The sequence below is a fragment of the Gimesia maris genome (genome assembly GCF_008298035.1).
Taxonomy (GTDB): domain Bacteria; phylum Planctomycetota; class Planctomycetia; order Planctomycetales; family Planctomycetaceae; genus Gimesia; species Gimesia maris.
Genome location: NZ_CP042910.1, coordinates 7,180,414 through 7,238,084, shown reverse-complemented (window position 1 = coordinate 7,238,084; position 57,671 = coordinate 7,180,414). Strand labels below are relative to the sequence as shown.

The 57,671-nt window shown below is 51.0% G+C and carries 54 protein-coding genes and 1 pseudogene (2 of these 55 only partly in view); 38 read left to right on the top strand and 17 right to left on the bottom strand.

All coding sequences use genetic code 11. From position 1 onward, the window contains the following. From rpsQ to GmarT_RS26895, 17 genes and pseudogenes are all read left to right on the top strand, one after another. Window positions 1-221 (top strand): annotated as a pseudogene (gene rpsQ, locus GmarT_RS26975) (30S ribosomal protein S17); its annotated part reaches 13 nt to the left of the window's first position; the annotation flags it as partial. A gap of 110 nt (window positions 222-331) precedes the next feature. Continuing rightward, on the top strand, window positions 332-700 hold the full coding sequence (rplN, locus tag GmarT_RS26970; RefSeq protein ID WP_002649723.1) for a 50S ribosomal protein L14: 369 nt from the start codon (window positions 332-334) through the stop codon (window positions 698-700). Between the two features lie 2 nt (window positions 701-702). Beyond that, window positions 703-1,056 (top strand): 50S ribosomal protein L24, encoded by a 354-nt coding sequence (rplX, locus tag GmarT_RS26965; RefSeq protein WP_002649724.1) that lies wholly within the window; start codon window positions 703-705, stop codon window positions 1,054-1,056. A 64-nt stretch (window positions 1,057-1,120) separates the two neighbouring features. Then, window positions 1,121-1,666, top strand: coding sequence for a 50S ribosomal protein L5 (rplE, locus tag GmarT_RS26960; RefSeq protein ID WP_002649726.1), 546 nt, complete (start codon window positions 1,121-1,123; stop codon window positions 1,664-1,666). Between the two features lie 84 nt (window positions 1,667-1,750). Beyond that, a complete protein-coding gene (gene rpsH, locus GmarT_RS26955) occupies window positions 1,751-2,146 on the top strand; it encodes a 30S ribosomal protein S8 (protein WP_002649727.1) in 396 nt (131 codons plus the stop codon). Window positions 2,147-2,212: 66 nt separating this feature from the next. Continuing rightward, window positions 2,213-2,758: a 50S ribosomal protein L6 gene (rplF, locus tag GmarT_RS26950; RefSeq protein ID WP_002649728.1), complete on the top strand. Its 546-nt coding sequence runs from the start codon at window positions 2,213-2,215 to the stop codon at window positions 2,756-2,758. Window positions 2,759-2,840: 82 nt separating this feature from the next. Beyond that, window positions 2,841-3,206 carry a 50S ribosomal protein L18 gene (gene rplR / locus GmarT_RS26945; RefSeq protein ID WP_002649729.1) on the top strand — a complete coding sequence of 122 codons (366 nt, stop codon included), beginning with the start codon at window positions 2,841-2,843 and terminating at the stop codon, window positions 3,204-3,206. 36 nt (window positions 3,207-3,242) lie between these two features. Continuing rightward, window positions 3,243-3,722 carry a 30S ribosomal protein S5 gene (rpsE, locus tag GmarT_RS26940; RefSeq protein WP_002649730.1) on the top strand — a complete coding sequence of 160 codons (480 nt, stop codon included), beginning with the start codon at window positions 3,243-3,245 and terminating at the stop codon, window positions 3,720-3,722. Then, entirely contained in the window at window positions 3,722-4,174 is a 453-nt protein-coding gene (gene rplO, locus GmarT_RS26935) for a 50S ribosomal protein L15 (RefSeq protein WP_002649731.1), read from the top strand. The genes rpsE and rplO overlap by 1 nt, the downstream gene beginning before the upstream one ends. A gap of 129 nt (window positions 4,175-4,303) precedes the next feature. Further along, entirely contained in the window at window positions 4,304-5,668 is a 1,365-nt protein-coding gene (gene secY / locus GmarT_RS26930; RefSeq protein ID WP_002649732.1) for a preprotein translocase subunit SecY, read from the top strand. Window positions 5,669-5,926: 258 nt separating this feature from the next. Then, window positions 5,927-6,043 (top strand): 50S ribosomal protein L36, encoded by a 117-nt coding sequence (gene rpmJ, locus GmarT_RS26925; protein WP_002649734.1) that lies wholly within the window; start codon window positions 5,927-5,929, stop codon window positions 6,041-6,043. A 63-nt stretch (window positions 6,044-6,106) separates the two neighbouring features. Beyond that, complete coding sequence (gene rpsM, locus GmarT_RS26920; protein ID WP_002649735.1) at window positions 6,107-6,493, top strand: 30S ribosomal protein S13; 387 nt, start codon at window positions 6,107-6,109, stop codon at window positions 6,491-6,493. A gap of 154 nt (window positions 6,494-6,647) precedes the next feature. Next, the gene (rpsK, locus tag GmarT_RS26915; protein WP_002649736.1) at window positions 6,648-7,028 is read left to right on the top strand and encodes a 30S ribosomal protein S11; all 381 of its coding nucleotides are present in this window, start codon (window positions 6,648-6,650) and stop codon (window positions 7,026-7,028) included. A gap of 121 nt (window positions 7,029-7,149) precedes the next feature. After that, window positions 7,150-8,166: a DNA-directed RNA polymerase subunit alpha gene (locus GmarT_RS26910; protein ID WP_149303465.1), complete on the top strand. Its 1,017-nt coding sequence runs from the start codon at window positions 7,150-7,152 to the stop codon at window positions 8,164-8,166. Window positions 8,167-8,246: 80 nt separating this feature from the next. Further along, window positions 8,247-8,960, top strand: a complete 714-nt coding sequence (locus GmarT_RS26905; RefSeq protein WP_044236553.1) for a bL17 family ribosomal protein — start codon at window positions 8,247-8,249, stop codon at window positions 8,958-8,960. A 281-nt stretch (window positions 8,961-9,241) separates the two neighbouring features. Next, window positions 9,242-9,835, top strand: coding sequence for a putative metallopeptidase (locus GmarT_RS26900; protein ID WP_002644436.1), 594 nt, complete (start codon window positions 9,242-9,244; stop codon window positions 9,833-9,835). A 176-nt stretch (window positions 9,836-10,011) separates the two neighbouring features. Beyond that, window positions 10,012-11,340, top strand: a complete 1,329-nt coding sequence (locus GmarT_RS26895; RefSeq protein WP_002644437.1) for a dienelactone hydrolase family protein — start codon at window positions 10,012-10,014, stop codon at window positions 11,338-11,340. A gap of 107 nt (window positions 11,341-11,447) precedes the next feature. Here GmarT_RS26895 and GmarT_RS26890 read toward each other — a convergent pair whose 3' ends face one another. Further along, window positions 11,448-12,077: a TetR/AcrR family transcriptional regulator gene (locus GmarT_RS26890; RefSeq protein ID WP_002644438.1), complete on the bottom strand. Its 630-nt coding sequence runs from the start codon at window positions 12,075-12,077 to the stop codon at window positions 11,448-11,450. 102 nt (window positions 12,078-12,179) lie between these two features. Here GmarT_RS26890 and GmarT_RS26885 point away from each other — a divergent pair, with 102 nt between their 5' ends. Next, window positions 12,180-13,889: an efflux RND transporter periplasmic adaptor subunit gene (locus GmarT_RS26885; RefSeq protein WP_002644439.1), complete on the top strand. Its 1,710-nt coding sequence runs from the start codon at window positions 12,180-12,182 to the stop codon at window positions 13,887-13,889. Further along, window positions 13,886-17,212 carry an efflux RND transporter permease subunit gene (locus tag GmarT_RS26880; RefSeq protein ID WP_002644440.1) on the top strand — a complete coding sequence of 1,109 codons (3,327 nt, stop codon included), beginning with the start codon at window positions 13,886-13,888 and terminating at the stop codon, window positions 17,210-17,212. The genes GmarT_RS26885 and GmarT_RS26880 overlap by 4 nt, the downstream gene beginning before the upstream one ends. 112 nt (window positions 17,213-17,324) lie before the next feature. Here GmarT_RS26880 and GmarT_RS26875 read toward each other — a convergent pair whose 3' ends face one another. From GmarT_RS26875 to GmarT_RS26860, 4 genes are all read right to left on the bottom strand, one after another. Further along, a complete protein-coding gene (locus tag GmarT_RS26875; protein ID WP_002644441.1) occupies window positions 17,325-18,101 on the bottom strand; it encodes an SDR family NAD(P)-dependent oxidoreductase in 777 nt (258 codons plus the stop codon). 45 nt (window positions 18,102-18,146) lie between these two features. Next, window positions 18,147-18,584 (bottom strand): hypothetical protein, encoded by a 438-nt coding sequence (locus GmarT_RS26870; RefSeq protein ID WP_002644442.1) that lies wholly within the window; start codon window positions 18,582-18,584, stop codon window positions 18,147-18,149. A 317-nt stretch (window positions 18,585-18,901) separates the two neighbouring features. Further along, complete coding sequence (locus tag GmarT_RS26865) at window positions 18,902-19,486, bottom strand: hypothetical protein (RefSeq protein WP_002644443.1); 585 nt, start codon at window positions 19,484-19,486, stop codon at window positions 18,902-18,904. Between the two features lie 329 nt (window positions 19,487-19,815). Next, entirely contained in the window at window positions 19,816-20,985 is a 1,170-nt protein-coding gene (locus GmarT_RS26860) for a BON domain-containing protein (protein ID WP_002644444.1), read from the bottom strand. A gap of 652 nt (window positions 20,986-21,637) precedes the next feature. On the opposite strand from GmarT_RS26860, the gene GmarT_RS26855 reads away from it, so the two are divergent. Together GmarT_RS26855 and GmarT_RS26850 are read left to right on the top strand one after the other, a co-directional pair. Next, on the top strand, window positions 21,638-22,114 hold the full coding sequence (locus GmarT_RS26855) for a hypothetical protein (RefSeq protein ID WP_002644445.1): 477 nt from the start codon (window positions 21,638-21,640) through the stop codon (window positions 22,112-22,114). A gap of 137 nt (window positions 22,115-22,251) precedes the next feature. Beyond that, window positions 22,252-23,820 (top strand): transglutaminase-like domain-containing protein, encoded by a 1,569-nt coding sequence (locus GmarT_RS26850; protein WP_002644446.1) that lies wholly within the window; start codon window positions 22,252-22,254, stop codon window positions 23,818-23,820. Window positions 23,821-24,328: 508 nt separating this feature from the next. Here the strand turns inward: GmarT_RS26850 and rnc are convergent. Further along, entirely contained in the window at window positions 24,329-25,072 is a 744-nt protein-coding gene (gene rnc / locus GmarT_RS26845) for a ribonuclease III (protein ID WP_002644447.1), read from the bottom strand. A gap of 521 nt (window positions 25,073-25,593) precedes the next feature. On the opposite strand from rnc, the gene GmarT_RS26840 reads away from it, so the two are divergent. After that, a complete protein-coding gene (locus GmarT_RS26840) occupies window positions 25,594-27,105 on the top strand; it encodes a Do family serine endopeptidase (protein WP_002644448.1) in 1,512 nt (503 codons plus the stop codon). 203 nt (window positions 27,106-27,308) lie between these two features. Here GmarT_RS26840 and GmarT_RS26835 read toward each other — a convergent pair whose 3' ends face one another. Then, window positions 27,309-28,949 carry a hypothetical protein gene (locus tag GmarT_RS26835; RefSeq protein WP_002644449.1) on the bottom strand — a complete coding sequence of 547 codons (1,641 nt, stop codon included), beginning with the start codon at window positions 28,947-28,949 and terminating at the stop codon, window positions 27,309-27,311. A gap of 120 nt (window positions 28,950-29,069) precedes the next feature. Further along, window positions 29,070-29,795 carry a dethiobiotin synthase gene (gene bioD / locus GmarT_RS26830; protein WP_002644450.1) on the bottom strand — a complete coding sequence of 242 codons (726 nt, stop codon included), beginning with the start codon at window positions 29,793-29,795 and terminating at the stop codon, window positions 29,070-29,072. A gap of 219 nt (window positions 29,796-30,014) precedes the next feature. Between bioD and GmarT_RS26825 the strand changes: the two genes are divergently transcribed. Beyond that, window positions 30,015-31,112: a hypothetical protein gene (locus GmarT_RS26825; protein WP_002644451.1), complete on the top strand. Its 1,098-nt coding sequence runs from the start codon at window positions 30,015-30,017 to the stop codon at window positions 31,110-31,112. A gap of 461 nt (window positions 31,113-31,573) precedes the next feature. Further along, window positions 31,574-32,413, top strand: a complete 840-nt coding sequence (locus GmarT_RS26820) for an FHA domain-containing protein (RefSeq protein WP_002644452.1) — start codon at window positions 31,574-31,576, stop codon at window positions 32,411-32,413. Window positions 32,414-32,671: 258 nt separating this feature from the next. Here the strand turns inward: GmarT_RS26820 and GmarT_RS26815 are convergent, their stop codons facing one another. Continuing rightward, window positions 32,672-33,607, bottom strand: coding sequence for a serine O-acetyltransferase (locus tag GmarT_RS26815; RefSeq protein WP_002644454.1), 936 nt, complete (start codon window positions 33,605-33,607; stop codon window positions 32,672-32,674). A gap of 516 nt (window positions 33,608-34,123) precedes the next feature. Between GmarT_RS26815 and GmarT_RS26810 the strand changes: the two genes are divergently transcribed. Next, complete coding sequence (locus tag GmarT_RS26810) at window positions 34,124-35,407, top strand: HD-GYP domain-containing protein (RefSeq protein ID WP_002644456.1); 1,284 nt, start codon at window positions 34,124-34,126, stop codon at window positions 35,405-35,407. Then, window positions 35,404-36,168: a CPBP family intramembrane glutamic endopeptidase gene (locus GmarT_RS26805; RefSeq protein ID WP_002644457.1), complete on the top strand. Its 765-nt coding sequence runs from the start codon at window positions 35,404-35,406 to the stop codon at window positions 36,166-36,168. Before GmarT_RS26810 ends, GmarT_RS26805 begins: the two co-directional genes overlap by 4 nt. A 31-nt stretch (window positions 36,169-36,199) precedes the next feature. On the opposite strand, the gene GmarT_RS26800 is transcribed toward GmarT_RS26805, so the two are convergent. Together GmarT_RS26800 and GmarT_RS26795 are read right to left on the bottom strand one after the other, a co-directional pair. Further along, complete coding sequence (locus GmarT_RS26800; protein WP_002644458.1) at window positions 36,200-36,892, bottom strand: hypothetical protein; 693 nt, start codon at window positions 36,890-36,892, stop codon at window positions 36,200-36,202. A gap of 47 nt (window positions 36,893-36,939) precedes the next feature. After that, window positions 36,940-37,482: a DUF2617 family protein gene (locus tag GmarT_RS26795; RefSeq protein WP_002644459.1), complete on the bottom strand. Its 543-nt coding sequence runs from the start codon at window positions 37,480-37,482 to the stop codon at window positions 36,940-36,942. 309 nt (window positions 37,483-37,791) lie between these two features. On the opposite strand from GmarT_RS26795, the gene GmarT_RS26790 reads away from it, so the two are divergent. Genes GmarT_RS26790 through GmarT_RS26780 form a run of 3 tightly spaced genes read left to right on the top strand, consistent with a single transcriptional unit; the run spans window position 37,792 to window position 41,871 of the window. Continuing rightward, complete coding sequence (locus GmarT_RS26790) at window positions 37,792-38,184, top strand: BlaI/MecI/CopY family transcriptional regulator (protein WP_002644460.1); 393 nt, start codon at window positions 37,792-37,794, stop codon at window positions 38,182-38,184. Next, window positions 38,171-41,569 (top strand): M56 family metallopeptidase, encoded by a 3,399-nt coding sequence (locus GmarT_RS26785; RefSeq protein WP_002644461.1) that lies wholly within the window; start codon window positions 38,171-38,173, stop codon window positions 41,567-41,569. The genes GmarT_RS26790 and GmarT_RS26785 overlap by 14 nt, the downstream gene beginning before the upstream one ends. Then, window positions 41,548-41,871 carry a hypothetical protein gene (locus tag GmarT_RS26780; RefSeq protein ID WP_002644462.1) on the top strand — a complete coding sequence of 108 codons (324 nt, stop codon included), beginning with the start codon at window positions 41,548-41,550 and terminating at the stop codon, window positions 41,869-41,871. Before GmarT_RS26785 ends, GmarT_RS26780 begins: the two co-directional genes overlap by 22 nt. 8 nt (window positions 41,872-41,879) lie before the next feature. On the opposite strand, the gene GmarT_RS26775 is transcribed toward GmarT_RS26780, so the two are convergent. Genes GmarT_RS26775 through GmarT_RS26765 form a run of 3 tightly spaced genes read right to left on the bottom strand, consistent with a single transcriptional unit; the run spans window position 41,880 to window position 44,757 of the window. Next, window positions 41,880-42,809 (bottom strand): TolB family protein, encoded by a 930-nt coding sequence (locus tag GmarT_RS26775; RefSeq protein WP_002644463.1) that lies wholly within the window; start codon window positions 42,807-42,809, stop codon window positions 41,880-41,882. Window positions 42,810-42,852: 43 nt separating this feature from the next. Continuing rightward, window positions 42,853-43,785 (bottom strand): TolB family protein, encoded by a 933-nt coding sequence (locus tag GmarT_RS26770; RefSeq protein WP_002644464.1) that lies wholly within the window; start codon window positions 43,783-43,785, stop codon window positions 42,853-42,855. Window positions 43,786-43,827: 42 nt separating this feature from the next. Next, the gene (locus GmarT_RS26765) at window positions 43,828-44,757 is read right to left on the bottom strand and encodes a TolB family protein (protein WP_002644465.1); all 930 of its coding nucleotides are present in this window, start codon (window positions 44,755-44,757) and stop codon (window positions 43,828-43,830) included. Window positions 44,758-45,088: 331 nt separating this feature from the next. Between GmarT_RS26765 and GmarT_RS26760 the strand changes: the two genes are divergently transcribed. Further along, window positions 45,089-45,661, top strand: coding sequence for a VOC family protein (locus GmarT_RS26760; protein WP_002644467.1), 573 nt, complete (start codon window positions 45,089-45,091; stop codon window positions 45,659-45,661). Window positions 45,662-45,712: 51 nt separating this feature from the next. On the opposite strand, the gene GmarT_RS26755 is transcribed toward GmarT_RS26760, so the two are convergent. After that, entirely contained in the window at window positions 45,713-47,212 is a 1,500-nt protein-coding gene (locus GmarT_RS26755; RefSeq protein WP_149303462.1) for a sigma-54 interaction domain-containing protein, read from the bottom strand. Window positions 47,213-47,654: 442 nt separating this feature from the next. On the opposite strand from GmarT_RS26755, the gene ispD reads away from it, so the two are divergent. Continuing rightward, window positions 47,655-48,467 carry a 2-C-methyl-D-erythritol 4-phosphate cytidylyltransferase gene (gene ispD, locus GmarT_RS26750; protein WP_002644470.1) on the top strand — a complete coding sequence of 271 codons (813 nt, stop codon included), beginning with the start codon at window positions 47,655-47,657 and terminating at the stop codon, window positions 48,465-48,467. 174 nt (window positions 48,468-48,641) lie between these two features. Beyond that, on the top strand, window positions 48,642-49,211 hold the full coding sequence (locus GmarT_RS26745; RefSeq protein WP_002644471.1) for a hypothetical protein: 570 nt from the start codon (window positions 48,642-48,644) through the stop codon (window positions 49,209-49,211). A gap of 75 nt (window positions 49,212-49,286) precedes the next feature. Here the strand turns inward: GmarT_RS26745 and ilvD are convergent, their stop codons facing one another. Both ilvD and GmarT_RS26735 read right to left on the bottom strand, forming a co-directional pair. Then, a complete protein-coding gene (gene ilvD, locus GmarT_RS26740; protein WP_002644472.1) occupies window positions 49,287-50,978 on the bottom strand; it encodes a dihydroxy-acid dehydratase in 1,692 nt (563 codons plus the stop codon). 106 nt (window positions 50,979-51,084) lie between these two features. After that, entirely contained in the window at window positions 51,085-51,375 is a 291-nt protein-coding gene (locus tag GmarT_RS26735) for a putative quinol monooxygenase (RefSeq protein ID WP_002644473.1), read from the bottom strand. 453 nt (window positions 51,376-51,828) lie between these two features. On the opposite strand from GmarT_RS26735, the gene GmarT_RS26730 reads away from it, so the two are divergent. The 6 genes from GmarT_RS26730 to GmarT_RS26705 form a co-directional block, all read left to right on the top strand. After that, a complete protein-coding gene (locus GmarT_RS26730) occupies window positions 51,829-53,832 on the top strand; it encodes a sigma-54-dependent Fis family transcriptional regulator (protein ID WP_230682404.1) in 2,004 nt (667 codons plus the stop codon). Window positions 53,833-54,431: 599 nt separating this feature from the next. Next, window positions 54,432-55,496 carry a Gfo/Idh/MocA family protein gene (locus GmarT_RS26725; protein WP_002644476.1) on the top strand — a complete coding sequence of 355 codons (1,065 nt, stop codon included), beginning with the start codon at window positions 54,432-54,434 and terminating at the stop codon, window positions 55,494-55,496. A 183-nt stretch (window positions 55,497-55,679) separates the two neighbouring features. Next, window positions 55,680-56,591, top strand: coding sequence for an FAD-dependent thymidylate synthase (gene thyX / locus GmarT_RS26720; RefSeq protein WP_002644477.1), 912 nt, complete (start codon window positions 55,680-55,682; stop codon window positions 56,589-56,591). Between the two features lie 229 nt (window positions 56,592-56,820). Beyond that, on the top strand, window positions 56,821-57,018 hold the full coding sequence (gene rpsU, locus GmarT_RS26715) for a 30S ribosomal protein S21 (RefSeq protein WP_081459387.1): 198 nt from the start codon (window positions 56,821-56,823) through the stop codon (window positions 57,016-57,018). A 297-nt stretch (window positions 57,019-57,315) separates the two neighbouring features. Further along, window positions 57,316-57,660: a VOC family protein gene (locus GmarT_RS26710; protein WP_002644478.1), complete on the top strand. Its 345-nt coding sequence runs from the start codon at window positions 57,316-57,318 to the stop codon at window positions 57,658-57,660. Next, window positions 57,657-57,671, top strand: partial view of a Gfo/Idh/MocA family protein gene (locus GmarT_RS26705; protein ID WP_002644479.1) — the 5' end (the start) only. 1,044 nt of this gene lie beyond the right edge of the window; only the first 15 of its 1,059 coding nucleotides appear in the window; it begins with the start codon at window positions 57,657-57,659; its stop codon lies beyond the right edge, outside the window. Before GmarT_RS26710 ends, GmarT_RS26705 begins: the two co-directional genes overlap by 4 nt.

The following is a 57,671-nucleotide window of genomic DNA, read 5'->3' as shown; positions in this document are numbered from 1 at the left end:
TGACAGGCACCGTAGCCAGTTCGAAAATGGACAAGACTTTACGAGTCGAAATTCAGCGACGATACCGTCATCCTATTTACGGTAAAACCGTTCGTGGCCGGACTGTCTGCCATGTGCATGATGAAAAAAATGAAGCACAGGAAGGGGACACCGTCGAAATTGTCGAAAGTCGCCCCCGTTCAAAAACAAAACGTTGGGATTTGATCCGGGTTGTCGAGAAGAAGCAGGACTGATTTCGTCCAGCACTTCTGAGATTTCGGGTTCATTTAATAATACAAAGACAAAGATCAGGTAGACCTCATCTTTTGGTTGATAAGGAACAGGCAAAGCCATGATTCAGATGCAAACCGATCTGGATGTATGTGATAATTCGGGTGCCAAAGTTGCGCGCTGCATTAAAGTGCTGGGCGGAACCGGGCGACGAACTGCTGAAGTAGGCGACGTCATTGTCGTCAGCATCCAGAAAACTCTGGCTGGCAGTAACATTAAAAAAGGTCAGGTATTACGTGGCGTGATTGTTCGGACCAGGTATCCCTGCCGTCGCGATGATGGCAGTTATGTTCGGTTCGACCGGAATGCAATGGTTTTAATCGATGGCGAGGGCAATCCTCGGGGAACACGTATTTTTGGCGCAGTGGCTCGAGAGCTTCGTGAACGCAAATATATGAAAATTATTAGCCTGGCAAACGAGGTAGTCTGAGAATGAAGATACGACGTGGCGATTCAGTGATTGTAATCACCGGAGCAGATGCAGGCGATACTCCCAGGCGAGTACTGCAGGTAGTTGCCGGCGGTAAAAAGCTGACCGTGGAAAATGTGAATCGGGTTTTCAAGCACGTGAAACGTGGTCATCCCAAGAGTCCTCAAGGGGGACGTCTTGAAGTGGAAATGCCGATCGATATTTCGAACGTGAAGTTTTATTGTGAAGCCTGTAGTTCAGCATCCCGAGTTGGTTATCGCTATACAGCTGATGGCAGCAAGGAACGATTCTGTAAGAAGTGTAGTGCATCGCTGGGGGCAATCAGCCCTGCGAACGCAAAATACCAGAAACAATAATCAGATTTTGTAGTTTTCAGTAAGGAAGATTGTTCCGAGAGTTCGGCCAGTCTGAAGCAAAACAATGGCAATACCAACATTATTAAAACAATATCGTGAAGAGATTGTACCAGCCCTGAAAGAACAACTGGGTCGTACCAATGTGCATTCACTGCCACAGATTGAAAAGGTGGTAATCAGCATGGGGATCGGTGCAGCCAACCAGGATCGGAAACGCCTGACCGAAGCTGCAGATCACATGACATTACTGGCTGGTCAGAAATCTCAGATTACACGTGCCCGTCAGTCTGTCGCCGGTTTCAAACTGCGTGAAGGTCAGGAAATTGGTTGCCGGGTGACTCTGCGTGGAAACCGGATGTATGAATTTCTGGAACGCCTGATTTCACTGGCTCTGCCTCGTGTACGCGACTTCCGCGGGATCAACCCGAAAGCCTTCGATGGCAGAGGAAACTACAGCCTGGGCCTGAATGAATCACTGGTCTTTCTGGAAATTGATCCGGATTCCGTAAAAAATACACAGGGTATGAATATTACGATCGTCACCACAGCTTCTAACAATGAAGAAGGATTTCTTCTGTTAAAAGAGCTGGGAATGCCGTTCCGTAAATAACCCGTTTTGAATTGTCTATACAAATAATAACAGTATCACCTGAATGGTAGATTGTCGGAGAATTATAGTGAGGGTAGCCAGCTAATGATGACAGACCCTATTGCAGATATGCTGACACGAATTCGTAATGCACTGCAGATTGAACGGCCTTTTGTTGATATTCCTGCTTCCAATATCAAGGTTGCCATTGCCGGTGCCTTGCAGCGGGAAGGTTACATCTGGGACTTTGAAGTGATCGAAAACAGTCCGCAGAACATTTTACGGGTGAATCTGAAATACGGTCCCAACGGGGAACGCGTCATTCAGAAGATCTACCGTGAAAGTAAACCTGGTCGTCGTAATTACCAGGACCTGCGATCCATGCCGGAAGTTCTGCAGGGACTGGGAGTCAGCATTCTTTCGACCAGCAAGGGTGTTCTGAGCAATCGTGAAGCAAAACAACAGGGTGTCGGCGGCGAATTACTCTGCACTATCTGGTAGTATCGATGTTTATCCAGGCGGGCGAACCTTGTTCTGCTGCCTTTAATTTAACTGGAATTTGAAGTTATGTCTCGAATCGGTAAAAAGCCAGTTCCCGTTGCTGCTGGAGTGGAAGTCAAAGTTGACGACACCTCGATTTCCGTCAAGGGAAAACATGGTGATCTGTCCTTTGCATTTCATCCATCAATGACGGTTGAACTTGATTCGGAAACGAATGAAATTAATGTGATTCGTCCTGATGATTCCCGCCAGAGCCGTGCTCTGCATGGTCTGACCCGGGCGTTGATTGCCAATATGGTTCAGGGTGTAGAAACTCCGTTTGTACGGAAACTGGAAATTCAGGGTGTTGGTTACCAGGCCTCTCTGAATGGCAGCAAGTTAAGCCTGCAGGTCGGGTTTGCCAACACGATCGTACTGGAAGTTCCAGCAGGTGTGATTTGCGAATTACCAAGCAGCACCAATATTGTCCTGACCAGTGCAGACAAGCATGCTGTCGGTCAGTTTGCAGCAAATATTCGTAGCGTACGTCCTCCGGAACCTTACAAAGGTAAGGGGATTCGTTATGAAGGTGAATATGTACGGCGTAAAGCTGGTAAGGCATTTGCTAACTAGTACAATCTTCACCTGGCTGTTTAAGCAGTCAGTCAGCGGTCTGATATTCAGGCGATACTGTTTTTGAAAAGATGACGGTAAAATGAAACTAGAAAAAACACTGAAAAAGCAGAAACAACGGCGTTCGTTCCGCATTCGCAATACGGTTCGTAAAACGGGTCGTTTACGGTTATCTGTATATCGAAGCAATAACCATATCTATGCTCAGCTGATTGATGATACAGCTGGTGTGACCCTGGTCTCCGCCAGCACGAAAGACAAAAGTCTGGCTGGAGAGATTGAGAATGGCGGAAACATTGCCGCTGCCGAAAAAGTAGGTAAGCTGATTGGCGAACGAGCTGTGGAAAAGGGGATTAAAGAAGTCGCCTTTGATCGTGGCCCTTACCGTTACCACGGGCGTGTTGCTGCCCTGGCTGATTCTGCCCGCAAAGCCGGACTGGATTTTTAATAGAGACAACACTCAATACGGGTTGGAGAAGATACCGTGTCAAAAGATGGTTCAAAGCAAACACCAGAAACAGTCATTCAAATCCGCCGTTGTGCCTGCGTGGTCAAGGGGGGACGTCGATTCAGTTTCACCGCTCTGGTTGTTGTCGGCGATAAAGAAGGTCGTGTGGGCTGGGGATATGGCAAAGCCATCGAAGTACCACTGGCAGTCGATAAAGCGGTCAAGCAGGCCAACCGCAGTATGATTAAAACAAACATAATTGAAAATACGGTACCCCACGAAGTGGTTGGCCGTTTTGGTTCTGCCCGTGTGCTGCTGTTACCCGCCCGTCCTGGTACTGGTATTATTGCCGGAGCTGGAGTTCGAGCCGTGGTCGAAGCTGCCGGTATTACTGATATTTATACAAAGAGTCGTGGTTCCAATAATCCAATCAATGTCGTGAAAGCGACCATCGATGGACTCTCAAAACTGCGAACCCGGGAAGACATTGCACGTTTGAGAGGAGTAGAAGTCTAATGATTATTGATGACGTCCATCGCGGAATAAAAAAGAATAAGAAAAAGAAGCGTGTTGGCCGTGGACCTGGTTCCGGTCACGGTAAAACTTCCACCCGTGGTGAAAACGGTTACGGAAGCCGCTCTGGTTCCTCTCGTCGTACCAGCTTTGAAGGGGGACAGACTCCCTTGGCAATGCGGGTTGCAAAACGGGGCTTCAATAACAAGCAGTTCGCGAAAAAAGTCGCTGTTGTCAATGTGGCTACTTTAGAGCAGGCATTTGAAGCAGGGGCAGAAATTACCCCAGAAGTGCTGGCTGAAAAAGGTCTGGCCAAAGGTCGTTTCGATCAGGTGAAAATCCTGGGGAACGGAGACCTGACCAAAAAGTTCACTGTATCCGCTCACCTGTTTTCTGCGTCTGCTGAATCTAAGATTCAGGCAGCTGGCGGAACTGTCAGTCGCGTTTTGTCATAAGTAATTTCATTCAAGGACTTGATCTCAGCAGTTAAGAATACGATTCCCCTTTTCTTGCGGATTCGCTAAAATCCACAGCAAAGTTTTAAATCAATGCCTGCTGAATTATGACACAAAGGATCGCTACTTATGCTCGGTAAATTATTAGTTCTGTTCAAAATTCCCGAGCTTCGTAAAAAAATTGTCCTGACGCTGGGGCTGTTGGCCATTTACCGGATGGGTTTCTGGATTGCTCTTCCTTTCGTCAATCAGGCACAGCTTTCAGAAACGCTGGTTGATTTACAGAGCCAGCAGGGTGGTATCGGACAGGTGATGCAGGTCATCTCCCTGTTTTCCGCTTCAAATATTGGCCAGAGTACCATCTTTGGTCTGGGCATTATGCCTTATATCTCTGCTTCGATTATCTTCCAGTTGATGGGGACGGTCTATCCACCCCTTGAGCGACTCCAGAAAGAAGGAGAAGCGGGACGGAAGAAAATTAATGAATATACACGTTATGCAACGGTTGTAATCTGTCTGGTACAGAGTTTTTTCTGGATTCGTACGCTGGCCGGCGGGTTTGGCTCGGGTACCAGTCTGATTCTGGATGGGTACCAGGGATTATATTTCCAGATTGTGGCCACCATTACCATGACCACGGGAACAGTCTTCCTGATGTGGATTGGTGAGCAGATTGATGCCTACGGCATTGGTAACGGGATCAGTCTGCTGATTATGGCGGGTATTCTGGCCCGGATGCCTCAAGCTGGCTGGAGTCTGATTGAGCCTGCCTTCGAAAAGGGGATCGCTCTGGGTACCGATACCGGGATCGACCGCCTGTTGATTCTGGCACTGGTGTTTGTGTTTGTGGTGGTCTGGGTGATTGCCATTACCCAGGGACAGCGTCGCATTCCCATTCAGTCAGCCAAGCATGTACGCGGTCGCCGGGTTTCCGGTGGTCAGCGTCAGTCACTGCCATTACGCGTCAACCAGGCTGGTGTCATGCCAATCATCTTCGCTTCCAGTCTGCTGATGTTCCCCTACTTTTTATTCCATGGCTTAAGCCAGTACTTTTCCACCTCTGCCTTCTGGGCCATGCTTGATGAAGCATTCCAGCCGATGAGTCGTGGATTTGTTTACACAATGTCTTATGTGGTCTTGATTTACTTCTTCTGCTACTTCTGGACGGCGATTACATTTAATCCCAAGGATATGGCAGAAAACCTGAAAGATTATGGTTCGTTTATCCCCGGTTATCGTCCAGGGGCTCGAACAGCCGCTTATCTGGAGCAGGTGATGGTTCGTATTACCTATGTAGGTGCCGCGTTCCTGTCACTGGTTGCGATTATTCCCACGCTGGTGTCCACCTGGTTAGGGGTCGACTTCCTGGTGGCGAGTTTTTACGGTGGAACCGGATTACTGATTGTGGTTTCCGTGGTGCTGGATCTGGTCAATAAAATTGACAGTCACCTGGTGATGCGAAACTACTCAGGATTACTGGAGAGCGATCTGTAAAGATTAAACGGGTGAGTCATGGCGAAATTCACCAAAAAAGGTGCGTTTCGCTTGTCGATTCACGTTCGCGGCGTTTATAATTTCCTGATTCGCTCCGCTTCGGAAATTGTACAGGTTTGATATGAAGCCGGAGTTTGCTCATTTTATGGGCGCAATTAATTAAATTTACACGAGTTACATTCAGCGGGAACCTGATTTTCGCCAGTAGTGAGCTCGATTATATCGTGAACCAAAGTTAGATAGAGAAGTCGTAGTACGATGAAAGTCCGAGCCAGTGTTAAGCGGATTTGTGAAAACTGTAAAGTCATTCGGCGAAAAGGGCGGGTCTATGTGATCTGCTCTTCCAACCCGCGCCATAAACAGCGTCAGGGTTAATCGTCTCGAATTCAGTTTCATTGATTTGACTTCAGTTTTTAAATCCAGCGGAGTGAACTAAAAATGCCACGTATTCTCGGTGTTGATATTCCGAACGAAAAGCCTGTTTATGTTTCCCTGACCTACCTGTATGGAATCGGAAAAGTAACCGCGCTAGATATCTGCCACAAGTTAAACATCAATCCTCAGTTGAAAGCCAAAGATCTGACCGACGATGAGTTGAGCCGGATCGTGAATATGCTGGATACCGACTATTCCGTCGAAGGTCAGTTGCGTCGAGCTACGACTCAGGATATTGCCCGACTGCGAGATATCCAGTCTTATCGTGGCATACGTCATCGTCGTGGCCTGCCGGTTCGCGGACAGAATACACAAACCAACGCCCGTACCCGTAAAGGTGGTAAGAAGACCGTTGCCGGTAAAAAGGGTGTTAAGGATGCCCGTCACTAGGCCGTTGAATCCCCTGGGTTCCGTTGCCTGTGTCAAGCGAAGAATAAGATCAGACCGAGGTCGTTGTCAGTTGCGGCGACCTGAGATTAAAACATCCCAAATCATGAGTTTCAGTTTCTGAGTTTAAGCAGACAGAAACATCAGGAGTAGCAGAGTGGCTAAAGTCAAACGAAAAAAAGTGAAACGTCACATCACAAAAGCGGTTGCTTACATCAAAGCAACGTTTAACAACACCACAGTCACAATCACCGACCTGAATGGTGATGTGCTCTGCTGGGCGACTGCTGGAACTTCGGGTTTCAAAGGCAGCCGCAAGAGCACTCCTTTTGCAGCCCAGCGGGCCGCAGAAATCTGTGCTGAAAAAGCATCCAAGTTCGGTGTGAAAGAAATGGAAATTCGTGTTAAAGGACCAGGTTCCGGACGCGAAAGTGCCATCACCGGTTTGCAGACAGCAGGCATCTCGATCCGTGCGATCGAAGATATCACCCCGCTGCCACACAATGGCTGTCGTCCCCCGAAAAAACGACGTGTCTGAACCAGCACTTCTGGTAACATCGCGAGCCGCTTTAGCAGCCGCAACAAATTTGGATTTAAAATAACTGGAACATCGATCTGACATCATGTTCTATTGACTGTGTTCTTTGGAGATTATTTCAATGCGAATCCGTTGGCGAGGACTGGAATTACCAAGCCGTGTCATCCCTGATCGGGACTCAATGACATCAACTTATGGTATGTTTGTAGCCGAACCATTCGAGCGTGGATTCGGTGCAACCATTGCCAACAGTCTGCGACGAATCCTGCTTTCCAGCCTGGAAGGTAGCTCGGTAACCCGCGTGAAAATTCAGGGTGTGCAGCACGAATTCACGACGATCCCCGGTGTCGTGGAAGACATCACTGAGATCTGTCTGAACCTGAAATCTCTGATCGTCAAAAACTCCAGCTCCACCTCCAAGACTCTGCGTATTGAAAAGCACGAGCGGGGTGTTGTGACGGGCGCTGATGTTATCACTGACGATCAGGTTGAAGTTATCAACAAAGACCTGGTGATTGCCACCATGACCGATGATGTTCCCCTTAACATGGAACTGACCATCGAGAACGGCCGCGGATATTCACCTGCTTCGGAACATGCCCAGCATGATTCAGAAGTAGGCGTAATTCCACTGGATGCCACTTTCTCACCTGTCGTGCGTGTGCGTTACAAAATCGAAGATACCCGTGTTGGTCAGCGTACCAACTACGACAAGCTGATCCTGGAGATCTGGACCAACGGAACTGTCAAGCCTGACATGGCTCTGGTAGAAGCTTCCAAGATTCTCCGTAAGCACTTGAATCCCTTTATTACCTACCGCGAGCCCGGCCCGGAAATGCCGCCCGAAGGTGGTCTCAAGGGAATGCTGGATACGACCGGTTACGCTCCGATCGACCTGGAACTGGAAGAAAAACTCAACCAGAGCCTGGCCGAGCTGAACCTGTCCGTACGTGCGACCAACTGTCTGGAATCGGAAGGGATCAATACCGTCCGCGACCTGGTAGGAAAATCAGAAGATCATTTATTACATGTCCGTAACTTTGGGGAAACCACTCTGGTTGAAGTTCGTGAAAGACTGAACCAGATTGGCCTGCGTCTGGGAATGAAGATCCCCAGCTCTTCCTCACAATCGCGTTAATCACTATTGGTTATCGTGTTGCCAGAATAGAATCAACGAGTCTTTTACTCTCAGCAATCAGAATAATTCAGAGTTAAGTCATGCGACACCGAATGAGAGGCCGAAAACTAGGCCGCAATGCATCACACCGTAAGGCTATGTTCCGCAATATGGCGGTGAGCCTCATTAAGACCGTCCGGATTGATGAGGAAGCAGAAAACGCACCTAAGGTTTCTGGTCGTATTACTACGACCGTACAGAAAGCCAAAGAATTGCGACCTTTCATGGAAAAGCTGATCACACTCGGCAAGAAGGCGCAACCTCATCTGGAAAATGCAGCTCAGTACGCCACTGATGCTGAGAAGAATTCCAGTGAATGGAAGACCTGGCGTGAGTCTGAACAGTGGAACCAGTGGAACCAGGCCATGGCACCCGCATTGACTTACCGTCGTCGGGCCTTTGCCGACCTGCGTGATAATGAAGCGGTTGATATTCTGTTCAACGAACTGTCAGAACGCTTTGAAGAACGTACCGGCGGTTACACCCGCATCGTACGTCTGGCAACCGTTCGTCTGGGTGATGCCGGCGAGCAGGCCATCATTGAATTCGTTGGCGAACGCGATCGCGTGAAACCTGTTAAACGCAGCACAACACTCGATAGCGAAGCTGAAACTGCTACCGAAGAAGCTCCTGCCGACGAAACAGCCAGCGAAGAACCTGCTGCTGAAACGGAAGCAGAAGAAACAGCTGCCGCTGATGAAGCTCCTGAAGCCAGTGCTGAAGCGGCTGAAGAAGACAAAGAAAAAGAAGCGTAAACCTTCGCGGGCCGAATTCGGCTATGCGGAATTTCCGGTTCTCGCTAATATTTATAAGCTAAGAGTATTTCAAATAATCGAAAATACTCTTAGCTTTTTTTACGTATCGGTCAGACGGGTCAGCTGCCCGCGTATGAATCGTGAACCTGAACTGTGTCCAGTTTTACTGTAGTGTCTCCAGAGTCAATTGGATCGAGTACAAAAGATTGTGAGATGCTATGGTCAGACGCGTGCACTCCAGCATAGTGGTATCGTTGTAGCGGAAAGGATTCTGGCGCAGCATGTCAACGAAGCAGCCCTTTAATTTCAGTCACGCCATGTATCATCTGTGCCGTGACATAGCGCGTCGATTACCTGAGTTTCATCACGTCGACATGGATCGAATCGCGGTCGCTTTTGCGCAGGCCCGTCGTAATGTGCCTTACGGCATGCAGGCCAAGCTCACGCCACTGCGTTTCGAGAATGGTGATCTGCAAACCACCCGCTACGGCCGTAAATGGACGGTGCAGCGGATCTACCAGGATCAGCAGGAAATGTTATACATTCTGACATTTTACCTGCCTCGCTTTCTGAATCATTCCCTGGAAGAAAAGCTGATCACCGTGGTACACGAGCTGTATCACATCAGCCCGGCCTTCGACGGCGACATCCGCCGCCTGGAAGGCCACTACCACGTGCACTCTCACAGCCAGAAAGAATACGACGCCCACATGGCAGTGCTGGTGAAGCAGTATCTGAAACTGAACCCGCCACCCGAGCTGTATGCGTTTCTCAAATGCCGGTTCTCCACACTGCAGAAAAAACATGGCGGCGTCGTGGGTCTGCAGATCCCGATTCCGAAACTGATCCCCGTAGATGACGCGCGGATTGCGTAATGCTGTGAGAGCCTGCTGGCCAAAATAGAGCGGGGCTGATTCCAACCGGTTCGAAAATTGTTGCGAACAGGTACCAGATATGTGAAAATATTGATCTGTCCTGGTGTCACTACTTCACTATCTCTGCTAAACGATTTCGATCTGTATCAGTACGATTGAAGGTCAGGAGTTTGAGTATGCAGCGTTCTGGTTTCCTGTTGTCTGCGATCCTGGTTTTTATCCCTGGTGGGATGTTGCTGTATTCCAACTCGAGTGTTTGGGCAGAGGATAAACAAGCGGCTCAATCTGTTTCAGAGTCAGCAGCGACATCATGGCCCGAGCGCAGAAAAGAGATCGAACGTAAATGGCTCGATCTGCTGGGGGACTTTCCAACAGAGGTTCCCGAGCTTCGACCTGAAATGAAACAGGTTGCGCGGGAAGAGGGAATCACGCGTTATCATGTGAGTTTTCAAACGGAGCCCGATGATCGTGTGACGGCCTGGCTGTTAGTTCCGGATGCAGCACGAAAGCGTCCCACACCTGCGATTATCTGTATTCACAGCACCACATTCGGGGCTGGGAAAGACAGCACCATAGGACTGGCAGGCCGGCGGCCCCAGGATCCGCCCCGTGATCCCAAAATTGGTGTGGCTTCAGGGCTGGAGTTGGCACGACACGGTTTTGTCACGTTGAATATTGACCTGCTGACAGACGGCGAGCGAATTAAACCGGGCGAACGGGTGATGGATACCCGGGGGTTTTACCTGAAACATCCTGAATGGTCGATTGTCGGCAAAAATACGTGGGACATCATGCGCAGCGTCGACTTTCTCCAGACGCTTGATTTTGTCGATGGCAAACAGATCGGAGCGATCGGCTGGTCCCTGGGGGGACATACGGCACTGTTCGCAGCAGCATTCGAGCCCCGGATCACAGCCACCATCAGTAATGGTGGCGTGCTGGACTGGCATCGACATGTTGCTGCCTGGTCCCGAAAACCATCCAGCTGGCAGCCCTGGAAGGAAGGGGACCCTCCCTCGAAAAGTGAAGAATTAAAACGACGTTTTGGATTTTATCCCAATAGCGGCCCTTATATTTATATCAAAAAATTTCGTCCGTATATCGAGGATCAGTCGAAGCCGATTCCGGTCGATTTCGACAGTTTGATGATGATGGTAGCGCCGCGGCCCTTACTGATTATCTCCAGCGAACAGGAATTCTATCGCCATAAAATCTTTCCGAAGTGCCTGAAAGCGTTTGAGGTATATCTGAACTGGCAGGATGTGGAAGGGCTTCCCAGCGCCCTCAAAGCCCGGCAGGAGCGCCTCGGCTATGACCAGACTCTGGAGTATTATGAGACGCAGCACCGAATTGCCCCCGAACGCATCCCCGGGATGCTGAGCCAACTGGGTGCCGCCGATTGTTTCAGCTGGTTCTCTTTTCCAGGCGGACACAGTTATCCAGGCGTCGCCCGACGGTATACCTTCGCCTGGTATGACCGCTGGCTGGGACGAACTTTAGAGTAACGTGCTCGGGTCACGATGCACTTATGAAAGAGCTCCAGGGCAGCATGCGACGGATGGGGGTGGCTTCGATAAATTTCTCTTTTTCAAACTGGTTCCACTGCGCTGAATTACAAGTTGGAAGGTTTGTAGTGATCCAGGAACATGCTCACCGTGGATTTCACGACAGCCTTCTTTTGCGGTGTGGTGAGCGGGGGTTCTTTTCCAATGAGCGGCGGCCAGAAAGCAAAGGACTGGATCAGGCCAAGAAACTGCTTCGCTGCCAGAGTCGGGTCGGGCACTCGTAACTGTCCGGCTTCGTGAGTGGTCTTAAACCAGACTGCTAATTCTGCTTCGACCTGTGTGGTCTCAATCAACATTTCGCTCGCGATTTCGGGCGACTGCAAAAATCGGGAAAGTGTGACGCGTGCCAGATCCTGAAATTCTGTGGAAGTCATCAGTTCCACAGCGGTTTTGCCAATCGCTGTCAGTTGACTGGAAATCGATTTTTTCGGATCAAAGTCGAATTCTTTCATGATCTGGCAGCGAGACATGAGTTCAGCGACAATCGCGGCAAACAGTTCTTCCTTGCTGGGAAAATGATTGTAAACCGTTCTTTTGGAAACAGATGCGACTTCTGCGATTCGGTCCATACTGGTGTTGTCGTAACCCTGGTGCTTCCACTCTGAAACAGCAGCTTCCATAATCGCAGCGCGCTTCCGGTCTGTCAGTCTTGTTTTGTTTCCGGAGGTTTGATTCATAAAAAGTACACTTTGTGGTTTACTCTTCTGACAATATAATTACACTGCACAGTGTAGTTTACTTGCGATTCAATTGAAAGACCATTTTGGGATCACAAAAGTATGTCCGTCTCTCGACTCGTTCTCCTGTTTAGTATTGCCATCTTAGCAACGGCCTGTGAATCATCCAGTGAAATCGAACGAATACAGAAAGCCCCGCGTCCTGTGACGGTTTTTCTGTTGCAACAGTCAACGCCAACATCCCAGTCTCTGATGACTGGTTCAGTAGGTGCCTGGAAAACAGAAAAAATCGGTTTTGAAGTTGCTGGACGGGTGGAGCGCGTATTAGAACCTGATACCGAAATCGAGGGGCGTGTAGTCGATCAGAAAAGTAACAAAGTTCTGGTAGCGGGTACGGTGTTGGCCCGGTTGTACGATGAACAATACCGGATTGCCGTCGATCTGGCCCGGGCTGCGGTGGATGTAGCGATTCAGCGAAAAAAAGCGGTGGAAGTGGAAATTGCCGATGGTATTCCTGCCCGCCTGGCTTCCGCGAAAGCAGAGCAGCAGCTGGCAAAAGCCGATTCGGATCGGACCATCAGTCTGCTCAACAAGAAAGTCGCGACCCGTTCTGATTATGATCAGGCGATGGCGGAACTGCAAACAGCAAATGCCGCGGTAGCAAATATTGAAGCCGAACTCAAAACGAAAAAAGCCGAGCTTCAATCACAGGAAGCAGAAATTCAAAAAGCCCGTTTTCAACTGGCCGAGGCAGAACGGAATTTACGCGACACCGTGCTCTATTCTTCCTTCCGGGGGCAAGTCGCGCATGTGGAAGCTGTTCCCGGCAGTTACCTGGACGCGGGAGACCCGGCCTTGACAATTCAGATCATGGATCCGATCAAGGTGGAACTTGAGCTTTCCGCCAGCATGTCTCGAAAATTTCGACGAGGCGATACCGTGCGGATTTACGCGGTTGACAGAAATGATCAAGAGACGAAACTCGAAGGTTACGTCTACATGTCTGAGCCGAATGCCGATGCAGAGACCAGAACATTTACGGTGACGTTACTGGTCAGAAACCGGAAGACGCAACTGAAGATTCCCCCTGAGTACCAGTCCGAACAGATTGCCCGAACCAAAGATATCTGGCCGCTGAATTTCGCGCCGATCATTCATGACGGAAACTTGCTGATGACGGAGGAAAATGCGATTCGCCACGATGCGGAAGGTGCTTTTCTCTGGAAGATAACCAATCGCCGGGCCAGTGATGTCTCACTGGATTCCGAACGCATGTTACATGTGAAAAAAATCCGAATTGCAGCGGGAAACATGCGAATTCCGTTTATGGGAAACTGGAATTTCGTGCCGGTTACCGTTCAGGAGGGAGAACAGGTCGATCCTGAAGTCGATCTGGTGGCCGGGGAATTAACGGTCAGTCAGGGAAAACCGGATCAGTGGGACGGCAAAACGATTCTGCTGGACGAATCCAGCTGGCTGCTCAGACCGGGGGATACCGTTCGTGTGAGTCTGCAGAATGAAGGGGGAAATGCCGGTCTTTATGTGCCGATGAATGCAGTCCGTCATCATTCCGGTAAGACATCGATTTTCATAATCGATCCGGACGCGACAGATCAGACGATTGCCCGCGAGGTCGAAGTGCTGCTGTCAGATAAGAGTATTGCTTCTCCCCACGACACGATGTTGCGTCAAATCAGCCCGGCTCCCGGGGTTTCCCTGCCGGCAAAACCACAGATGATTCTGAAAGGGATGCCTTTTTTGAGATCGGGCGAACCGGTCAATATCGTGAGTGAGAGTGAGGCGGTTCAATGAATTTGCTGCCCGAGTTTGCGATCCGAAATCGCACCATAGTATTTACCATAGTCTCGTTGCTGGTTGTCTGGGGGACCGTCTCGTTTCAAACGATGCCACGTCGCGAAGATCCTGAATTCACGATCATGACCTGTGTCGTCACCACGCGCTGGGCAGGAGTTTCTGCAGAACGCGTGGAAGAGCTGATCACTGACCCACTGGAAGAGGTACTGGATGGAATTGAAGAGGTGGATGTGCTGCGGTCTACATCCACCAATGGTATGTCGACGATATTTGTCGATCTGTATGACAACGTTGCGCCAGACCGTGTCGATCAGGTGTGGGACCAGGTTCGGGCCCGCGTGCGAAATGTGGAGATGCCTGAAAAGAATATCACGCCCATTGTGACCGATGACTTTGGGGATACCAGCGTGATTCTGTTTGCGATCTACCAGACTCCGCTGCCTGGCGAAACAGAGATTGATCCCGCCCATGTCTACAGCAACCGGGACCTGGATCTGTTCTCGGAACAGGTACGCGATGCGCTGCGGCTGTTAGATGGCGTCGCCAAAGTCCAGCGTTTTGGAGTCCGTGAAGAAGCGATCTATATTGAGACAGATGCGGGTACATGGTCCAAGCTGCGACTGACGACCTCCGACCTGGAAGAGCTGATTTCAGCACGGAATATTATCGAAGCAGGAGGATTGCTGGATACGGGCGATGGTCGATTTTATGTAAAGCCAGGGGGCAAACTTGATGCTGTGAAAGAGATCAACACCATAGTGGCTGAAATGGCCAGTACGGACAAGGGGGCCAATCAGGTCTATTTGAATGATCTGGGCCTGAACGTCAGGCGGGCTTACCAGGATCCTCCTGGCTTAATCTGCCGGTATTCGGATCCGGAAACGTCACAGGCGGCGGTGATCGTGGCGGTCACCATGAAATCGGGCTCCAATATCATTGATATCTGTAGTGCGGCGAAAGACCGTCTGTACGAACTTCAGAACGTCACCTGCGAACTTCCTCCCGATCTGGGGCTGGTTCCTGTTTCCGATCAGTCGGATAGTGTGAATGCCCGCATTCAGGATGTGGTCCTGAATGTGATCGAAGCGGTTGTGATTGTGATTGTGGTGGTCTATCTGGTCGTCGGGTTCCGCACGGCAGCGGTAATGGCCGCCAACATTCCGTTTGTGACACTCGTCTCGGTGGGCATTATTACTTTATTCGGAGTTCAACTGGAGCAGATGTCGCTGGCGTCGATCATTATATCGCTAGGTCTGCTGGTCGATAACGCTGTGCAGATTTGTGATCAGTCACGTACGAATCAGATGGAAGGCATGAAGCCGATTGCAGCCAGTGTCAGTGGGGCCCGGATGCTGGCTGCTCCCATGCTGAACGGCACGCTTACGACCATCGCGGCGTTCGTGCCTATGGTGATCTTCTTTGAAGGGGGTAACCGCGAATTTATCTACAGTCTGCCGGTGACGCTTTCAGTCATGTTGGCTGTCAGCTGGGTACTGGCGATGACGTTTTGTGTGATCCTGGCAGCCATGTTTATCCGCCCTCCTGTTAACAGGGATGCACCCGACGCGCCGCTGGTTCGCAGCTTTTACTGGTTTAAAAAGTTATTTCGTCGGAGCCGGAAGACAGTCGAGGTTTCGTGGAAAACAGAAAATAAACATTACATCAAGCAGATCTATGGGGTTCTGGTTCAGCACGCCATCCGGCACAAGTTTATAACTCTGTTCGTTTCGATGGGGCTGTTTTTTCTGGCGTTGAAGCTTCCTGTGAGCAGCGAGTTCTTTCCCCAGGGCGAACGGGATCAGTTTGTGGTCGGCGTCTGGCTGCCTGAGAATGTCGGCATTGAACAGACAAATCAGGCTGCTTTGCAGGTGGAAGAGATGCTCAGAAAGTTGAGCCCGTTTACCGACGAAAACGGCAAAAAAGTTGAACGTCTGCGTGCGCTGCGGACCCTGGTTGGGGGAGGGGGTTCGCGCTGGTACCTTTCGTGGGAACCAGAACCTCGGAAAGCCAATTACGCGGAAATACTGATTCGTACAACCGATCCCAAATTAACTCACGACTATGCAGAGAGCGTCCGTAAAGTGGCGCTGCAGGGAGATCCGAAACTGGGAATTGCGCCACTGCCCGGGTTGCGTGTTGTGCCGATGGAGATGATGCTGGGACCGCCGGCTGCACCGGTTGTTCTGCGGATTACTGGTGATGGTTTTGCAGATATGCAGAAACTGCGCGACGTCGCAACTCAGGTCACAGAGCTGATTCGTGAGCAGCCTGATACCTGGAATACGCACGATTCCTGGGGCGCCGATGCTTACCAGTTGCAGGTCGACGTGGAAGAAGATCTTGCCAGCATGGCTGGCGTGACTAATTCACAGATCGCATCGACTTTAAATGCCTATTACTCCGGACGGCAACTGACGATGTTTCGCGAAGGTGATTATTCGGTTCCCGTTTATTTCCGCCTGATCCCCGCTGGGAGAAAGTCGGTTTCGGCAATCGAATCGGCGTTTATCGAGGGAAGAAACGGCAAGGTTCCCTTGAAGTCGATTGCCTCGTTCAAGTATGGGTGGGAACCGGCAGTGATTGAACGTTGTGACTTGAACCGGACGATTGAAGTCAGTGCTCGGGTAGAACCAGGCGCCTCTGGCAACGATGTGGTGAGCCGGGTCATGTCTTCCAAAAAGTTTCAGCAGATTGAGGAAAATCTTCCCAATGGATTCCGGATTGAGATTGGCGGGGCGCTGGAAGAATCAATGCAGGCGGGAACGATGATGATGAAAGCCTTTGGCATGTCATTCGTCGCCATTCTGCTGCTGCTCGTTATCCAGTTTAACAGTATCAGCAAAGCTGCCATGATCATTTTCACGCTGCCTTTGGCGCTGATTGGTGCGCTGCTGGGACTTTACCTGACTGATAATCCACTGGGGTTCATGCCTCAACTGGGAATTTTGTCGCTATTTGGAATCGTATTGAATACCGCAATCATCTATATGGAATTCGCTGATTTTCAGATCGCGACTCGTTCGGCTGCCAGTGATGGCAAGGGACCGACAGGTGGATTGACGCGGGACGAATTCCGTGACTGTCTGGCTGAAGCTGGCAAGCAGCGGCTGCTCCCGATCTTTCTGACCACTGCAACAACTGTTGGAGGACTGCTTCCCCTGGCATTAGCCGGCGGACCATTGTGGGTTGGGATGGCCTGGTTGATGATTGTCGGTCTGCTGATGGCCACGCTGTTGACACTGTTTGTCATCCCTGCGCTTTACGCGATCATTGTTGAGAATCTGCGAATCAGCCCGCTCAATTCACCGCTCACAGAATAAGAGGTTACCAGGGGAACATCGAACCTGTAAGCGAAGTCGTTGTCTGAGTCACGCAGGTTGCAGCGTCAGGTATGGAATCCATGACAGTGAAGTGCGTTCATTTTATTCTCGCTTAAGGCAGCATGCAGCGGCCGCCGGAGAGGACCATGGTTTGTCCGGTGGTGAAATTACTTTCTTCGGAGAGCAGGAAGCTGACGATCGCCGCGACTTCTTCGGGGGTGCCCATGCGGGGGATGGGGGTGGCTTCGATGATTTTCTCCAGGTCCTCCTGGCTGACGGTGGAGAGGATCTCCGTTTCGATCAGACCGGGGGCGATGGCATTCACGCGGATGTTGTCCCGAGCCCAGGCGGTGGCGATGCTCTGGGTGAAAGAAATGACACCGGCTTTGCTGACCGCATACGCGATGGACTTGGGGCGGGGCTGCAGGCCGGAAAGCGAACTCAGGTTGACGATCCTGCCGAACTGGCGTTTCAGCATGCCCGGTTTGACGCGCCAGGTAACCAGGAAAGTGCCTGTCAGATTCACATCCAGCATCTGCTGCCAGGCAGACAGGTCGAGTTCTTCATGGGACTGATAGATGAACGTGCCCGAGTTATTGACCAGTAGCTCGATGTCGCCCAGCTGTGCTTCGACTTCGCTGACCATACGGTCGACTTCGGTTTCGACTGAGACATCACTTTGAACGATCATGCCGCTGCCTCCCAGGGCTTCGATCTGCCTGAGCGTTTCTGCGGCGTCAGCTTTTCCGCTGCGATAACTGACGGCGACGCGGGCTCCTTCCTGTGCCAGGCGGAGGCAGCAGGCCCGGCCGATGCCGCGGGAGCCGCCGGTGACTAAAGCGACACGGTTCTGGAAACGCTGGGGATTGAAAATGGCATCTGTCGTCATAGTGTGAAGTTCCGTCTTGCTGAAGTAAAAAATGATCGCGGTGTCTTAGCGCAGTTTGTAGTATTTTTTTGGTGCGACGAGCATCAGGACCTGGGGACCGACAATGAGGAACATGATCAGCGTGCCAGCAACTGCAGAGCCTGCGACGACAGGCAGCGTGCTCTTTTTCAGAAACAGTGGACCGAGAAAGGAGCCGACAATCAGACCGATCAAGGGGGAAATCCAGAGCCACCAGTAGGTATAGATTGCGGGGACTTTTGTGCGGAGCCGCTTGCGGTAGACGTCCAGTGGTTCTTTTGTATCTTCCCAGTAGAAGGTTTTTAAGCCCCGGGGTCCGCCACAGGATGCACAGACAGTTCCCAGGCAGAGTTTAAAGGGATTGCATAAGCCCTCGAAGTCCGCTCCATTGACCTGCGTTCCCTGCTTGCATTTTTTGTGGATGTAGACACGCCCGACTTTCAGGCTGTAAGGAGATTTCGCCATGCTGTTCTCGCTTTAATCAATCTGTTGTCCTTGACTGTTTCCGGTGTCCGGCGCGACGCTGCCTTGGCCGTTGTTCAAGCGTGCCTGCTCGAAGACTATTGTAAACAGTCTTTTGTTACAGTGGCCAGTATGATTGCTGAGAAGTGAAGCGGTTTCTGATTAGAAAACGCATTTGAATGATCGATCCTGATGGTTGAATAAGATATCACCGCGCATGCAAAAGCCGACGATTCTTTCACCCGGTTAGAATCATCGGCTTTGCTGGTGGGTAGACTTATATTTTCAGTATGCTGCTAACGAAATCCCGTGGCTGAAGATTATTCAGATGGAGGACCGGCACAGCGGATCAGGTGGTCATGGTCGATGTAGACCACTTCTTTGGTCTGATCGGTGTTCGAGAATGGTACAGGCCAGTCTGAACGAATTGTTTTGTCATAATAGACGGTGCACTTGTAGTGACAGTGGTGCTGACGAGCTGGTCCCACCATGGGATAGAACCGACATTCGCCAATCCGGTCCACAATCGGTTCGACAACCATGCGGACGTTGTTGCGAGTGGTTTCTGCGAGGAACCAGACTCCGCCGCCGGTTTTGTCCGGCAGGGCACGAATGACTTCATCCGGGCTGGGAGGATCCAGGCAGAACAGGGGAGCGTGTTCGCCTTCTACGGGATCGAGAATCATCGCTTTGTTATAGCGTTCTTCTTCCCAGTAGGTGTCTTCGATTAACTGTGACCAGTAAGCGGTTACAGGAATCAGAGGAGTGGTACGCCAGAAGACCGATCCGGCGTAAGTCACTTCAATGAAGCCTTTGACCAGCGTACAGCCACTGGTGTTGAGTGTTAACAAGCAGGCACAGCCCAAAAGCAAAGCACGGCTGAATTGCTTCCCGATTTTGAACATCCTTCTTCCTCCGGGTGATTTAAACGTCGTCATGATTTGAGGGGAGACTTCGTTTTCAGTGTTAGCGAGCGATATGCTCTGGTAAGGAGATGTCATGTTCTGACGGTCGGCATCCTGCCTGTCTTTGTCGTAACATGATTCCATATTCTTCTTATCGGACGCTTTGTCAGATAACCTTGTGAGAATTTGACGATTTTGACGATTTAACGGATAAAATCCGATTTACGCCTTATGCAGTCAGTTCGTCGGGTCTGCTGTATAAAAAATGCCTTCCAGGAAGTGGTTTTCCTGAAAGGCATTAGTTTGCAGTCTATTTTAACACTGGTTGATTACCAGTTCTTAGGATTCATGAACCACCACCAGCGGTCAGTCCGCGGACGGAAGTTTAATTTCCATGAGCCATCATCCCATTCCAGCTGAGCCTGTCGCCATCCCAGAGGAACCTGTGGATAGGGGTAGAACGGTCCGATGTAAGGGAAGGCACTGGCAGAATACTCACTTGGGTAAGCTACCTGTGCGTAGTTAGGGTAGTTGGCATAGGTTGGCCAGGCAGATTCCGGCAGGTGAGGACTGTTGTAAACATTGTTCGCGGGTCCCATACCTGGTTGAGGAGCCATTCCTGGATATCCTGCAGGAGGTCCCATAGCGGGAGGACCGGCAGGACCAGGTTGTGGAGCCTGGTAATTCATGTAGTTCGTCGGCTGAATCATGGAAGTCTGCTGAGGAGCAGCCTGCATGACCTGCAGGTTGTTTTCTACAGCCCGGACTCCCGGAACCTTTCGAGCAATCTGGGTGGCCATCTGTTTTTCCTGAGGAGAACCAATTGCTCCCTGCAGGATGGCAGTTCCGTTTTTGAAGCGAATTTCGACTTCATGAGCCGAAGCCAGGGCAGGCCCTAATGCTTTGGCCAGTTGTTCTGCCATCTGCTGGTTGCTGGGGGCTGAGGCTGCACTGCGAGGTGCAGGAGCCTGGTAGGCAACTGTTTCGATGTTAGAACGTCTGTTTTCAACAGATTGTTCAAATTGAGCCTGTTTCAATGAGCCTTTCAGGAAAGGATCAACCGCAGACGCCTGAGTAATCTCATTCGTGCGACGGAAAGGATTCAGGCTGGATGTCTGTGATTCTGCTTCTGTGGCAGGAGCAGAATTAGTTGCGACTTGTGTGACTTCCAGGCGATTATCGACCCTTGAGACACCGTCGATGCGTGAGATCAATCTGGTGGCCTGAGCTTTTTGAGCTGCCGTTGGGATTTTACCCGACAGAACGGCGACACCCTTATTGTACTCGATTTCCATGTTGTAACCGGTTAACCGGGCTGATCTCAGAGCGTCAGCGATTTCATTCGCCACTTTCTGATTTTGTGTAACTTTGCCCGATACAGCGGTCGAACTAGACTGTTCAGATTTCTTTGTGAAGAAATCCAAGGGTCCGGCCATTGTGATACCGGGAGTCACCGCCATGATCCCCAGCGTCAAGACCCACTTACGATACCGTTTCATGAACAACTCCGTTCCCAATTGAGTTTTTTGTGTTTTCGTCCATTACATCCGAGCTCTATCTATTGTCTGGTTTACACGGTGAGTCATTCCTGCTGCGCAAACAAAACAATGAGATTGCTATCCTGATTGATCGGTCATCCGGGGCCGGTTAAACAAGTTATTCTGATTATTTCGAAGAAATTGGTTAAATGTTCCGGGGATTAAATGAGGTGAATTTAGATAAGTCTCATTTGTGTAATGGTTTATGTGAAATTGACCTGTTTGCAGAGTTTTGAAGGTTTCAGTTTCGAGTGGGAGGGGAATCGAGAAGAAGGTGTGTTTGTATGTATATTTATGGTCCTGGTGCAGTCAGAAATACTTCTGCGTCTCTCAGAGTTCCTGTTGAGATGGTGAGGGAATCAAGTGGTTTTTCTCTGTGGGATATGTAAAAAAAACCATTCTTCGGGGATTGAGAACTTCTCTGCGCGTAGTCATTCCAGAAATGAAATGTTATGCTAGCACGCATCCAGCAATCGATTTGCGCCGACAGTACTGAAATTCTCTATGTGAGAGGTACTGGGAACGGTGTTTCCTGGCTGGATTCAGGCTCCATGCCCGAGGGTGTTCCAATATCAACTAACTAATAGAGTTCTATTTAACCAAAGAATACACAATGGCTCGAAAGTCTCCCAGTCGTCTGGAAATGCGTCGTCAGGCGGAAGCCGCTGAAGCGGAATCAAAATCATCGCCCAAGAAAAAAGCCACTAAAAAGAAGAAGGCCACCCGTAAAAAGAAGGCCGCCAAGGCTGAAGTACGTCGCCGCTTGTTCTGGGGTGTTTTTACAGGCAGTATGAAAGAGGAATCGCGTTTTGCCTACGACCAGCGAGATGCTGCAGTCGAACGCATCGAACAGCTGCGGCTTAAAAACGCCAAGAAACTCTACTTCATTCAGCCCATCAAAGAGTCTCTGGACGGTGAAGTTGTAGTCCCCAAAGTTCCCGTTGACGATGCTGATGATATCGAAACAGATGAAGTCGCCAAAGTTGAGGACGATGATGACATTGATGTGGTTGACGACGAAGTTGAAGATGTAGAAGAAATTGATGAGGTCGCAGACGATGACGAAGATCTGGATGAGGATCTGGACTAAGTTCCTGTTTTCAGACACTCTGCAATAGTTTTACAATGCCCCCACCATTCAATTATGAATCGTGGGGTTTTTTGTTGTCGTTCTTTACTGAAGAGCACTGAATCCCTCCGCTTGTACATGATTATGATAAGGTCCAGATGATGCAGGTTATTTATCAACTACAATTGTCTGCTTTGCCAGTTGTGTCCACCTGCTGGCTCACCATGGTCTGTCTGCTGGCTGGGCTATCTGCGTGTTCCCAGAGCCCTGCTGTCGAGTCTGGTAAAACCGCCGTTTCGGATGCCGGGTTGAAGGATGAAGAAGACTGGCGTGTCATTTACATCCAGGATCAGAAGGTTGGTTATGTTCGGAATCAAACACGGATTGAAAATCAGTCCGGCACAAAGGTGGTCCGCACTCAAAGCGATTCCTACCTGAAATTCAAGCGTTTTGGCCAGTTGTTGAATCTGGAAGTCCATCTGCAGACGACAGAAAACAGTCAGGGGGACCTGCTGTCTTATGAGTATCAGATGAAGAACCCGCCTGCGAACTCCACCACTACACGGGGCATTGTCAAAGACGGGCAATTGGAAATTGAAACGAATATTGCCAATCAGGCGACAAACACGCGACTGCTGTGGAAACCCGATTATTATTCCCCCACTTATATGGACCGTGTCTTCAGTGAGTCCCCTATGCAGCCGGGAGATAAAAAGTCGTTTTCCATGTTGCTGGCGGAACTCAGCAAAATCACTGAAGTGAACCTGGCCGCATTGGACTATGAGTCGGTGGAGAGACCAGGGGGAACTCGTGAAAAGTGTCTGCATGTCAAAATGCAACAGTCTTTGTTACCCGGGATGACAACAGATCTCTATGTAAATCAGCAGGGAGAGGTTATCAAATCCGCGACCGACTTTCTGGGCGCAAAGATGTTGATTTATCAGGCGAGCAAAGAGGAGGCGCTGGAAGAACTGTCTGGCAAGGAATTGGATCTGGCGATGCAGACCCTGGTTCCGGTTTCCCCCATTCCCCGAGCCCATGAGACGGAGCAGATGGTCTATCAGGTTTCCATGCAGAAGGATGATCCCGCGAAATATCTTGTTGCAGGAGATACGCAACAGATCAAACGGCTCGACGCAAACCGTGTTGAATTGACGGTGACCAAAGCGGCTGAACCTGAAGCATTCCCCGCGGCTGACATTGATGCTGAATTTGTGAATCCTACTCAGTTTCTCCAGTCTACTGATAAAGGAGTCATCCAACATGCGCGAGCGGCAGTGCAATCGGAAACGAATCCCTGGAAACAGGCTTTGTTGATGGAAAAGTATGTTCATCGTAATTTGAAAAAGAAAAACTTTTCGACGGCTTTAGCGTCCGCAACTGAAGTAGCCCGGAATATGGAAGGCGACTGCACCGAGCATGCGATGTTGCTGGCAGCGATGCTGCGTGCTCAGAAACTACCTGCACGGGTCGTCGTTGGACTGGTGTATATCCCGAATCGGAAGAGCTTTGGGGGGCATATGTGGACCGAAGTCTTTCTGGATCAACGCTGGATCCCCCTGGATGCGACGCTGGGCAAAGGGGGCATAGGTGCGGGGCATATCAAACTGGGCGATTCCAGCCTGTCAGAAAATGGGCCAACTCCGCTGGCGCTCTTCCTCCCGGTCATTCAATCGGTAGGAAAACTCTCAATCGAAGTGCGTGACGATCATCCCCGCACTCAATAAGCGACCGCTTTCCGGCTTGAGGGAGAGTCTGTGGCGTTGTAAGTCTTACATTTCAGAGACTCGTTTCATGGTTTTCCGATTGCAAGAATTGCAATCGCGATCTGGCTGAAAAATAACTTCAAAAAGTGCCTGATTCGAAATGCCTGTTTTTACAGTGTTTAAGAGTGATTTCCAAAATTCTGGCAGCGATAGCTAAGTGAATGGCACGATTACTGCTTTATTCTTGCTTCGGGTAAAGAGAGAGACCCAAAGAATTTTGAAGAGTTGAGAGACTTCAAGATTCATGAGAGAAGAGAGAGACAATCCCACCGACCCGTGGAGGCGGGTCTGCCCACCCTGGGCCATTCCAAAACATCATCCCCATCTTAGAGCCGAGAGAATTCCCGTATTCTCTCGGCCCTTTCTATTTATAGACCCAGAGAATTTCACCGATTCCTTTTCGACCCTTTCGGCAGCTTATGCTGAGGTGGCACAAAATCGGCTGGCAGAAATGCAATGCTGTTGTCAATCAGTCCTGATCAGGCATCGCAGGGAGTTCCCATTCTTCGTCATCTTCATTTTCGCGCAGGGCATTATAGGCGGCACGCTGTTCGGCTTCTTTTTTTGTAGAGCCCCAGGCCGGTTCATATTTGTGTTCGCCTATAATCGCGGTGACTTTGAAGAACTTGGAATGATCCGGTCCTTTCTCGTCCAGAACCTCATAAATGGGGGTCTGGGAAAATTTCTTTTGCGAGTATTGCTGCAAGAGGCTTTTGTAGTTGTAGCCATGCACTGAGCGGGAGGCTTTGGAATTTTCACGTTCGATGAGTGGATCCAGAAACTGATGAACAGGGGCAATGCCACCATCCAGGTAGATACCAGCGATGAGCGCTTCGAACATGCCTGCCAGCAGGGATTCGGGCAGGTTCTCAGTCATGGCAAGTCCTTTGCCGACGAAGATAAAGCGATCGAGACCTTTTTCCCGCGCCAGTCGCGTACAGGTGTTCCGACTGACGACCGCAGATTTGATGCGTGTCAGTTCACCTTCGGGAGCGTTGGGAAATTGATCAAAGAGTTTTTCGCAGACAATCGAACCGAGGATCGCGTCCCCCAGAAATTCCAGGCGTTCGTTGGAATCCATACGGGTTTTGGCAGCAGAAGTATGGGTCAGGCAGGATTTCAACAGCTCACAGTCAACAAAACGGTATCCCAGATTTTGTTGACACTCTTCAAGCAGTTGATCGATCTCCACGGGGCTGAGATCGTATTGCATGCACGCCTCCCCTGATCTTTATTTCTTCGAAATATCAAAAGGTCAATCGAAGAATTCTGAAAAAGGGCCCGCGGAGAATTATTGACTGACCTTCGCTAAGTATAGAAAGATATTAACATTAGCATCGAATTGAAAACATCAAAAAAAGTCTGTTTAATGGAAATGGTCGAAAAATATTCAGGTTAAGAGTGTAAACCTTCCCGGAATCACGCCCGGAAATGGGGGGACGAGTTGCAAAATTCCTCTTTTTTTTCAAGCAGTCCCAACACATCTACAGGCGATTCTCGTAGTAAGAGCAGACCAGCCGCTCAGAAATGAGCAAAAGTTCAACGATGTGCACACATCAGGATCCTGTATTTCCTAATTCAGAAACGTGGGGTTTCCGCCAGTCTTTTCCGGCAGAGTCATTTTAAAAGAGTCATATTGGGGAGTTGAGTCACGTTTCCTGATTAGTATTAATTCCATAAAAGAGATGGCTTGTGTCATAACTGAAAGCCAAACACTGTAGGAGGGTAAATTTAATGAAAGCGTTAACAGGAAATCGAAACTGGATGTTCGCTATTATCGCTAGCGCATGTCTGGTTGGTGCCGCGGTCGGAGTCGCTCAGAAAGATAAGAGCGCCGATCCGCCAACAGCTGCGAATATTCATGAGTTATCGAATGTATTTCGTGAAGTCAGTCGGCGGGCGATGCCTGCGATTGTTTCTATTGAGACCGTGAGCAAAACCTCTGAAGTCTCTGGTCAGAGAGTTATGCCGTTTGGTGACAATTCACCGTTTCAGGATCTGTTCGAAAATGATCCCCGGTTCAAAGAGATGTTCAAGCAGTTCCAGAATCAAAATCAGCCACGACGGGCGCCCCGTCGGATGGGAACAGGTTCCGGATTCATTATCAATAAGAGCGGCCTGATCATGACCAACTCGCATGTTGTGAATGGTGCCGACGTCGTTAAGGTCACTTTAAATGATGGTCGTGAATTCACTGCCAGTGATATTCGTACCGATCCCCGTTCCGACGTTGCTGTGATTCATATTGATGCACCCGACCTGCAGGCAATTCCCCTGGGCGACAGCTCCAAAATGGAAATTGGCGACTGGGTCCTGGCGATTGGTAACCCCTTCGGAATCGGTATGAGTGTGACGAACGGTATCATCAGTGCGAAAAGCCGTGGCCCCGGAATTAACGACCGTGAAGATTATCTGCAGACGGATGCAGCGATCAACCCTGGTAACAGTGGTGGTCCCCTGTTGAACCTGCGTGGTGAAGTGATCGGTATTAACACCGCGATCTCCAGCCGCAGTGGCGGATATGATGGTGTTGGATTTGCCATTCCTGTAAACATGGCTCGCTGGGTATCCGGTCAGCTGATTGATAATGGCAAAGTGGAACGAGCTTTTCTGGGTGTGGGCATTCAGCCGATCAGCAACGACCTGTCGAAATCGTTCGACATCAAAGTTGGTCAGGGTGCCATCATCACACAGGTGATGGAAGATTCTCCTGCAGCCGCTGCTGACTTGCGGACGGGTGATATCATCCTGAAACTGTCAGGCAAGGACGTTTCCGGGCCTCGTAATCTGCAGGGTATTGTGGAACAACTGGTGGTGGGTAAGACTTATGTCATGGAAATCTTAAGAGACGGTAAACATGTCAACAAAGAACTGACCATGAAAGCCATGCCCAACAGTTTCTCAGTTGCCAGGGATGAAAAGCCTCTCGAAGGTTCCAGCAAGCAGAAACAGAAAACCAGTGTGAATGAACTGAAACTCGAAGTTCAGCCTTTAACCGAAGAACTGGCCAATCAGTTAGGATATTCCAACGAGGTCACAGGAGTGGTAATCACTTCTGTCGAACCGGGAAGTGCTGCTGAAGAAGCTGGTCTGACGAAAGGGATGATCATCGAAAAGATCGGGACAACTGAAGTCTCTACCATGGATCAATTCAACCAGGGATTGAAAGAAGCAAAAGGCAAAGACAGTGTGTTGCTGCTTGTGAGAAATCACAGTGGTGCCCGCTTTGTAGTGGTCCAGAAGTAGATTTCAGGATTGTGTACTCTCCTGAAAGGGGCGTCTGGTACAAGTCTTATCACTAAGGCTTGTGCCAGCCCCATAGCGGAAAGATTGTCCTCATAAGAAATTCCTCACCGCATCGTATGCGGTTCCGCGTGACGTCTCGGTGGTATTACTGAAATACCGCCGAGACGTTTTTTTTATGCGCCTGACAATTGTCAGCAGATTCATCAGGTGGTTGGTTGTGATTCCTTGCTGCCGGATATCATTTCGGACTGTATCTGACTGCTGTTAAAGACCACCTCAATCAGGGTGGTTACGCCTCGACGCGATTTGGGGTTGTAACCTTTGCGAATCTGCAGTCGCCAGACGAGATCCCCTTTTAAATCGTCTATGCCCTGTTCATTCGTCGCAACGTAGGTTTCGAAACTTTCCCCCGGTTTCAGTTCCTGAGGTTTTTTTTCCTGGTTGATATTCTGTCCTTTCAGATTCCATTCCCAGGAGGGGGGCATGTCATACACCAGGATCCGGTTGCCGTCTGTCTGTTTCTGATCCAGGCTGCTCAGAAAATTATTGGCACGCAACTTTGCATCAGAATCTTTACCAGAAACCCGGGAGAGCAGCAGCTTCTGATCGAGAGGTTCGAAAGTCTGATCGTCTGAGACATTTTCAAATTTCAGATGGAGCTTGAGCACATCTCCCGTTGGTTCACGTGTCAGGCTGGTATCACCAGTATAATGTTCGAATTCGATGGGGCCCCGTGTCACCCGGAGTGGAGTCACCATTACATTGCCGAAGCGTCGGCCACGTCCGCCCAGTTGTAATACATGTCCCGGAGGCAGTGTCGCATTTTCGGGGACCAGTTGGAGCGCGATCTCATCTTTTTTGACGGGCGGTTTCAGATCGGGCAGACTTTCCAGTTGATGGGGGTCTCCCTGGTACTTGGCGTACAACAGCATCGCGAGCATGGCAGTGACGGCGATGGCATACGTCAGTGTCAACGTGAATAACCGTTTGGAGACCACTTTTTGTCTGCGGTAGCCTGGTGGAGCTGCCTGGGTTGCCGGTTCCTGAGAGGCAGGGACTGGTGCCGATGTTTCTGCGAAAGGTTCCGTTTCGGTAGATTCGGCGGCAACTTCTTCAGTTGTGACTTCGGCAGTCTGTGCTGACTGCTCAGTCGAAGATGACTCAGTGTCGTCAGTTTCGCTCGTCGCTGTTTCAGCAGCAGGTTCTGTTTCGTCCGATTCTTCAGTGGCTGCTGCTTCAGGTGTCGCTTCTTCCGTTTCGGATTCAGAGACGGAAGATTCGGCGACGACCCCTTCTGGGTCTGTGGCTTGTGGATCTTTGTCTTCAACCGTTTCTTCCGAGGGGTTGGTTTCGGTCGTCGCCTCCTCTGCTGTGTCGACTGCTGCTGCTTCAGCTTCCGTTTCAGCAAGCTCCGTGTCTGCTGTATTTGACTCTATATCCGATTCCGATTCCGCGACATTACTGCCGCCGGGAAGAAACGAGAAATTCGTCGTCGGTCGCTCGGATTGTTTTTTGCCGTTTTTATTTTCGACGCCACCAGGAAGAAATGAGAATGGGGAAGCAGAATCGCTCTCGTTATCTACGGGACCGGGGTCTTCCGTCTCTGCGATGTCGATCTCGTGAGGTGTCGACTGACTTTCGTCCTGTTCACTCGCGCTGTCAGACGGTTCGGGATCGACGGTCTTCGCTTCTTCTTCCAGATCTTCTTCTGAAACCAGTACAGGTTCATTCGATTCGGGGTCGACCTGTAGATGCATCTGGCATAAAGGGCACGCGACGACTTCCGAGACGGCTTCGATCTGGATGGAGCCCCCGCAAGAAGGGCAAATCACTTCAATACTCATCCATTTCTCCGGTTGATATCTGATAAGTTAGTGCTGTCATAGAGGCAGGACCGGCGCTGGAGCGTCCGCGAGCGGGATCCAGCGAGCAGATTGAGAAAATCTGGTACACGGGAGGACGATTCAGCGGGAATCCTGTGCTAATTGTATCCAGTCTATTCTGGCCTGAGTCTGGTAGTGAAGCAAGTTCGACCGCCATTCAAAGGGGACAAAAGACAAAACCGGCACGCTTGTCCATTGTTGTATCTGGGCGGCGTTTGACCGGCGGGAGACATCGCTGAGAGTGGGATCCACATCATTCAGGATCAGTCCTGCGATGGAGAGGCCTCGTTTCTGTAAGACCTCAATCGTCAGCAGGCTGTGATTGATCGTTCCCAGTCCCGCACGTGCTACTATCAGTAGTGGCAATTTGAGCTGAGCCGCGAAATCAACAATCAGCATGTGTTTGGAAAGGGGGCAGAGCACGCCTCCCACACCTTCCACGAGCAGAAACTCTGCCTGATCCTGCCACCACTGGGCTCCTTCCAGCAGAAGTCCCTCATTGATCTGCTGACCTTCATCGGCAGCAGCGACAGGGGGCGCCAGGGGGGCATGAAAGCGTTGAGGGCAGATCCGCTCTACGGGAACAGAGGTTTGAATGGCTTCGGACAGTTGTTCTACATCTGGCCAGTAACTGGTGCCGGTTTCTTCGTCCCGCACACTGCCACTGCAGGCTGGTTTATAAACGCCCGTCTGCACACCTTCTGCGACCAGCTGGCGGGCAATCGCGGCGGTAATATAGGTCTTGCCGACATCCGTATCGGTCCCTACCACCATCAATCCCGGGATTTTTAATGAAAAAACGTCCACATTCCATTCCTCAAGCCGTTCAGGCAATTATAACTTTTACGGAACAACCGTTTGTCTCTGCTTGCGATCAGCACTGTCTCGCTTTTATGATTATACAGAGTGATCTGCGTACTGCAGCTGTGACAGCTCCGGAAAATACAGGCTTCTGCAGACACACCGATCTTTTGAAAACTCAATTTCAAGCCAACCGACGTACTTCCATAAAATTCAGATCGAGTTATGAAACGAAGAAAAAGTTCATCCAGCGGTGCGAGCCTGGATTCCCTGCTGGATACGATGACCAACGTGGTGGGGATCCTCGTGATTATGCTGACCGTCACTCAGTTGGGCGTGGGAGAAGCCGTCAATCGTATCACAAGTGCGATTGAAGAAGAGGATATGGAACGCGCTGAACAGAAGGTGGCCGAGCTCGATGAGTTACTGAAGCTTGAGAAAGAGCAGTTGGAGACAGTGAAAGAATTGACTGCAGATAAAACGACGGTCAATCCGGAACAGCAGAAAGAACTGGCAGAAAAGCTGAAGAAAGAGCTGGAGAAATTAAAAGAGATCCAGGTCAATATCGAGAAATTGAAGAAAGAGATTGCCGAGCGCGATAAGCAGGTCAAATCGCTCGAACAAAGTATTGTTGCCAAAGAGACGGAACTGGCAGATATCAAAGCAAAACTGGCGAAAACTCCGGACCCGGGGCCGACGCCCAATGCCAAGATTGTGAATCTGCCCAATCCACGCGACGCGCCGAAAGAGGCGCGGGCCATCGATTATGTCTGCCGACATGGTCGCATTATGCGTGTTGATATTCCCCTGTTACAGAACCTGGCTCTCACAGCGATTGCCCAGAGCCGACTCGTGACGGCGCCGGAACAGGCGATTGATTGCGACAAGCTGGTCAAGGTGTTCGAAAATAAAAATGTCGGTAATCGTGACTGGAGGATCAAACTGAAACCCGTAGGTGGAGTGCCTTATCTCGTGCTGGAATTACGTGATGGCCGCGGCGATACCTCAGAACGACTGCAAAAATCTTCGGCTTTGTTTCGTCAGGAACTGCAGAAGATCAATCCGCGGCTCTTTTATCTGAATTTTCGCGTCTGGTCAGACAGTTACGATACCTACCTGGTGGCACGGCAATATGCAGATCAGAAGGATGTGATGGCGGGCTGGACTGCTTTAGACGGCAATTCTGAATTCCGGGTACCTCTGGGCGGTAAGCTCAAACTGACGTGTGAAGGCTACAAGCCCCCTCCCTCCCGGCCTCCTGCCCCAGAGCCTGATTTGCCACCCCCGACGGAGCGCAAGCTTCCCGGCAGCAAAATCGACTGAATTCCTTCCCTGAAGGGATGAGACTGTATCCAGTTTTACATTAGCGTCTCCAGGGCTATTTGGACCGACTATCATAGATCGGGAGACGCTATGGTTAAATGTGACACGATCTGGTACCGCCGGTCTGAGCTGTCTGCAGATCAGTTCGGAACTACCCGCAGAACGTCATTTGAGGTGTTTCCTTTATTAACAAGGATCTATAAAACCTTTGACGAGAAAACTCCGCGCTGTTTTCCCGGTTTACCAGCAGTGGCCAGTGGTTTGCGTTTCCTATCTTTTCTAATCTGCATAGATTCTGGCTGTTGGGGTTCTGGAAACCATCAACGCTTTTTGATGATAAAGTAACTGGAACGTTTTCTCATGCTGTCCTCAATATACGGTCGATTCAGTGTTGTGTGGCCCTGAAAAAAGGGTACTGAGGAATTAAAACGTTCCTGTCTCAACATGAGGTTGAAAAGACTGTGGTCATCGAATCTTCACCCCGGTATTCACTGGAAATCAAAAAGGGAAAAACCAGTTTTCCCGTGCGGCCTGTGTCAGGTGGCCGCCTGACGATTGGAGCAGGTTCCTGCTGCGGTCTTCAGGTCACCGGTCAAGAGATGCCGATCCTGCATTCCATAATCCATGTCGCAGACGAAGTGGCCCGGATCGAAGCCATGGTTTCTCAACCCCAACTGTTATTAAACGGGATACCACTTCGCACCTCAGAACTTTCAGATGGCGATCTGATTACAATCGGGCCCATCGAATTTGTGTTTTGTCAGTCCAGACCACATACAGCAACGAGCATTTCCACCGCTGGCTTATCTGGCTCGCCGCTTCAGACGAGCGCACCAATCACCCCAGATAAAAAAAGAGATCACTTTATGACCAAAGAAACTACTCTGAAGGACCTGTCTGCGTCCGAACTTGTTGACCTGATTGAACAGGATTTTCATCTGATAGAGAAATATGAATCGCGTCGGGAACAGGGGGCCGCTGCCTTGCTGTCACAGCTTCATCAGTTGAACGAGGAGCAGGAAGAACAGGAATTCCAGCAGGAGTCGCTTTCTGAACAGGAACAACTGGTTCTACTGGCAGATCTCGAATCCATGATGCAGGAATTGACACGTTTCTCGGAAGAACTGCATCAGCGGGCCGATCAGTTATCCAGCCGCGAAAAGCAATATGAAGTGGCGGCTGCCTCTTTACTGCAAACCCAGGAGAAACTCGCCTCACAACTGGACCGGACGCTGGACCAGGTAGGATCAATCAGACAGGATCGCAATACCGATGATGGCCCTCAGCGGGCAATTGCCTGAGCTTAACCAGAACGAGATAGATCATTTAATCCTGTGTGCGATCAGACATCTGATTCACACAGGATTTTTTTACGCTGGTACAGAACCGGGTACAGTTCGTTCGTGGAATGAATGGCAGGTTATGACTGCATGGCCGGACATCCCGTTCGACCCGGTATCGCTGATACCAGATCATCCGGTTCGAATTGTTGTGAAGACGTTACACGTAACCTGGACTCAGGTTACTTTGCTGGGGAAATGCCGAGAAGCTGCCTGGGCTCAGGAAGCTTCGCGAAACCGGAGCGACGGTTTTTCGATGGTGACAATCGTGTTAGGCAGCACGCTTTTCATCAGCGAGACACTCGCTCCGATGACGGCATCCTGCCCGATCACGGTATCGCCTCCCAGAATAGTGGCATTCGCGTAGATCACTACACCTTTTTCGATGGTGGGATGCCGTTTCTGCTCGCGAATAATGCGTCCTTCAGAATCTTTCGGGAAGCTCAAAGCTCCCAGCGTGACCCCCTGATAGACTTTCACATTTTCCGCGATCTCACAGGTTTCCCCGATTACGACGCCGGTACCATGATCGATAAAGAAGGAATGGCCAATGGTGGCACCCGGGTGAATATCGATCCCGGTCTGTGCATGAGCCCATTCCGACAGCATGCGGGGTATGATGGGGACTTCCAGTTTGTACAATTCATGAGCGATCCGGTAAATGGTAATCGCTTCCAGTCCGGGATAGCAGAAGATGATTTCATCAAAGCAGGTTGCAGCCGGGTCGCCGTCCAAAGCCGCCTGTACGTCAGTGGAAAGGGCGCGCCGTATTTCCGGAATCATTTCCAGGAACTGGATCGTCTTCCGCTGACCTTCGGCTTCGAAATCAATCTGGCTGAGTTTTTCGCAGTCGGCGCCATGTCTCTGAACATGCTGATGCCGTAACGCACGACCGATTTGCAGTGTCAGAATATCGTGCAGTGAGTCGATGATGTTTCCTACATGGTAGGTGACATTGCCCAGGTGCAGATTCTGACGACGGCTGTAGCCCGGAAAAATGACGTCTTTCAATTCCTGTGCCGCTTCGATGACGGCATCCTGGCTGGGAAGCGGGCAATGGCCTAAGTGATGGATCGTACCGATTTCATGATAGGTTTCGACAATTCGATCTGTCAGTTCAGGGAGCCGCTCTTTTTGCCGGAAATCCGTAGCCATGAGAATTTTCCTGCTTGTCATCTGGAATAGGAGTTAATGCTGTGACCTGCGGTCAGAGCCTGAGATCAAGACAAGCCTCGACCGTGATAAGTTCTGTAAATTGCCTCAGCTGACAGGCATCTTTCCTGAATTCTATGCTTGCCGACGAAAAGTCTACAAGTAGACAACGAAAAAATGCCTTCTCTAATTCCAAATCGGCGTCTGTATGACTGGAAATTGAGAAATTCTCATATTCCTTACAGTCGTCGCAAAGAATACGAGGTTCTGCCGGTAGCAGCTTGCCCGCTTTATGTCTGTTTCTGTTCAGGTCCGCGACAGTGATATCAGGGGGGAGCACTCTAAGTACTATTTTAGAAACGGGATAGGAGTATGTGCGGCGATAATTTACCCAACCTGAATTTCCTCAATCGGTTCAATCCCTCACTCGCAATACGCCGATAGAACACAGTGTGAGGGAACCCGGTCTGTGAGGTACTGATCACTTCTATGCAGAGCTTTTTCCGACAGGAATGAATCGTGACGAATTCTACCAGACTGCTGCGCTGGCTGACGCCTCCTGTTCGACAGGAGCGCGACGACTGGACATTGCTGCGTACCTGCGCGGACAGTTCGGAGCGGCTGGCAGCTGATTCAGAGGCGTTACGCAGGTTGCGGATTTCCTATCGGGAGTTGAACCAGCAGAACCAGGAATTAAAGATCACGCCGCAGCACAAAGTTCTGATTCAGCTCCAGGCGCGTGTGCAGGTCATTCTGCTCCGCTGTCGTCTGTATCTCGACCCGCAGCCAACCCATTCTGTTTCGCAATTACAGGAACCGATCCTGGCGCGCATTCTAGATTACCTGCGCGAGGAGCAGCGGTATATCCGGCAGCAAATGCTGTTGTCTCAGACCACACAGCATTATGTCAGGCAATTGAAAGTGGCCACGCAGGACGTCTGGACCAAAACGCATTGTAGTCCGAATCTGCTCTTAAACCTGATACGTAAAATCAAAAATGACGACGTGCACCTGCATCAGCCTGGTGAATTTCTATTTGCCTCGCTCAATGACATTCAGGAAATGACGAGTGAGCAGATTCCGGATTCCGACTTGTCCGTATACCTTCGAGGGCTGGAGACGGCACGATTAATATTCTTCGTCAGTCGCAGGAAGATCGCCTGGCAGGAAAGTTGTGAACTGCTGATGATTGCCGGTCTATTACATGACCTGGGCTGGCTGATGATCAAGTCGACGAAGAATGCACGTGGTGAGAAATTAAAAACGGATCCGTCAGAAATCGAGCAGGGGCACCCCGTGCTCGGCGCGGCTTTGCTGGGAGGCTTACGTGGATTTCCGGGCGACTCATACTTGACGGAAGTCATTTCCCAGCATCATGAGCGACTGGATGGAACAGGTTATCCCCGTGGTCTGCATACTTCCGCACTGGGTGAATATTCACGTCGACTGGCGGTGGCCTGCCGCTTTCTGGAATTAAAAAATAGCGAACGTGAACTGACGGCGGACGGCATCCGGACGTTTGAACGCGAAGAAGTCGCATTTGCGGCAGCGTTACAGCTCTTCCGGGAGTCCCGACGCGGGGAGTGGGACGAGACTGTTGTTGATCAGTTTCTGTCTGCTCTGGATGAGAGCCTGTTGCAGGTGTTGATAGAAACCGATCGCCACAACGATCCGTTCACACTCAAACGATTCCAGCAGCAGCGCCGGGATGAAGCTCACGAGCTCATACCTCCACCTCATTTTACGATGGATGCTGCTACTACCGAGTCCGCTAATTTGACTGAAAACCATTCCAAGTTATGACGCAAAAAAACAACTCGCAAGGCGAGCTGGCTCTCACCGAGAGCAGTTACTGGCGTGAAGCACGACAGCCTCTGGTCTGTCTGGTGTTTCTGGCGCCGTTACTGTTGATCTATGAGTGGGGCGTGCTCTCAATGGGAGGCAACCAGCCGGAACTGCTCCGGAATGGCGCGGATTACTGGATGCGCAGCTGGCTCTCACAGCTGGGGTTCACGCAGACCTTCCTGTTGCCGGCTTTGATTGTGATTACACTTCTGCTGTGGCACATCTTCTGTAAGCATCCCTGGAAAATATCGGGCGAGACACTGGTCGGCATGTTTGCTGAGAGTCTGCTGTTTGCTTTTTGCCTGATCGTTGTCGGGCAGGTCCAGGATCTGGTGTTTCAGCAATTGCCTCAGCCAACGTTGATGTTTATCGAACGCGAGTCCGCTTCGCGGGTAGTCAGTTTTGTGGGGGCGGGGGTTTATGAAGAAGTAATGTTCCGTCTGCTGTTACTGCCGTTGTGTTATCTGCTCTTTCGCGGGATGTTGCTGGAGGTCCGTTCTTCGGCGATCCTGGCGATCATATCCACCAGCCTGATCTTTTCGCTGGCGCACTATGTGGGCGCATCCGGCGATCAGTTCTCTGTGTTCAGCTTCACGTTTCGCACGGTGGCAGGACTGTTTTTCGCCGGCCTGTTTTTTCTGCGGGGATTTGGGATCACCGTCGGTGCGCACGCGACCTACGATATTATTGTCGGTGTGATGCTTGAAACGACTGTGTAACCCGCCTGGGCTTTGAGAAGCAGTTCAGAACTTACCAGAATTGATAGTAGCTGCCGCGTCCATAACCGGTGTTCCAGCCGGACTGGAACACAATACTGCCGTACAAAGTCGGGCGATAAGGCCAGACGCCGCAGTAGTAACCATAAAATCCCGAATTGGCATAACCAAAGTACGACCCGGGAGCAGCGAAGTAGGATCCTCCGTATGGAAGATAACTACCCCAGAGGGGGGTATAGCTGCCCATGTAAGGTGTGTAATTCCCATAGTAGGGGACATAATTCGAAATGACATTCCCCGAGTACGGCGAACAGTAGCAGGACGAGTAAGTGTTCCAGGCATTACAGAAGGGGCGAGGATAGAAGGAACTGCCTGCCCAGGTATAACCGATGCCGGCGGGATAGTGATTGATGCCATAATAGCCGGGCCGATAATAGCGATATCCGGCGACCGCGGCGTAAGGTCGGTATCTGTAATTATATCGGCGGGCACCGTAGTCGTAATAAGTGGAACGGTAAAATGAATAGTTTCGCGGGTAGTTGCTGGTGTAGCGATACCTTGAGTACCGTGGAGAGTGTCGATAGACGGAAGATGAGTACGGCCTGTGATAGCGGGAAACAGAAATCGGCCGTGCGGCGAGCGCGGTAGAAGTTTCCAGGCCAGCCAGCGCCAACAGGCAGCAGCCGAGTACGAAAGTTCGGAATGAGAATTTGAAATAGTCGGTCATGATTTCGGTTTCCCGTCTTCCATGACGTTGATCAAAAAATTCTTCTCTTAAAACTCAAACAGTGATTGCGTTTTGACCACAGCCAGTTCATCTGGAAATGTGTGAAACGCATGGATCAGCAAACTGGACTGATTGGCTTCAAAGTCGATGATACTCAAGGCGCCGGGGGTCAGGCGGCTTTCTGAAATAAAGTGATACGCCAGGTCCGCCCGCTGTGCATCCATCAGATATTCTTCATGGACATTTTTGAAGATCGTGTAATCAAGTTCTTCCAGTTGATAACTGACCTGGTAATACAGACCCGATTCGAGCTGCACGGAATCAGAGCGACAGCCACGCACCGGTTTTTCCAGTAAGCGTTTCTGGCTGGGCAGTGGATTCTGAAACGACGTCAAAATCTCACAGACAGATTTTCCGTTATGCTGAATACAGGCAATATGACCGGTCTCACAGACTTTCAATACCGCGGAAAAGTTCTTCTGTGTAATTTCCGCCGTGGCGCAAGTCGTATAAAGTTCCGGGTGAATCGAACGCCCTATCAAGCGAAAGATCAGATCGTTAACTTTCGGTCGGGCGGATCGGACATTCATTATAGTAAATCCAATAAATGGAAATGGGTATCTCGTAAATACTTATGAGCAAAGATGATTATGCGTTCTTTCAATCAGAATCGCCTCTGCTCTGAATCATCCCCCGATTCTAAGCGATCATGAGACCAATTCCAAACAAGGTTTGGTCAGATTTTCAAACTCCTTTTCTATTTTCCAGAACGCTGATTTTAGAATTGACTTTGGGAGGGGATTGACTCATGAAAAAACAATATTTTTCACGACTGCGATTGACTCAAGTACAAATGTAATTAAACTCTCACAATTACACTTGTACTTGAAGGAAAGCAGATGGCAGAACGCCCCGCTTTATCCAAAGGTGAAATGGAAATTGCCCGTGCCTTATGGGAACTGAAACACGCGACGGTGCGCGACGTGTTTGAGTCGTTTCCTGAATCGCGTGGAATTGATTTCACCACCGTCCAGACCTATTTGCGCCGTCTGGAGAAAAAGGGGTATGTGAACGTCAAACTCGATGGACGTACCCGTGTGTATACACCACGCGTCAAACCGCGCACCGTGATTCGCGAAACCGTCGATGACCTGGTGGACCGACTCTTTGCCGGCGAAACCTTTCCCCTGATGCAGCATCTGATTGAAGATCGACAGGTCAGTCGCGCGGATCTGGATGCGCTCAAAGGGTTACTGGACCAGTTGACGGAGGAACGCGATGCAGCTGACTGACGTTTCAATTATCTCGCTGGTGTGGCAGCAGTTCTGGCAATGTTCGGTGCTGGTGCTGGCAGTCTGGCTGATTTGTCGGCTCGTGCGTTTCAGGCGTTCGCATCTGACCTGTCTGCTCTGGCTGATTGTGCTGTTGAAATTTATCACGCCCCCTCTCTGGGACAGTTCGATGGGGCTGTTCTGCTGGATTCAAAATGGATTACCTGCCAAAGTTTCACCCAGCCAGCCGCCTGACGAACCAGAATTTATGACGCGCACCGAATCCATGCGCCTGCTGACCGGAGACGATATGGGAAAACTGCCCGACGTCTCAGCGAGTCCGGATTTCAAGGTGACAATTCACGAAAACGAAACGATGCGGCAGACTCCTGTCCGTTCAGAAACGACGGCGATTCCCGTGCAACCCACTGCGGAAAACAGCGGGCAGCCTGCGGCTCACTATTCCGTCAAACAGATCGGCGTGCTGATCTGGATGACGGTGGGTCTGCTGATTGCAACAGTGATGCTGGTGCGTTACCTGCGGTGCTGGCACATCATTCGACGGGCGGGAGAACAATCGCATCCGGAGTTGAATCGGTTATTAGAACGACTGTGTGCAGAATTAAAATTGAAACGCCGTGTGCGGCTGCTGATTACTCACAGTCGGATGGGACCGGCGGTGATTGGCCTGTTGCGTCCGACAATCATTCTTCCGACGGCGATCACGGAGAGTCGCTCCCTGAAAGAGCTGGAACCGGTGCTGGTGCACGAACTGATTCATATCCGCCGAGGCGATCTGTGGATTGGTCTGCTGCAACTGCTGGCATCGGTGGTGTGGTGGTTTCATCCGCTGGTCTGGTTTACGGGTCGTCGCTTGAAATTCGAAATCGAACAATGCTGTGATGAGGAAGTGCTCGCCGAACTGAACTGCGACCCCAGACAGTATGCCGCCTGCCTGCTGGAGATTCTGGAGTTGAAGCAGACGTTAACAGCGGTCCCCGTAGTGCCGGGCGTGCGTCCGGTGGAAATTACTTCAAAACGACTGGAGCGAATTATGCGACTCGGACAAGGATGTCAGAAGCGTACCCCCTGGTGGTGCTGGATGATTTTTGTGACGCTGGCAGCAGTGGTGCTGCCGGGAGCCGCGTTTGTGGTGAATGCCGCAGATGCCAATAATGACGTGAAGCAAGTCAACGTGGAAAAGCCGAGCCAGAACCATCCAAAACAGAGCATAGACGCAATCCAGTTACTTCCTTTTTATGACCCACTCAAACGGGCGATGAATAGTGATAACCCCTTCAGCCGCAGGTATTCAAAAGATTTGGATTACCTGTCTGCTGAGATTGATATGCGGGACTGGATTTCCCGTTCTGTCTGCACCCGCAGCTATCCCATTCAGGAACTGCTGGAGAAGGCTGGTAAGAACATGGTGCCGATGCGGGCCGAAGCGATCCTGACAGAAAAACTGAATGCCCGAATCAAGCTGCTCAGAGAGTTCGCTGCTGTCAATGACAGGCCCGAATACAGTACTTCCGTCCCCATTTATTTTGGAACCCACCAGATCCCCCTCAAAGACGAGCGCAAGCAATACCGCATGGTGTCCTATGGTGGCTATGACATCCGGAATGATCAACTGATTGTGTGGGCAAAGGATGAACGCTATCACAGTCTGGTAACTCAGGCACTGGATGAACTGTCCCGGGAAGAGATGACCCCCTTTGTGCTGACGGCAAAGTTTATCTCGGTGCCCCGCGGGCTGCGGGACAAAATCAGTTCAGAACGAAGGAAGGTGAAGGTCTACCAGGCTGAGAAGTCGGCTGTGGTCAGTGATGCTGCCGGAGAGCAGCCTGAATTGATCGGGCCGGAAACGATCAGTCATCCTTCCCTGATCTGTGAAATCCTTGATGAAAAGCGTGTCCGGGAAGTGCAGCGCATGATCAAGTCCTCAGCAGACACGCAGACTTTGTCGGCACCACAAATTCGATTTATCGATGGGCAGACGGTGCAGCTGGAAACAAAAAAACGCCACGAAATGGAACCCAAATTTCGCGGCGCCGGCCAGTCATATTCAATGAATCATTACGATGTCGGCCTGGATCTACGCGTGACCTTTTCCACTGGAAAGGGGATCCAAAATCGAGGCATGCTGGATTATCAGATTATCAGTTCTGAGTATGCCGGCCTGAAAAAACAGAAGCTGAATCATCCCGAATCCGGGCAGACAGGTGTGATTGAGTTTCCTGTAATAACGGAATGGCATTTCAAAGATGCCAGACTGCTGGAACCGGGACAGGTGCTGCTGGTTGAAGGTCTGGGACTGCAACAGGAAGCGGATTCCCCCAGCGTCCTGTTAGCATTGTTCCAGGTGGACCGCGCCAGAGCTGATGAGAGAAAGCCTGTGATGTGGGGAGAGGGAGTGAACAGTGACGCGGGCGTGACCGGGCAACTGCAACTGGATGAATCCCACTTCAAAGATGCTCTAGTGACTCTCGCTTATCCTGTCGCCGATCTGGTGCTGCCGGTGAGCAGGCAAATGATTCTGGGTTCAAATAAAACTCCCTATAATGAACAACCTCGATTCGAACCTCTGATTGAACTGATCAAACAGAATGTCACACCAGAAGCATGGGGAGATCCTCGCAAGACCGGTCGCGAAATCAGGCCTTATCCCGAGAAGCTCTCGCTTGTCATTCGAGCAAAGCGGGCGACTCATGATCAGATCAAAGGTCTGCTGACAAAGATCAGAGTAGCCCAGGATCGACAGATTGGACTCAAGCTTGATCTGGTCACAGCTGATTATCTGAATGCCGAGCTTAAAAAAATAGACCGGTTTGCTACCCCCCTGACGCGCGGGTTATGGGAGAAATTGAAGTCGGAAGAACTGGATGAGGGAGTTCTACTGAAGGTACCTGAGACGAAACTGTTGCTGAAGATGTCTTCCAGTGTGAATGACATGGAATACAAGATGTCTGCAAAAGTGACATTCTTCAATGGGCAGTCTTGCGAGTTCAATTTACTCGATTCACTGGTGCCTGATCAGAAGTCGAAATCGCTGCTTCAGCTAAGGCCGGAACTGTTGAAAGATCAGCGGATCAGGATTTCCTATCTGATCAACGCCAGGAATGCTCTGGATGCGCTTTCCCATGTCGAAAGCGCGACGATTCCCCCGGGGCAAACGTTGCTGGTGGATATTACCGATCAACTTTCGAGAGATCGAAGTTCATTCCAGTTTGATCAATTCGTGAAGCAGGCGGAACTGTCATATCAGAAACAGCCCAAACGCTGTTTTATGCTGGTGACGCCGACCATTCTCACAGCGTCCGCTGAAGTGCCAGAATATCGAGATCCTCAGCATCCACAGCAACCTCATTCTTCAGAACAGGAATGGCATTTATCCGATCCGTAGCCGATACCATTCTCTCAACTGTCTGCCGAATCAAATCCGGATTGAGCTTTGCAGGCGCTCCCTGGTATGGTTTCCTGGTCGGCAGGATCTCTTCCAACCAAAAGAAGGGAACGATTCCTCAGGAACATACTCTGCTTGTCGATATCACGGAACAGATTACAGGTCAGAAACATTCTCTGTTGCCTTCTGAACTGCAGGGGCAAGTCCTGGCAGGTCAGGAACTACAGAACCGTTATCTGCTGCTGGTAACTCCTTCAAAGCCGGACAATATTACAAAACTGCGGATCACTCCCCATAAATAAACCGCAACTCACTCCCCCGTCCCGCTGACATTGAACAGCAGGCTCTGTCCGTCGGGAGTGAAACAGACATCGCCGATGATGGTGCCGTTGACTTTGATTTCGATGGGGGCGGGCGGTTTGTCTTCCGCGGGATTGAACTGCATCAACTGTCGCGGCTGGGCTCCGGCGGCGAAAACGATTTTTTCCCCCGAGGGATGCCAGGCGATGTCGGCGTAGGGGGCGGTTTTATTCGAGTAATGTACTTTGTAGCCCTGCTGTTTACCGGCGGCGTTCACGGTGGCAATTTCGTAAGTGGACTCGTTCGCATTGCGCCCTTTGAAACAGATCCAGTTGCTGTCGGGGGACCAGGTCATGTTCCAGTAAATCGACGAGTAGGGGCTTTCGCCTGCCGGGAAGAGGTCGGTTCTGGTCCCTTCTACCAGATCATAGACGCGAATATTGGCTTTGTTTCCTGAACGGACTGTATAGGCAATTTTTTTACCGTCGGGCGACCATTGTGCGCCCCAGCCTCCTGCTTCGATCATTTCGCGGTGTGAACCGTCGGCGTGCATCAGGGCGGCCCCGGAAGGAGAGATTTGTGAGAAGGCAATCCTGTTACCTGCGGGAGACCAGCTGGGCATGACTCCGGAGCCGATAGCTTCGAGGTTCGTGCCGTCGGCGTTGACAGTGATGATTTTGCCGTCAGAAAATTTCTCGCCCTCTTGTGACTTTCTGCCATCAAAGGCCAGTTTCTGGCCATCGGGTGAAAAGACAGGTGAGCCGGCGGTATAGTATTCGCCGGGGACGATAAAGAGATTTGCTTCTCCCCCTTCTGATGGCGCGGTATAGAATCGCACGCGTTTGACGCCCGCTTCTTTTTCGTCGGCGGTGAGGGGGGACAGATTGAAGGTCAGTAACAAAAGTGTATTGACCAATATGAAACAGACTGGATTGAACATGTTGCGTCCTTATCTCTAAGTTATCAGGCTTCAATTTGCAGTATTAATTTGTGTGTTTCAGATTAAACAACAGTTGCCCTCCATCGGGAGTAAAGCTGACATCACCGTTGAGGTAGCCTTCAAAATTGATGTCGACTGGTTCTGGTGCATTGGCGTCAGCTGGGTTGAACTGGAGCAACTGCCGTGGCTTTGTATGGGGGCAGAAAACAATCACTTCGCCGACGGGATGCCAGGCAAAATCCGCATAGGGGGCCGTCTCGTGATGGTAATGCACTTTGTAGCCGGCCTGTTTTCCGGCGATGTTGATGGTGGCGACATCGAAACTTCTGTCTTCAGCTCTGCAGCCTTTGAAACAGAGCCACTGACTGTCGGGTGACCAGGCCATATTCCAGTAGACGCTGGTGTAAGGGCTTTCGCCTGCAGGGAAAAGGTCGGTTTTCGTGCCCTCGATCAAATCGTAAATGCGAATGTTGCCTCTGCCGTTGACGGGAAAACTATACGCCAGTTTTCTGCCATTCGGCGACCACTGCGCGCCCCAGCCTCCTGCATCAATCAATGTTCGGTGAGAGCCATCGGCGTGCATGATGGCGACGCCGTAAGGAGCATGTTGAGAAAAGGCAATCCGATTACCACCGGGCGACCAGCTGGGCATGCGGCCGGGCCCCAGAACTTTCAGATTGCTGCCATCCGCGTTGACCACGATGATCTTTGCCTGGATTGATGTTTCTCCTGCTTGAGATTTCCAGCCATCGAACAGCAGTTTTTGACCATCGGCAGAAAAAGACGGGGAGCCAGCCGTATCGTAATCCCCGGGCACCAGGAATAGAGCGGCGTCTCCTCCTTCGGCAGGAGCCTGATAAAAGCGGTCACGGATGGATTCCGTATCGCTCTCTTCAGCAGTCACCGGCAGAGTGCCTGGTACGACCGATAAGAGCGTTACCAGAAGTGTGAAACTGACAATGCGTAAACAGCTCATTCTTCATCCCTGCTGTGTGAATTGGATTGTTTTGAACAGGAATTATTTTTTATCGCGTGCATTAAACAGCAGATGCTGGCCATCCGGGGTAAAGCTCACATCGCCGTTGATATTGCCGTCGACAGTGATGTCCAGAGGTTCGGGGGCTTTGTCTTCCGCCGGATTAAACTTGAGCAGCTGGCGCGGTTTGGTGTCAGAGCCGAAGACAATCATGTCCCCTTGTGGATGCCAGGCCATATCCTGGTAGGGTGAGACTTTACTGCGGTAATGGACTTTGTAGCCTTCCTTCATGCCGGCGACATTGACGGTGACGACTTCATACATCTTGTCGGCAGCGTTACGCCCCAGGAAGCAGACCCAGTTACTGTCGGGCGACCAGGCCATGTTCCAGGAGATGACGGAATAGGGACTTTCACCTTCCGGGAAGACATCGAATCGGGTGTCTTCAATCAAATCGTAAATCCGGAGATTGGCTTTGCCCGACGTGTAAGCACGGTACGCGATTTTTTTACCATCGGGAGACCATTGCGCGCCCCAGGCTCCCGATTCGATCAACGTGCGATTGCTGCCGTCTGCATTCATGATGGCAACACCTGAAGGAGATGGTTGCGAGAAGACAATCCGGTTTCCGCCAGGAGAAAAACTGGGCATGGCGCCGGCACCGATGATTTTCGGATCAGAGCCGTCCGCGTTGGCGACCATGATTTTGACATTGGAAAACGTTTCTCCCTCCTGAGATTTCCAGCAATCGTGTGCCAGCTTGGAACCGTCGGGAGAAAAGGTGGGGGAACCGGTATTATAGTAGTCTTCCGAAACGTAATATTGTTTCGGATCTTTGCCTTCCGGGCTGGCGATGTAAAACCGTGTGCGGTTGACCTTGGGTTTTTCGTCTGCATTGATCCGGTTGAGACTGGAACTCTGAAGCATAATCACTGAGAAGCAGAGCATTGCGGCGTACACAACTGGTTTCATTTCGAATCCTCTTATTGTTAATGTAAATTAAATCAGAGTTCTCCTGTCTAGCTGTTATAGCATTTTACAGACTGCGATCAAAGAAAAAAACAGGAAGAGAAAACCAGGGCCGGTGATCTGAATTGACATGCCGTGATTGAAACGAAAAACGAGAATACCGGTTTTCAGTTTCACAAGATCAATTGCTGAACTAAGTCGCGATTTTAAATAGTTTTGAGATAAACGATGAGCACGGCTTGAGGTCTGAATCTGATCAAAGTAGCCTGATGTGAACAAGGCCTGTTTTGCGGATGAAAAAGTGCCTTTTCCAGTTTCATTCAGGAGTACGTCCATGAAGAATCCCAGTTTTGTGAATCGCGAGCTGATCTGTACGACATTTATTGTGTTAGTCGTCAGCGGATTAGCGGCTTTGGCCGCCAGCAGCAAAACTGTTCCCGATGCCGAGTTCGCCAAGTCGACCGTGGATTTCGGAATCGTTGTCAGCGATATCGACAAGTCACTTGCGTTTTACAAGGACGTCCTCGGGCTCAAAACACGTGAGCCATTCGAAGTGACTCCGCAGATGGGAGTCGACTCAGGGCTGTCAGACAACCTGCCGTTCAAGGTGTACCCGCTGGTACTGGAAAACGACAGTACGGCGACCAATGTGAAACTGATGCAGTTTAAGGATACACCAGCAAAGAAAGTGGATAACTCATTTATCCATTCTTCTCTGGGCGTGAGTTATCTGACCATTTATGTGAAAGATACCACAGCGGCTCTGGCGCGGGCCAAGGCGTTCGGTGTTGAACCAGTCGCCAAAGGCCCGATTGCTCTGCCAGAAGGCTTCCCGAAAGGCATTTATCTGACTCTGCTGCGTGACCCCGATGGGAACCTCATCGAACTGGTGGGGCCGAAGAAGTAATACGCTGCTCAAAGCCGGCATACTGGATGATGACACTCGTGATGGGTGTCATCATTTTTTTGTGTTCATGCCATACTTCTTCATTTTGTTATACAGGGTCACACGACTGATGCCCAGCGTTTTTGCGGTGTTCGTGCGGCTGTAATTGTTTTTGAACAGAGCCTGTTCGATCAGTTCTTTCTCGGTGACGGCCACCTGGTCACCCAGTCGTTCTGAATCGTTCTGTTTATGGTTCAGTACAACGGATGGATCATTGGTCGGGCCAACCAGTCCCATCAGAATATGAGAAGGCAGGTTCTCTTTACGTAAGATCCCTTCGCGGCAGTAGATGACCGAGCGGCGGATTACGTTTTCCAGTTCCCGGACATTGCCGGGCCAGGGATACGTGTGCAATGCTTCCATAAACTCTTCGTCAATGCGATCGACGGGGATATTATGTTTGAGTGACATCTGATGCACAAAATCATTCGCCAGCACGATGATGTCTGACTTGCGTCGTCGCAGAGGGAGTACATCGAATTTCAACATGTTCAATCGATAGTACAAGTCAGGTCGGAACTTGCCCTGTTCGACGAGAGGCTGCAGATCCATATTACTGGCGACCACCAGGCGGGCCTGATTCACGTGCGTTTTATTCGAGCCAATCGGTTCGAATTCCCCGGTCTCGATCACGCGTAACAGTTTGACCTGCTGCTCCGGGCCCAGCACATCGATTTCGTCCAGCAGTACCGTGCCTCGACCTGCAGCGAGAAATTTACCGTCTTTGTCCGCGTGGGCACTGGTGAAGGCACCACGCACATGACCGAACAGTTCACTTTCAATCAGGTCGTTGGGTAACGCTCCACAGGCCACATTCAGGAATGGCTCATTGCGGCGTGGAGAAACATCATGGATCAGACGGGACAGATAGGTTTTACCGGCTCCGGTCTCCCCGATCAGCAGGACGGTGACATCGTGCTGAGCGGCGATTTCCAGTTCATTCAGCATGAGCTTCATTTCATGCGAATTGGTTTCGAAGCGACGGGTAATTCCATGTTCGCCGGTATTCTCGGTCGACTCGTGGGTGGTACCCGCTGCAGCGGAACGTTTGGTCGTTGATTTATTACCAGGAGCTGAACCGCCTGAGGTCGCTCCCAGGGAGGCATTCAGCATCGCAGACTGAGTGACCACGATTTTCTCTTCCGGGTTCAGGCAGGAGTCAATTTCCAGCAGCAGTTCTGCTTCGCTGGCAAAACCTTTGATGTGCATCATGGAAGAGCAGGCAGTCCGTCGTTCCAGGATCTCAGGACACTCTTCCTCTGTGAGCAGGATGATTTCTGTATCGGGAGCAGCAGACTGAATCATATCCAGCAGATGGTCTTCCTGGTGTCCGCCTGAAAGAAGAAACCGCAGATCGACCAGGATGGAATCAATGTCCTGCTCACTGCACTGCTCGTAGCAGTCTTCGAGACTGCTGCAAATCGAGAGCTGGAACGTTTTTTTGAAATGAGCAAGGATCTGCTGCTGAATCACTGTATCGCGTGTTACCAGAATCAGTGTCGGGAGTTCCATAATGGCTTTCTCTATTTCAAATTCTAAATGACAAAGTAGTTTCTCAAGGAGAATCAATCTGAAGACTCGCGATGACAGGGGAAGTGAACCTGTCCGGCCAGCCGGGTGATCGAAGTGCTTCTGTTTTTAAACAAATAGAGTGCCAGACTGTAAAGGTTCTCTGACGTTCGTGAGGTAAGGGGAATAGCGGTAACGAGTTACGTTTAAATAAGAAATTCGGGATGGCAAAAAAGCGACACAGGTCATGTGGAGAAAAAACATCAATGGTGTGGTGTGTTGTTTTAGATCAACATGATTTCGACGAGGTTCTGTACGTTTGGAACCGCTTTCATCAGGCAGAATGGAATTCGTGAGTGCGTGCTATTGGATGCGGAATTCCGGCCTGTTAAACTTCAGAAACAGAATGTGAAGAATGGATGCGTCTTCAGGGTGAGGATGAGGCGTGTCAGCGGTACGGGACACAGGTTATCGAGAGGGAAATACAGTGGCGACCTTTGCAGTCATCTTAGCAGCAGCCGGGAAGAGTTCACGATTTAAGTCGAAGGGAGCGGAGATCCTGGGGGCAGGCCCTCAGAAAAAACCGTTTATGGATTTAAAGGGGCGGGCAGTCTGGGTGCGTTCTGCAGAGATTTTTTCGAACCGCGAAGATGTAAAACAACTGATCATTACGGTTTCGGCCGAGGACATCGAGTGGTTTAAAGAGAAGTTTCGGCCCAACCTGGCCTTCATGGAGATTGAAATCGTCGCGGGAGGCGCAGAACGGGCGGACTCGGTGCAAAATGCGTTAGCGCGGGTCAAAGCCGGCATTGATTATGTCGCTATTCACGATGCAGCCCGTCCCCTGATTACGGATAAATGGGTCGGCGAAATCTTTTCTGCTGCGGAAAAACATGACGCGGTGATCCCCGCCGTCCGGGTATCCAGTACCCTCAAACGGGCCGGTCAGGATCTGAAGATTCAGGAAACCGTCGACCGCACGAATCTCTGGGCGGCCCAGACGCCACAGGTCTTCAAGCGACAGCTGCTGTTAGACGCGTATGCACGGCGCGGCGATTTTCAGGCCACTGACGAAGCACAGCTGGTTGAGCATCTGGGGCACGAGGTTAAGATTGTCGAAGGTTCCCCTTTGAATCAGAAGATCACGACCGCCGCGGACTTCCGAATGGCAGAGGCGCTGGTCAATGCGTTGCCCAAGCCCAAAGGGATTCAGGCACTGCATCCGTTTGCCGATGAGGAACCCCGGGGGATGTTTTAAAAGCGTCTCAATGAAAAACATGAAACTCAGGTGAATCTGTCCATTGCTGTTTGAGGTTCGGCTGCCGGGAGGTTAGTCTGGAGTACAGCTCTGGTGACGCGACCCCGAACCTGGGCGCAGGCTCAAATGTGTTGACGCCAGATCATAATCTTTCTCTGTACTTAAGGAAGCACCATGAGTTCGACCCCGGAATCCGCAGAAACAACTGAACCCGCCTCAAAATCGAAGAAAAAGGTTTCCACCCAACGTCGCGTCATTTCATGGGTATTTATCGCGATTCTGCTCGGTGTGGTTCTACTGGAATGGCGTGCGAAATCATCGCAGGCAAAAACCTTTGAAAGTCTGGGAGCCGCTATGGATGAAGCGGGAAATTCCGGCGAGTTCCCCTTTGCACAGTTTGAAGAAACCGTACAAGGGAACCCGGACGTGGATGTTGATGAATCCGGGGCGATCATGCGGCTCTACCATTATAAGTGGAATGGTATTTTTAAAACGTATCATCTGCGGTTACTGGTGAATGATGAAGATCTGGTCGTAACCTACGATACGGAACCCGAAGGCGAGACTGTGAATGGCATGCGCCGGATCTCGAAAAAGAATCTGGAAGAACTGGTGCAGAAAAATAAACAGGAAGTGACTGCCCAGAAAGCAGAATCGAAACCGGTGTCAGAGACTCCCGTAACAGAAACGCCAGCAAAAAAAGAGACATCTGAAAAAGAAGCAGCGGCCCCTAAAGACGAATAATGGTTAACGATCAATAAAAAAAAACAGCCTGGTATCAGAGATGGATACCAGGCTGTTTTTGATTCGAAGTTTCGCTTACTCGTCGGTCACACAACCTTCAGAAGCGGATTTCACATTCTTGATATATTTGTAAAGTGTACCCCGCGTGTATTTAAACGGAGGGGCCGTCCAGGCTTTGCGACGTTCTTCGAGCTCTGCATCACTGACATCCATCTCCAGTCGATTTTTGTCGGCGTCGATAATGACCTTGTCGCCATTTTTGACCAGGGCGATTGGACCGCCTTCCTGTGCTTCAGGAGTGATATGTCCGACGATAAAGCCGTGTGAACCACCAGAAAAACGACCGTCGGTCAGCAGGGCAACATCCTTACCCAGGCCGGCTCCCATGATGGCGGAAGTCGGGGTCAGCATTTCGGGCATCCCTGGTCCCCCTTTGGGGCCTTCGTAGCGGATGATGATCACATCGCCTTTTTGAATCTGCTTGTCTTCGAGGGCTTTGAGCATGTCCTCTTCGGAATCGAAGACGTTGGCGGTCCCTTCGAAGACCAGGCCTTCCTTACCGGTGATCTTGGCGACGGCACCTGTCGGAGCCAGGTTGCCTTTAAGTATCTGCAGGTGACCGGTCGGCTTGATCGGGTTTTCGACAGCGTGAATGATATCCTGACCCTCTTTGAGGCCCGGTAGTTCTGCCAGGTTTTCGGCCACTGTTTTTCCCGTGACCGTCATGCAGTCGCCGTTGATCAGGCCTTTTTCCAGCAGGTATTTCATCACGGCTGGTGTCCCGCCAATCTCCTGCAGGTCAGCCATCACGTATTTACCACTGGGTTTGAAATCGGCCAGCAAAGGAATACGATCGCTGACGGACTGGAAGTCATCAATAGTCAGTTCCAGGCCGACAGAACGGGCGATGGCCAGCATGTGCAGCACGGCGTTGGTCGATCCCCCCAGTGCGACAATCAGTACCATCGCATTTTCGAAAGCCTCGCGGGTCATGATGTCGCGGGGTTTCAGATCCAGTTCCAGCAGTTTCCTGATGGCGGCACCAGCGCGGATACACTCATCGAGTTTATCGGGATGCTCTGCAGGAATGGAAGAACTGTAAGGGAGTGACATCCCCAGAGCTTCGATGGCAGACGACATCGTGTTGGCGGTATACATGCCGCCGCAGGCACCAGCGCCCGGACAGCTTTTCTGTACGATTTCTTTTCGGGTTTCATCTGTGATCGTACCAGCCAGGTATTCGCCGTAAGACTGAAATGCGGAGACAATGTCCAGCTTCTGATTATTCAGACAGCCGGGAGCAATCGTTCCCCCGTAAACCATGATCGAGGGGCGGTTAAATCGTCCCATGGCAATCAGGCAGCCAGGCATGTTCTTATCACAGCCAGGCAGCGAAATGTTGGCATCGTACCACTGGGCACAGGTGACTGTTTCGATACTGTCGGCGATCAGGTCGCGGGACTGCAGCGAATAGGACATGCCGTCGGTGCCCATGGAAATCCCGTCGCTCACACCGATGGTATTAAACCGCAGGCCAACCAGATCGGCGGCTTCGACGCCCTCTTTGACCTTGGCAGCCAGTTTGTTGAGGTGCATGTTGCAGGAATTGCCTTCGTACCAGACGCTGGAAATTCCGACCTGGGCCTTGTTCATATCCTCTTCGCTCATGCCGGTGGCGTAGAGCATGGCTTGCGAGGCACCCTGCGAACGGGGCTGTGTGATACGGGAACTGTACTTGTTCAAAACGGGTTGCGAATCGGCTGACATCGACGTGTTTCCTCTAATGTAATTTCACGATCTATGGTTTGAATGGGGGAATGAATAATGGCTCTGGGGATTGTCCAGGCGTTAGCTCACCTGAAAAAACAGCCGGTTATTCCAGCAGCATTTTCATGCGATAAGGGACTCGTTCGACACGAGGCAGAATCTGGGGCTGATAAATCTGGGTATAGGCTTCTGCTTCGCGATGGGTCTGCCAGGCGTCTTCACTTTCCCAGTGTTCGACAAGCACAAACGTCGCAGGTTCGCCTTCAGACTGATAGACGTCAAACCGCAGGCAGCCTGGCTCGGTTCGGGACAGACGGCAGGCTTCGGTTAACAGTCCCTGGATTTCTTCTGCATCAGCAGCATCTTTGAGCGTCAGGATGACATTGAGGCAAAACATAATGGTTCTCTTGAATTCATGAAGATACAGGTTGTGACTATGCAAAAAACGAAGCAGGATTTTGAGCTCCGATTATCTCAATACAGTAACACTCTGAAGTCCGAAACGACAGTAAAGCAGGATTCTTAAACTGCAGGGAACCGCAAATCTCCGGCTGCGGTCATAAAATCAGTAATCCCGGATCTGTTCAAATGATTCAGTAAGCGCATGGGGCTGCGGGGAATACGAGCTGTTTGCGGGAATCGCGGTCTGGGTTGAGACTGCCGGTCTCGTAGTCTGCAGGGAACCTTTGTCAAAAGGGGCCGAAAAAAATGGAAATCGAGTCCACACTTGGATGACGGGTTGCCTTTTGTCTGTTATCATTCCGACAAGAGGCAGAGGCGAATGGATGACAGAAGTCTGCCTGTTGAATCTGATATATGGTTCTTTTGATTCATGTTGCGGGAGTACCAGGTGAGTAAGATTGGAACTGCGGAGTGGTTGGACTGGAAGCGACTGCCTTTATTTTCCAGATATGATGCGGAAGCGTCCCTGGTTCAGATGTGCGACCGGCTGCTGGAAGAAGCGACCCGGCAGGCATCAGGCGATGACTACATTCGTCAGTTTCTGCCTCAACTGGCGACCGAACTTTCGTGCCAGTGGTGCACCTTGATTGAACGGACGCCCGAATGGGAAACCCTGTTTGAATTCGGTCGCAACGCCGCCGGCGGCTTTCCTTCACATCTGTGTGATGAAGCATTGGACCGCGATGCCGCCGGACTGTGTGTCGATGAGAACCGGGCCGACTGGTCGTTCATGGCGGCGCCTCTGGGAGATGTCCGACCGGGTACGATTCTGCTGGTTGGCGGTCGAGACCTGAATGCGACTTCGCTGAGTGAAGCGATCATCTCAGCCCGCGCGCTGGGTTATGCATTGTCGGTCGTGGAGCAGCGAGAGAAGAATCTGCGGCGCATCAAGCGCCTGCAGACCACACTGCACATTGCGTCCAGTTTTTCTTCCGCCCGGGAAACACAGCCTCTGCTGGAACTGATCGCCAAAGAAGCGACACGCCTGCTGGAAAGTGAGCGTTCCAGTATTTTCATCTGGGATCGGGAACACAAGCAGGTCGTTGCCTGTCCCGCGCTGGGAGTGGAAGGCAATACGCTGCGACTGCCCGATGATGTGGGGATTGTCGGGGATGTGATTCACAGTGGCAAAACTATTTGCGTTGATGATGCTTATAACGATGAGCGATTTGATCCCAGTGTGGATAAGTCGAGCGGCTTTCGCACTCATAACCTGTTGTGTGTTCCCTTACGGAATAACGCGGGCGAACTGATTGGTGCGTTTGAAGTGATGAACAAGGAGAAGGGCAAAGCCGACTACGATGACGCCGACGCCCAGAGCCTGGAAGAACTGGGTGTGCAGGCAGCAACGGCGCTGGAGAATACGCGCGAAATCGAACAGCTGTCCCGCAGCCGTGATCAACTCACAGAGCAAGTCAAACAGAAAGTGCAGATCATCGGTAAGAGCTCAGCCATCACTGCGCTGCGTTCTACCATTGAACGTCTGGCGGGCACCGATCTTCCCGTTTTGATCCTGGGGGAAAGTGGAACGGGGAAAGAAGTCGTAAGCCAGTCGCTGCATTACCAGGGGCCGCGGGCGAATACGCCGTTCATCGCGGTCAACTGTGCGGCTCTGACCGAAACGCTGCTCGAAAGCGAGTTGTTCGGTCACGAAAAAGGAGCGTTTACCGATGCCCATGAGACGCGGGCCGGCAAGTTTGAACTGGCGGAAGGGGGGACGCTGTTCCTGGATGAAATCGGCGACATGAGTCCGGGAGGCCAGGCAAAACTGTTACGCGTGCTGGAACAGAAAGTCGTTACCCGCGTGGGCGGTTCGGAAACGATTCCCATTAATGTGCGCGTCGTAGCGGCTACGAATGCGAAGCTGGCGGATGCGGTTCGTGATAAGAAGTTCCGCGAGGACCTGTATTATCGGTTGAGCGTGGTGACCCTGGATCTGCCTCCCTTGCGCGACCGTCCGGAAGATGTGATTCTGCTGGCCGAATTTTTCCTGGCGCAGTTCTGCTCCCAGGCCAATCGTCGCGTATTGAAAATTTCTGCGGAAGCGAAAAAGCGGCTGCAGGCCCATCTCTGGCCCGGCAATGTGCGCGAGCTGCGGAACCTGATGGAGCGGGTGGCCTTCCTGTGTGCCGGCGATCGGGTGGAAGTGGAAGACCTGGCCTTCATCCTGAGTCCGGCACGCGATTCCGTGGTCGACATGTCCGCCGACCTGAGCCTGAAAGAAGCCTCGCGTCGTTTTCAGCAGGAATACATCCGCCGCACGATCAAACGGGTGGGGGGCAACATGAGCGAGACTGCCAAGTGTCTCGGCCTGCATCGTTCCAACCTGTACCGCAAAATGGGCCAGCTGGACATGCACGAAGCCAACGAAGGTGCCGACGACGAGGACTGAGCGGGAAAGGAATGCAGCGCTTTCTGATTTTTGCTACCACGAAAAATACGAAACCGCACGAAAGTAAAAACAAAGGGTGGTACCGAATGCAATTCGGTACGAGCGCAGCGAGCAGGAAATTGACGGTGTGAGCGATCATTTCGCGAAGGGGCAAACCCATGTGTTTTTCTCGCATTATCGACGAGCTTTGCATTGTCGTGCTGCGAATGTTCTAGATGGTCACGTTCCAGCGTGAAACTAATTTGCTCGTGATCAGGCGGGCGGACACATGGTTCCGCATCCTGCAGAATCCTGTATCGGAAATTCTCCGATCATTCGAATGCTTTCACTGACAGTTTCCTGTTGTCTCCGACAACCCCGAATTGCATTCGGGGCCACCCATTCTTTCTCTCTGAATAAAAATTCTTTCGTGTCATTTCTTACTTTTCGTGGTAGAAAAATTCTGAGGGAATCTTCCTTACTGACAGTCGATTCTGATTGTTTCCAGTCATCTGGCGCAGTAAGGGTGACTTTACAGCGTGCGTTGAAATGGAGAAACTGAATCCACAAAGCTAACTTACGTCAGTATGAAACTGTGAGTAAAAATTGTGGAGACATTGATGGAACATTTGAAAGTCGGAATTATCGGTGCGGGTGGGATCGCTGCGAAGATGCATCTGCCGGAACTGCAGACGGTGGATCACTGTGATGTGGTCATGCTCTCTGGTCGAAAGCAGTCGCGGCTGGATGTGCTGTGTCGCAAGTTTAAAGTGCCCCGCTGGACCCACGAATATCAGGCCGTGATTGACGATGAAGAAGTGAACGCGGTGGCGATTGCGTTGCCGCATCCCCTGCATGTGGAATGGGGGATCAAAGCGATCAAAGCCGGCAAGCATGTTTATATGCAGAAGCCGTTAAGCACGTCGATGGATGAAGCAGACGCGTTTGTGGAAGCGACCGACAATCACGATCAGACGGTGCTGGCGCTGCCTTACATGTCGAATCCGCATGTGCTGGCGTGTCGCGATTATATCCAGGAGGGGAAGCTGGGGACGATCTCGTCTGCCCAGGCGCGGGCCAGTCATGGAGGGCCGGAAGTCTATTACGCGGGGATTCAGCAGATTCTGGAAGAGAAGCCGGCGGACGATTTGTGGTTCTTCGATGCAGACAAGGCAGACGTCGGTGCGCTGTTTGACATGGGCGTGTATGCGATTGCCAACCTGGTAGGAGTGGCCGGCGCGGTCAAGTCGATCACGGCTAAACTGACGACGGTTGCCAAACCGACGAAGCTGGAGGATACGGCGTCAATGATCCTGGAGTTTGAAAGCGGTGCGCTGGGAACGGCGCAGACCGGCTGGTGTGATGCTGCCCGAACCTATGAATTTTCGGTGCATGGGACGGCGGGCAAACTGGTCAGCAGTCGTCAGGCCGAGTCGCTGCGGTATTATTGTCCCAGTTCCCAGGTCGATGAAGATGCGCCGCTGATCGAAGAAATTATTGATCTGTCGACCTACCCCGTGCAGAATTCACATCAGCACTGGGCGGACTGTATCCGGAAGGGAATTCAGCCCCCCTTATCGAATGCGGCGACGGCCCGGCATGTGACCGAAATCCTGCTGGCCGCGTTGAAATCTTCCCGGGAAAACCGCACGGTGGACATTATTTCCCGCTTGAGTCTGGCTTGATCGGAAGCGGTAAACGACGGGAATTGCAGGCGATTTTATTGATTTTGACAGACGAGGCTACCGGTACGGTGTCGTTTGAGAGCAGGGTTGACTATAAATGTGCTGTGGCGGAATGATCGTTTCTGCCGCCGCGCCTGGTATTCCCATCAACTTCATTTTTAACGCATTCGGGGAGTGTTCCCAATGACGGAGCGGTCTGAACTCGTTGAAGAACTGCGCTGGAAAAAGATCCCGGTTCTCAATGATGGTTTTGTGTGTCTCGTAGATGTCATGGGCGATGACAGTTCGATTGTTCAGGCAGCCCGTGTCAGTTATGGGGAAGGAACCAAACGGGTTTCCGATGACCGTACGCTGATCCGCTATCTGATGCGACATCGTCACAGTACACCCTTTGAAATGGCCGAACTCAAGTTTCTGGTTCGGGTTCCGATGGACTGCTGGCGGCAGTGGATTCGTCACCGGACTGCGAATGTGAACGAATACAGCACCCGGTATTCCGTTGCCATCGATTCAGCTCAGACCACATTGCCCGGCGAATGGCGCACCCAGGCGACCTCGAATCGACAGGGGAGCGATGCCCCGCTTACTGAAGATTTAGGGACAAAACTGACCGAAGAAGAGACCGCATTTCAGAAACATGCCCGTGATGTGTACGAAGCCCGGCTGGAAGCAGGCGTGGCCCGCGAGCAGGCACGAAAAGACCTGCCCCTGGCGACTTACACTGAAGCTTACTGGAAAATTGATTTACATAACCTGATTCATTTCCTGAGTTTACGAATGGACTCTCATGCACAATGGGAAATTCAGGAGTATTCGCGGGCGATTGGTGAAGCGATTGTGAAACCGCTGTTTCCAGTGGTCTGGGAAGCCTTCGAAGACTATCGCCAGGGAGCGATGTTCCTGACGCGACTCGATAAAGAAGTGCTGGCGCGTCTGATGACCACAGCCGCCGAGAAATCGCTGGTACCCCCGTTTTCAGAAGAAGCGTTTCTGGAAGTGCAGGACGAGACCTGGAAATCCCTGAAACGGAGCCGCGAACGGGACGAATGCCAGTCCAAACTACAGCGACTGGGGATTCTGAAAGCCAAAGACTAGTGGCTGGATGTGCACTTTGGTGTGAAATTCAAAGAGTATTTCAGCCGTTGGCTTTGCAGATCCTGCTCGTTTTGTTATCTTTGTCGTTCCAACTCCGTAGCGAGAGGTCTGTTCACAGACCCGTTACAGGTGAAAACGTCTGAATTCTCATCACTGATGAGACGATGTATATTCAATTGGTTATGGTTACAACTTTTATTGAAATCAGGAAGAAGAAAAGGTGATTTGAGTGGTTAAGCTTCGGTTACGAGAAAACGAATCAATTCAGGAGGCAGTTAAACGGTTTCGCAAGATTGTTGAGCACGCTGGTATCAAAAAAGAGATGCGACGTCGTGAGTATTACGAAAAGCCCAGCGATGAAAATCGTAGAAACCGACGCCGTGCTGAGCGTCGCGCCCGCCTGTCTCGTCTGCAGAGTAACCAGTAGTCACTGAGACACCGATCGAAGATATCAAAACGCAGTCTGTTTCAGGCTGCGTTTTTTTGTGCGCGGTACTGGAGAGTCTGATGAGAGATGTACGTCTGAGATTTTCACCATTGCCGATGTCACGTGATTCAGAATCAACAGTCGCCAGACGGGCGGACACATGGGATATTGCGACCCGAAGTGGAGATTCCGAAATACATTCCCTCCGCTTTGAACTGTCTTCTCTTCCACGGTAGAATCAAATGGTGAGCAACAGGTGACAGATAATACGATTCCCCACTGTTTCAAGGAACCGCCATGCGAGAGTTTCACCATGTAGGCGTGATTACCGATGATCCACAGCCTGACGAAATTTATGTTCCGGAAACGAAAGTCTACGTCACCAATCCCAACGAGCATCCCTACAAAATTGAATACCTGCGGTTCGAAGCCGACACACCGGTCACCGGTCCGGTTCGTAACCAGCCGCACATCGCTTTTAAAGTTCCGGATATCGAACAGGAGATCGCAGGTCTGGAAGTGTTGCTCGGTCCCTTTCAGGCGATGGAAAATCTGAAAGTCGTATTTGTGCTGATCGATGGTGCCGTGTATGAATTCATGGAGTTTTCAGCAGGTTCTGAATTTGGAGAGTTTGAGCAATGAGTCACCCACTT

Coding starts and splice junctions, on each gene's coding strand:
- rplN (WP_002649723.1), top strand. CDS start 332: ATGATTCAGATGCAAACCGATCTGGATGTATGTGATAATTCGGGTGCC.
- rplX (WP_002649724.1), top strand. CDS start 703: ATGAAGATACGACGTGGCGATTCAGTGATTGTAATCACCGGAGCAGAT.
- rplE (WP_002649726.1), top strand. CDS start 1,121: ATGGCAATACCAACATTATTAAAACAATATCGTGAAGAGATTGTACCA.
- rpsH (WP_002649727.1), top strand. CDS start 1,751: ATGATGACAGACCCTATTGCAGATATGCTGACACGAATTCGTAATGCA.
- rplF (WP_002649728.1), top strand. CDS start 2,213: ATGTCTCGAATCGGTAAAAAGCCAGTTCCCGTTGCTGCTGGAGTGGAA.
- rplR (WP_002649729.1), top strand. CDS start 2,841: ATGAAACTAGAAAAAACACTGAAAAAGCAGAAACAACGGCGTTCGTTC.
- rplO (WP_002649731.1), top strand. CDS start 3,722: ATGATTATTGATGACGTCCATCGCGGAATAAAAAAGAATAAGAAAAAG.
- secY (WP_002649732.1), top strand. CDS start 4,304: ATGCTCGGTAAATTATTAGTTCTGTTCAAAATTCCCGAGCTTCGTAAA.
- rpmJ (WP_002649734.1), top strand. CDS start 5,927: ATGAAAGTCCGAGCCAGTGTTAAGCGGATTTGTGAAAACTGTAAAGTC.
- rpsM (WP_002649735.1), top strand. CDS start 6,107: ATGCCACGTATTCTCGGTGTTGATATTCCGAACGAAAAGCCTGTTTAT.
- GmarT_RS26910 (WP_149303465.1), top strand. CDS start 7,150: ATGCGAATCCGTTGGCGAGGACTGGAATTACCAAGCCGTGTCATCCCT.
- GmarT_RS26905 (WP_044236553.1), top strand. CDS start 8,247: ATGCGACACCGAATGAGAGGCCGAAAACTAGGCCGCAATGCATCACAC.
- GmarT_RS26900 (WP_002644436.1), top strand. CDS start 9,242: ATGTCAACGAAGCAGCCCTTTAATTTCAGTCACGCCATGTATCATCTG.
- GmarT_RS26895 (WP_002644437.1), top strand. CDS start 10,012: ATGCAGCGTTCTGGTTTCCTGTTGTCTGCGATCCTGGTTTTTATCCCT.
- GmarT_RS26890 (WP_002644438.1), bottom strand. CDS start 12,077: ATGAATCAAACCTCCGGAAACAAAACAAGACTGACAGACCGGAAGCGC.
- GmarT_RS26885 (WP_002644439.1), top strand. CDS start 12,180: ATGTCCGTCTCTCGACTCGTTCTCCTGTTTAGTATTGCCATCTTAGCA.
- GmarT_RS26880 (WP_002644440.1), top strand. CDS start 13,886: ATGAATTTGCTGCCCGAGTTTGCGATCCGAAATCGCACCATAGTATTT.
- GmarT_RS26875 (WP_002644441.1), bottom strand. CDS start 18,101: ATGACGACAGATGCCATTTTCAATCCCCAGCGTTTCCAGAACCGTGTC.
- GmarT_RS26870 (WP_002644442.1), bottom strand. CDS start 18,584: ATGGCGAAATCTCCTTACAGCCTGAAAGTCGGGCGTGTCTACATCCAC.
- GmarT_RS26865 (WP_002644443.1), bottom strand. CDS start 19,486: ATGTTCAAAATCGGGAAGCAATTCAGCCGTGCTTTGCTTTTGGGCTGT.
- GmarT_RS26860 (WP_002644444.1), bottom strand. CDS start 20,985: ATGAAACGGTATCGTAAGTGGGTCTTGACGCTGGGGATCATGGCGGTG.
- GmarT_RS26855 (WP_002644445.1), top strand. CDS start 21,638: ATGGCTCGAAAGTCTCCCAGTCGTCTGGAAATGCGTCGTCAGGCGGAA.
- GmarT_RS26850 (WP_002644446.1), top strand. CDS start 22,252: ATGATGCAGGTTATTTATCAACTACAATTGTCTGCTTTGCCAGTTGTG.
- rnc (WP_002644447.1), bottom strand. CDS start 25,072: ATGCAATACGATCTCAGCCCCGTGGAGATCGATCAACTGCTTGAAGAG.
- GmarT_RS26840 (WP_002644448.1), top strand. CDS start 25,594: ATGAAAGCGTTAACAGGAAATCGAAACTGGATGTTCGCTATTATCGCT.
- GmarT_RS26835 (WP_002644449.1), bottom strand. CDS start 28,949: ATGAGTATTGAAGTGATTTGCCCTTCTTGCGGGGGCTCCATCCAGATC.
- GmarT_RS26825 (WP_002644451.1), top strand. CDS start 30,015: ATGAAACGAAGAAAAAGTTCATCCAGCGGTGCGAGCCTGGATTCCCTG.
- GmarT_RS26815 (WP_002644454.1), bottom strand. CDS start 33,607: ATGGCTACGGATTTCCGGCAAAAAGAGCGGCTCCCTGAACTGACAGAT.
- GmarT_RS26805 (WP_002644457.1), top strand. CDS start 35,404: ATGACGCAAAAAAACAACTCGCAAGGCGAGCTGGCTCTCACCGAGAGC.
- GmarT_RS26800 (WP_002644458.1), bottom strand. CDS start 36,892: ATGACCGACTATTTCAAATTCTCATTCCGAACTTTCGTACTCGGCTGC.
- GmarT_RS26795 (WP_002644459.1), bottom strand. CDS start 37,482: ATGAATGTCCGATCCGCCCGACCGAAAGTTAACGATCTGATCTTTCGC.
- GmarT_RS26790 (WP_002644460.1), top strand. CDS start 37,792: ATGGCAGAACGCCCCGCTTTATCCAAAGGTGAAATGGAAATTGCCCGT.
- GmarT_RS26785 (WP_002644461.1), top strand. CDS start 38,171: ATGCAGCTGACTGACGTTTCAATTATCTCGCTGGTGTGGCAGCAGTTC.
- GmarT_RS26780 (WP_002644462.1), top strand. CDS start 41,548: ATGGCATTTATCCGATCCGTAGCCGATACCATTCTCTCAACTGTCTGC.
- GmarT_RS26775 (WP_002644463.1), bottom strand. CDS start 42,809: ATGTTCAATCCAGTCTGTTTCATATTGGTCAATACACTTTTGTTACTG.
- GmarT_RS26770 (WP_002644464.1), bottom strand. CDS start 43,785: ATGAGCTGTTTACGCATTGTCAGTTTCACACTTCTGGTAACGCTCTTA.
- GmarT_RS26765 (WP_002644465.1), bottom strand. CDS start 44,757: ATGAAACCAGTTGTGTACGCCGCAATGCTCTGCTTCTCAGTGATTATG.
- GmarT_RS26760 (WP_002644467.1), top strand. CDS start 45,089: ATGAAGAATCCCAGTTTTGTGAATCGCGAGCTGATCTGTACGACATTT.
- GmarT_RS26755 (WP_149303462.1), bottom strand. CDS start 47,212: ATGGAACTCCCGACACTGATTCTGGTAACACGCGATACAGTGATTCAG.
- GmarT_RS26745 (WP_002644471.1), top strand. CDS start 48,642: ATGAGTTCGACCCCGGAATCCGCAGAAACAACTGAACCCGCCTCAAAA.
- ilvD (WP_002644472.1), bottom strand. CDS start 50,978: ATGTCAGCCGATTCGCAACCCGTTTTGAACAAGTACAGTTCCCGTATC.
- GmarT_RS26735 (WP_002644473.1), bottom strand. CDS start 51,375: ATGTTTTGCCTCAATGTCATCCTGACGCTCAAAGATGCTGCTGATGCA.
- GmarT_RS26725 (WP_002644476.1), top strand. CDS start 54,432: ATGGAACATTTGAAAGTCGGAATTATCGGTGCGGGTGGGATCGCTGCG.
- thyX (WP_002644477.1), top strand. CDS start 55,680: ATGACGGAGCGGTCTGAACTCGTTGAAGAACTGCGCTGGAAAAAGATC.
- GmarT_RS26710 (WP_002644478.1), top strand. CDS start 57,316: ATGCGAGAGTTTCACCATGTAGGCGTGATTACCGATGATCCACAGCCT.